Below are 51,649 nucleotides of genomic sequence, written 5' to 3' on the forward strand. Positions count from 1 at the left end.
CGGCGGCCATCGATGCGCTAGCCGGTTTCGAGGTTGCGGCTGGCTGGGCGCTCGCGTCGTTGGGTTGCGCGAATGCGGGCAAGACCGCGGTGGATACGAGGATCGATGTGAATATTCTGAGCATGCTGTTGTGTCGCTCCGTGTTTAAAATTTTGTTGTAGGACATGCACGCTCGGCCGCGCCCCATATCTCCTCAGGATAGCGAAGCTAGCATGTTCGACAGCCGTCTGATGTGAGCCTTGAACGCGATGCTCGCCTCACGATCGGTGGTGGGATTCAGATGCGACGTCTCAGCGAGTTGAGCCTGCTCGTGGAAATCGTTAGCCACTGTGCGTCGCACGTCGGGTGGCAACGACCGCACGATGGAGACCAGTAACGCCTCTTCGGCGTGAATCATGCCCAGAATCGAGTGAGTGTCCATGGAAGAAACTCCGTTGATGGCGCGATAAGTCAAATCTAGCATGCTCCGCGCCGAGTATTCCGGTTACTTCCGCATACCTCTCGTTACAAACCGCCAGCGGCCGGTTGGTTATCATGTGCGATCGCATCGCTCTGAGTACCCGTTGGCTAATTATGAGGAATATCGGAAAAGCATTGGTGGTCGGTCTGGTGCTCGCAGAGGTCGCATTCGCCGTTTACCTACTGTCCCCAAAAAGTGATCCGTCGACCCGCGATCCCGGGGCCGTTACGGACGGCTCTGCGGCGCTGGCTTCGGACAAGGTTCAGTCCGGCACGTTACATGTGAACGCCGACAACGCTCTCAGCGCGTCGTCGCCCGCCGCAAGCACGGAGACCGCCGCACGCGTCCCCGCACAAATCCCCGCTCAAGCTGCGCAGGGACACATCACGCCCGCGCCCGCGCCCGAACCGTCAACGGAGCACGCCGCGCAATTGCCACGGCAACCGGCACAACCGCACCCGCAAACCGTGCAAACGCCCGCGGTGGCCACCGTCCTGGCCGCCACCGATTCAAAAACAGCCATTGTTGTGCAACCCGGCCGCGGCCGTGACGGTCTGCACCGCCGCGATTCGAATTCGGTCTCGTCCGCGGCGACGGACGAACTCGTCAAGGAATCCGCCAAGCTGGATCCGGCGCTCCCGCCGCCTGAACCTGCGCCGTTTGTGCACGACGATCAGCCGCATCGTGGCTCGAACGCCGTCGCGGCCGCGATGACGCAACAACTCGTCAAAGAGTCCGCCAAGCTCGATCCGGCATTGCCGCCGCCGAACCCGTCGGGCATGCACTAAACGGGGGAACCGCCGCTCGTTCGATCGTGGTGGTCATGATGTCACCGCGATCTCGCGCGCCGGATGCTGAAGCGGTCATGCGTTCGATTGCGCGGTAGTCTACGATGTAGTTCAGATCCATGCGCTCCCGCAGCAACACGATTGCCACTTCAGCGCAGGCCTGGACGCATTTCCATCGCGGCGAACCTTGATGGAGGACGAGCATGACCAACGACTCCCCCGACAAAGCAGAACGCGGCACAGGCTGGATCGACCAGCCCGAAGACGCAGAGGTTATCGCCGTTCTCGTCGAGAAAATCAAGGCGCAGCAGGCGGCGATCGCAGCAAGTAGCAACACTCATCTGGACGGACGCGCCGACCGCGGTCAGCATCAGAAGCAAACGCTCGGCGCCTTCGGCACGCTGCGGATCTTCGAAACGATACCCACTGCGCTCAAGCATGGCCCTTTTGCGAAACCGGCCGAACTGGGACCGTCGCTTTGCTATCGGGTCGCCTGCCGCTTTTCTAACGGGCAGCCCTGTCCTTTCTCCGACCAGGCCGCCGACGTTCGCGGTGTCGCCATCAAGTTCTTCACCGCGCAGGACATTGAAACCGATCTCCTCATGACCAACGAGGGCGGCCGCTCGCATGCGAGAAACGCGGTGCAGTTCATGGACTTCGCCGATATCCTCGTCGCCCAGATCGCTAGAGGCGCGCTTGGGGCACTGGAGCAGGCGTCGATGGAAGTGTTGAGCGGCAAACTCGGCCCCGTCGAGACAGCCCGCATCGTCGCTATCCTGGCAAAGGAGACGACTCTGCGCTCCGTCGAGAGTCTCACGACCGAGCGGTTCTGGGGCTCGGTGGTCAAGCTGGGCGTCGCGGCCATCAAGTACTCGCTTCAACCCGAAGATACAACCGTGCGAGGGACAAACGGCGATCGCCACGGCGACGACTATCTGCGCGAAGACCTGCTGAATCGCCTGAAAACCGGTCCGCTCAAATGGCAACTCTGCGTGCAGTTCTTCGTGGATGAGGAGAGCACGCCGGTCAACGACGCATCGGTCGCATGGGCGGAGCCGCCGATTGCGATAGGTGTGCTGGAGATCGCGACACTGCCCTCCGCCGACGACGAAGCGCACATCAACCAGATGGCATTCAACCCGGCCAACGGCTTCGAACCGCTGGGCATCACACACGCTCGCAAGAACGTCTACGCGGCCAGCGCCGCGAATCGCGTGGACCGCGGCGTATTGTCGAGCGACGACGCGCGCCGATATATAGAACCCATGTGAAGTTTCCGCGCGAGTGTCGCAACGCTCCTCTGGACCAGCCGGCTCAATTCAGACGCCGCCCGCCGTCGACGACTATGGTCACGCCCGTGCTGAACGTCAGATGCGTCGCGCACGCCTCGATTGCCGAAGCCACATCGTCCGGCGTGCCGATGCGGCGAAGCGGTGTCGTCGCCGCGACTTTGTCATTGAAGTCGGCGCCGCGCCCCGGCACGAACGTCGTATCGACGGCTCCTGGAGAAACGTTCAAAACCCGAATGCGCGGCGCCAGCGCGCGGCCCAACGAAGCCGCCATCACGTCGAGCCCCGCTTTGGCGGCGCAATAGGCGATATTGCTGCCCTGCCCCGTGGTCCCCGAGATGGACGAGACGTTGATCACCAATCCGTCGCCGCTTGACTCGAGTAGCGCACGGAAAGCGCGGATCGCCGCAAACTGCGCCCGCCAGTTCACGGCAAATATCTGGTCGATCAGCTCGTCCGTGAGTGCATCGAGATTCGCGTGCGGCACGGCCTGCGTGATGCCGGCCGTATTGACAAGCACATCCGTGCGCCCATACTCGCTTTGCACTTTCACGGCCAGATCGTTGAGTGCGTTACTGTCGGTGATCGAAACCGCCGCGGCGAGATGGCCGCTCCCCGGCAGCGAGTCGACAACTCCTTGCGCCTTCTGCAAATCCGCATGACTGGTCACGACGATGCGCGCGCCCAGTGCCGCCAGGCGCCTCGCCGTCGCGCTGCCGATACCGCCGGACCCGCCGAGTATCACGCAGACCTTCCCTTCCAGAGACTGTGCCGTCATTTCAACGCCTACGCATGAATGGAATACCGACCGTCACGCCGTGCGAGCGACGCCGTAACGACCGGGTCAGTGAGACCCTCGATAAGAGTATCGTTTCCCGGATGGTACGCCTGACAACCACTTTCGAAATTCGGACGATCTTTGGATTGGGCCGCGCAAGCCCAGACCGTCAGAAGCTGGTACGCAAACCGACGCGAGCAAGTGTCTGCGAGCGGTTGCTCGCCGCGCCGTCCGGTTGCAGCAAACCGTTGATCCATGCCCGCGTCACAGCCGCGTCGCCACTCGCGCGCTGATAGATCGCTTCGACATACGCGGTGGTGCGTTTCGAAAAGCTGTACTGCAACGCGGTGGTGACCTGTTGCGCCTTGTTGTTCAGCAGCACGTCGTTGCCCTTCATGTACGCGTAGTCGAGACCGAGTGTCCACGGGCCGGAGATCGTCCACGACGCGCCGCCTTTGTAGACGTCGATCTTCGCACCACTCGCCGTATTTTTCGTGTTGGTGTAGAGCAACATCCCCAGCACGCTGCCGAAGTTGTAGTGCGCGCCGAAACCGAAATTGCGGATGCCGTCGTGACCGTCGCCCAATTGCGGATACTTCACCTCGACATATGCCGCGCCGATGCCCAACGGACCGTTCGCATAGTTCGCGCCGAAGCTCATTGTCGAGTCCGACGAGAACGAGCCGGGTACGCCACCGAATCCATAGAGCGCACCGACCGTGAACCCCGCGATATCGGGGCTGCGATATTTGACCGAGTTCCCTACGCGTGTCGCGCCCGCCATGCGGTCGAAATCGAATGAACCGGTCGGATTGTTCGGCACACCCAGCGCGGTAAACGGCCCCTGGCGAAAATCGTAGATGCCGCCGAACAGGAACGCGCCGTCATACAGGCCGAGCGTCAACGTCTCGAACATGAAGTCGTACTGGGTGCCGAAGGTGAGCGAGCCGAAGCGGTCATTGGTGAGACCGACCAGCGCCGTGCGGTTGAAAATCTGCCCGGCGCCCGGAATCGTCGCGCCGCTGCCCAGATCGAACTGCGACGTGAGTTCGAAAATCGCCTTGTTGCCGCCGCCCAGATCTTCGCTGCCTTTGAACGTCAGCAGGTCCGGCGAGAGCACGCCGCTGTCGAACAGCGTCGCGGCGCCGCCATGCTGGTTGTTCACATACGTGACGCCCGCATCGATCACGCCTTGCAGCGTCACACTGCTTTGCGCGCAGGCTATATTTGGCACGATACCCGGCGCGATGCATGCGAACGTGCACCCTGCCATCGCCAGGCGCTTCGGCTTGGTCCCTTTCATAGCTGTCTCCTCCAGTCGTTGTTGAATATCTGTCGCTGTTCGATGCGGATCTCGACCGGCGTGAGCGACGCGCCCTCGCACGGTCCATCGACACACACGCCGTCTTCGAAGCGGAACATCGCGCTGTGATGCGCGCACATCAGCAATTCGGCGTCGTAGGCCCAGAACGTGTTCGGTTCGTAGTTCAGGGGAATCGAGAAGTGCGGGCACACATTGCGGTACGCCCACGCTTCATCGCCACGGCGCAGAATCACGACGCCTGGTGCGCCGGCACGATCAGCGGGAATTTCAAGCGCGCCGCCATCGGGAATGTCGTCGAGCGCGCAGAGAAAGCCTTGATGAGGTTCGGGATTCGCCGCGTTCATCGCCTCGCCTCCTCATGCCTGCCGCGCGGACAGCACGAAGTCGCGCTGCACTTCGAAGAACGGGCTCGGCAGCGCCCACTCTTTGGCAGCGGCCGCGTCGTGATTCGGCACGTAGTCGATCACGAGCGACGGCTTCGAGCCGAACACCGCATCGGAGTGAACATAGGGATCGCCCTCGGAATAAAGCGCGGTGGTCAGCGTCTCGTAGCCGGGCGCGACGATCAGGAAATGGATGTGGGCAGGCCGCATCGGATGACGGCCGGTCGCCATCAGCATCTGTCCGACCGGGCCGTCGGTAGGAATGGGATAGCTAGTCGGCTTGATGGTCCTGAATGCGTATTCGCCGTTAGGCCCCGAGCGGAATTTACCGCGCAGGTTGCTCTCGGGCTGATCGGGATCCTGGCCTTCATACATGCCGTTGTTCGCCGTTTCCCACACCTCGATCAAGGCACCGGCCACCGGCGCGCCGCCTTCGTCGACGAGGCGGCCATGAATCAGCGTCGGCTCGCCTTCCGTGCGGGCGATGTTGGCGCCGAATTCTTCTTCCTTGGCGCCTTCGCGATAGAACGGGCCGAGCAGGCTGCTCTCGGTGGTGACGCCGCCGCGTCCGTGATTGATCGCATCGGTCATGATCGACAGGCCGAGCGTGTCCGACAGCAGAATGAATTCCTGGCGGATGCCGTTGCACATCTTGCCGGTGGCCGTCAGGAATTCGATGCCACGGCGCCATTCGTCGCCGGTCAGTTCGACTTCGCTGGCGAATGCATGCAGGTGGGTGACCAGCGCGGTCATGATCTGCTTGAGGCGCGGATCGGTGCAATCGGCAAACGTATCGAGCACGTTCTGTGTCAACGGGTGGATGGTTTTATCGTTCATGCCTGGCCTCATGCACGGTGTGCCGCCGAGCCCGCGTCGAGCGAATCGGACGCGCCGTCCGGCGAGCGTTGTTGAGACGGACCGGCGTCGCGAAACACGACGCGCCGGCCCACGGGGAACAGTTGCAGGCCATAGCGGTTCGAGACGAAGCCCCACAGTCCTTGCGGAAAGAACATCGTCACGACGATCGCCAGCGCACCCAGGCCGATCAGATACCAGGTGCCGAAATCGGACAGGAACTGGTTCAACAGGAAGAAAATCAGCGCGCCGACAATCGGCCCTTCGAGCGTGCCGAGGCCGCCGATCATCACGATGAAAATACCGAACGCGCTCCAGTTCACCGAGAACGCGGCGTCGGGCGAAATGCGCAGGTTGCCGACGAAGTACAGGCCGCCCGCCAGCGCGGTGCCGCACGCCGACACCAGATAGACGATCAGGCGCGCGCGCTTCACGTTGACGCCCTGGCTGCTGGCCGCCACCGCGTTGTCGCGCATCGCGGTCAACGCGAGACCGGCTTTCGAGCGCAGAAACAGATACAGCAGTCCGATCGCCGCCGCGACGATGGCAAGCGCCAGCCACAGCGTCAGCGATTCGCGCAGCGCGCGCGGCACCTCCTGCAATGCGGTGAGGCTCGTGCCGGAACCGCCGCCGAGCACCGAGACGTTCGCCACCGTCAACCGGAACACTTCGGCGATCACCCAGGTGCCGATCGCGAAGTAGCCGCCTTCGAGCCGGAACGCCACCATCGACACAGGAATCGCCACGACCGTCGCAATCACCGCCGCAATCGGCACCGCGATGAACGGCGAGATGCCGCAATAGTTGGCGAGAATCAGCATGCCGTAGCCGCCGATGCCGAAGAATGCCTGCTGGCCGATCGACACCATCCCGCCATAACCCGCCAGCAGGTTCCACATCAACGCGAATACCAGGTAGGACGCCAGTTGCACGAAGTCGCGCATGGCATCGCGTCCTGCCCACCACGGCGCGCTCGCCACCGCCAACGCGACGATCAGCAGCACGATCACCGCCACGCGGCTCGCACGCGTCGCGCGCCGCACTTCGAAGCCCGCTATGGGCTGGTTCAATTGCATGGTCATGTCGAAGCCTCTATGCGGTTTTGGGCAGCAAGCCCTGCGGCCGCGCCACCAGCACGCCGAGAAACACCACGTGGCCGAGCCAGATGCCCCAGCCGGGGTCGAAGTAAAAGCCCACCTGCTGCGCAATGCCGAGCGCCATGCCGCCGACGAAGGTGCCCCAGAACGACCCCATTCCGCCGATGATCACCGCCTCGAACGCATACAGCAGCAGCGCCGGGCCGTCGGTCGGCGACACCGCCGTGCGCATCGAGTAAAGCGCCGCGGCTACCGCGATCAGCACGAAGGCGATGCCCATCGCGAGCGCATAGGTACGGCGGTACGAGACACCCATCAGTTGCACGATCTCGCGATCGTCAGAGGTGGCGCGAAACGCGCGGCCGAGCGGCGTTCGGCCGAACAGCCATTGCATCGCGAAGGCGAGCGCCACCGTCGCCACCAGCGTGACGAGCGGCAGATAGCCGAGCGTGATGCCGCCCGCGAGCGTGATGCTCCGCGATTCGAAGCTGCCGGTGGCAATGGAACGCGGATCCGCGGAGAACATCTGCTGCAGCACGTTCTGGATCACGATCGACAGGCCGAACGTGACGATCAGCGACGGCAGCGGATCGCGGCTGCTGACGCGGTTCAGAAGCGCGAACTGCACGGCATACCCCGCACCGAACGCGATCACGAGCAACAGCACGAGCGCGACGGCGAGCGGCAGATGGGCGAAGCTCGTCAAGGCGAACAGCACGAACACCAGCAGCACGATGAAGTCGCCGTGCGCGGTATTGGTGAGCCGCATCACGCCGAACACCAGCGACTGGCCCATCGCGAAGAGGCCGTAAAGCGCGCCCAACAGCACGCCCTGCACGACGATATTGATGAACGTGTTCATGCCGACACTCCGAAATATGCCTGCGTGATCGCCTCGTCCGACACTTCTGCCGACACGCCCGTCAACGACACGCGCCCTTCCTGCAGGCAATAGAAACGCGACGACACGCGGCGCGCCAGTTGCACGTCCTGCTCGACGACGATCGCGCTCATGCCATGCGAAACGATCTCGGGCAACGCCGCGTAGATTTCGCGGACGATCACCGGCGCGAGGCCGAGCGAAAGTTCGTCGCACATCAGCAGATCGGGGTTGCTCATCAGCGCGCGGCCGATCGCCACCATCTGTTGCTGACCGCCCGATAACGCGGTGGCCGCGTGATGACGGCGCGCCTGTAACGCGGGAAACAGCGCATAGACGCTTTGCAGGTTCCAGCGCCCCGGCCGCTTGCTGAAGGCGCCGAGTTGCAGATTCTCTTCGACGGTCAAGCTCGCGAACAGACGCCGCCCTTCCGGCACCAGCGCAATGCCCTTGCCCACGATGCTCGCCGCCGCCGCACCGCCCACTGGCTCCCCGCGATACAGAATCTGCTCGGCGGTGCGTGGGCGCAGCAGGCCCGCCACCGATTTCAGAAAGGTCGATTTACCCGCGCCGTTCGACCCGATCAGCGCGATCACTTCGCCCGGCGCCACCGTCACGTCGATGCCGAATAGCGCCTGAAAGTCGCCGTAAAACGCGCTCAGCGCGCGAGTCTCCAATAGTGCCGACATGGTCAGGCCTCCAGTCCGAGATACACGCGCCGCACTTCGGGGTCGTCCATCACGGCGGCGGGCAAGCCCTCCGCGAGCCGCTTGCCGAAGTTGATGACCAGCAGACGGTCGGCCACCGCGAGCAGCGCATGCACGACATGTTCGATCCACACGATCGTCACGCCACGCTCCTTGACGCGGCGAATCTCGTCGACGAGCGCGTGCGTTTCGGGTTCGGTGAGACCGCCGGCGATCTCGTCGAGCAGCAGCAGTTGCGGCTGCGTCGCGAGCGCGCGAGCCAGTTCGAGCCGTTTGCGGTCCAGCAGCCCCAGCGTGCCGGCCAACTGGTTGGCGCGGGCTTTGAGGCCGGTGCGTTCGAGCGCGTCGACGCAGACGTCGTACGCCGCGTGGCCGGTCAGTTCGCCGCCGAAGGTGGCGCCGACCAGCAGGTTCTCGAACACCGTCATTCCGCCGAACGGCCGCGGCACCTGATACGAGCGGCCGATCCCCGCCACGCAACGGCGATGCGGCGGCAAGTGGTTCACATCCGCCCCGTCGAATTCGACGCTGCCCTGATCGGGCCGCACGTCGCCGCTGACGAGGTTGAACAGCGTGGTCTTGCCGGCGCCGTTCGGGCCGAGGATGCCGTAGGTTTCGCCGCGTTCCACCGCGAAGCTGATGTCGTCGGTCACCTGCAGCGCGCCGTAACGCTTCGACACGCCGGTGAGTCTGAGCACTGCGTTCATCACTGCTCTCCGCTTTGAATTCAGGCAATCAACTTGAGCGGGCCGGACAGCGGCACGCTTGGCGCGAGCTGGTTGTTGACGATGGCGAGATCGAACGGATGCTTCTGCCCTTTCACCCATTGCCCGCCGACAAGCGGCGTCTTGGCGACGTTCTTCACCGGGCCGCCGCCCCAGGCGACATGGCCGACCAGCGTATCGAGCTTGGTCGATGCCACTGCGTCGCGGATGGCTTCGTTCGAGTCGACGTCTTTCGCGCGCTTCAATGAATCGACGGCGATTTCGAATAGCGCGTGGGCGAAACCGATCGGTTGGGTCCATTGCTTCGAGGTGACGCGCTCGTAGTCATCCGCGACTTGCCGTGCGGTTTGCCCCGTCAGCGACGACTTGAACGGATGCGAAGGCGACCACCACACCTCGGTGGACAGTCCGTTGCCGAGATCGCCGAGCGCTTCGATCGAGGTCGGAAACAGCAGCGCCTTGCCGATCGAAATGACTTTGGGCTTCAGGCCTTGCTGACGCGCCTGAACGAGAAAGTTCTTGGCGTCCGGCGGTATCACGACGCCCGTGACGATCTGCGCATTCGACTGCTTGAACGAGGAAATCTGCGCGGAGAAGTCCTGCGTCATGCTTTGGAAGCGGCCGGGGTCTTTGAGCGTGAAGCCCTTCTGCGCGAGTACCGGTGGAAAGCCGAGCTTCGCATCGCCCCAGGCGTTGCCGTCGCCGTCGTTGGGAAAGAGGCCGCCCACGCTGTGGTTGGTCTGCACCGATTGCCACATGCCGGTGTAGACGGCGATCACATCCTCCAGTCCCCAGAAGAAGTGATAGGTGAAACGGAAGCCCTTCTTCGGATCCCCTTTTCTGCCGAAGAACCACGGCTGCCACGGCACCACCGTCGACACGCACGGCATCTCGTTCAGCTCGCACGCGTCGCTCACGGGATTGGCGGTCTCCGGCGTGCCGGACACCAGCATGATGTCGACCTTGTCCTTCAGGATCAGGTCGTTGGCGACTTCGCCGGCGCGATTCGGATTCGACTGGCTGTCCTTGACGACAATCGATACCGGATATGATTTGCCGCCGATCACGATGCCGTTCTTCAGCGCCGTCTGCATCTGCTGGATCGTGAAACGGTCCGCTTCGCCGAACGGCGCGAGCGGCCCGGTTTGCGGCGATACGTAGCCGATTTTCAGTGTGCGCGGGCCGGCCGAGAAGACGAGCGGCGAGAACGCCGAGGTCGTGGCGGCGAGCGCACCGCCTGCCGCGAGGCTGACAAAGCGGCGGCGTCTCGCATCGAAAGTATGTGAGTCCATGGTTGTCTCCTGAATTTTTTTGTATGAGTGAATCGGGCGTGCTAGTCGGGGCGCCGCCCGTCGAAGGCGGCTTCGAGCAATGCACGCAGCGGTATTTGTTCGACCGGCCGCGGATTCCAGTACGGGTTCTTCAACGCGAGATCGAGTGCGATGTCGAGATCGGCTGCTGTCAGGCCGATGTCTTTCAGCGCGGTCGGCGCACCGTGATCGTGTGCGAGATCGAATACGGCTTGCGCGGCGTCGTCGGCGTGCAATGCGTGGGCGATACGCTTCATCGCCTCGGGTGCAGCCGCACGGTTGTAGGCGAGCACATGCGGCAACACGATGGTGTGCGTCTCAGCGTGCGGCAGATTGAAAGTGCCGCCGAGCGTATGGCACAGCTTGTGATGCAAGGCCATGCCGACACTGCCGAGCACGGCGCCGCATAGCCACGCGCCATACAGGCAGTCACCACGCGCCGCGAGGTCTTCTGGTTGTTGCATTACGCGAGGCAGCCCCTGGCCGAGCGCGCGAATGCCCTCTTGCGCCATCAGGCTGATGATCGGATTCGCGTCCTGTGCGTAGAGCCCTTCCGCCGCGTGGGCGATGGCGTTGATCCCACTCGTCAGCGACAACGCGGGTGGCAGCGACGTGGTCAATGCCGGGTCGTAGATCACCGTCTTCGGCAGCACACGCAGATCGCGGCCGGTCTTTTTGACGCCGCCCTCGGTGAGGCCGTAGATCGGCGTCATCTCGGAGCCTGCATACGTGGTCGGAATTGCGATGATCGGCAGCGAGGTTTCGAGCGCGATTGCCTTGCCGAGACCGGTTGTGGAACCGCCGCCTATCGCGATCGCGCAATCGGCGCCGACGCTTGCGGCGAACGCGCGTGCCGCGCGAGCGGTTTCGACCGGCACATGCATCACGGCTTCGGCATAGACGCCTGCCGCCCGCGAGCCGAGACTCGCCGCGAGCGCTTCGGCCTGCGCACGCTGTTGCGGCGTGGACAGCACGATCGCCCGCGTGGCGCCGAGCAAACCGATCTCGCGATCGAGCTGGTCGAGACTGCCCGCGCCGAAAATCACGCGTGACGGCAGGCCGTTATAGATGAACGGTTCCATGGCGGTTCAGCGCGGGTAGTAAGGCGGAATCTGCGCATCCACGTTGACCCAGACCGACTTGGGCTGCGTGTATTCGCGCATCGCTTCGAAACCCATTTCACGGCCGTAGCCGCTTGCGCCGACGCCGCCGAATGGCGAAGCGGGACTCACGCGCTTGTAGCAGTTGATCCACACCATGCCGGCGCGAATCTCGCGAGCCACCAGATGCGCGCGTTGGAGATCGCGTGTCCAGAGACCCGCGCCGAGACCGTATTCGGTGCCATTCGCAATCGCCAGCGCCTCTTCGTCGGTGCTAAATGTCGTGACCGTCATGAACGGCCCGAACACCTCTTCCTGCGACACCCGATGCTCCGGTTTCGCTTCGACGATAGTCGGCTCGACATAGCAGCCGTTGGCGAGCGCGGCATTGTCCGGTGCTTTGCCGCCTGCCAGTACGCGGCCACCCTGTTCGCGGGCGACATCGACGAATGAAAGCACGCGGTCGCGGTGCTGACGAGAGGTGAGCGGGCCCATCTCGGTCGACGGATCGAGCGGATCGCCAATCTTGATCGTGCGGCTCAACGCGGCGAACTTTTCGAGCACTTCGTCGGCGATCGATTCGTGCACGATCATCCGCGAGCCGGCGATGCACGCCTGCCCCTGGTTGTGGAAGATCGCGAACGCCGAGCCTTGCACGACCGCATCGATATTCGCGTCGCCGAATACGATGTTCGCGCCCTTGCCGCCGAGTTCGAGTTGCACCTTCTTCAGGTTGCCGCTCGACGCCTGCACGACCTTGCGGCCCACCGCGGTCGAACCGGTGAAGGCGACCTTGCTGATCTCCGGATGTTCGGCGATATACTGCCCGGCCACATGACCCAGGCCCGGCAGAATATTGACGACGCCATCCGGGAAACCCACTTCGGCCATCAGTTCGGCTATCGCCAGGCTCGACAGCGGCGTGAGTTCGGCGGGCTTCATGATCACGCAGTTGCCCGCGGCGAGCGCCGGCGCCATCTTCCAGCTCGTGAACATGAGCGGGAAATTCCACGGCACCACCTGCCCGACAATGCCGACCGGCTCGCGCGTCAGGTAGTTCAGAAAGCCCTGCTCGACCGGAATCACCGAGCCTTCGAACTTGTCGGCCATGCCGCCGAAATAGCGGAACGTGGCCGCCGTGCGCGGCACGTCGAGGTTGCGTGTATCGCGGATCGGGTGGCCGGTATCGAGCGATTCGAGGCGCGCGAGCTTGTCGGCATTCGCTTCGATCGCGTCGGCCAGCTTCAGAAGCAGACGCCCGCGCTCCATCGCGGCGAGATTGCTCCACTTCGGAAACGCCGCCTTCGCCGCCGCGACGGCGCGATCGACATCGGCCGGGCCCGCCATCGCGACGTCGGCGATTACCGAGTTGTCGTGGGGATTGAGGGAGGCGAGCGTTTCGCCGTTTGCAGCCGGCACGAAGCGGCCGCCGATGAAGAGTTGCGTTTGCATGTCAGTCCTGTGCAAGTAAAACCTGGACGCGACTTTCCCCGCGGCGCCAGCGGTCTGGCGCCGTTCGATCGACGATCGGGAGGAATGCCGGGGAGTTACATCTGAATCGGATACGGCGGCAGTTCACCGCTTTCGTAGCGCTTGGGCAGATCGGGGGTCGCGTTCTCCCACACCAGCAGCATCGAACGCTTCTGCGAATAGCCCTTGTGGCGGATATCGGCCGGCATCGCGGCGATATCGCCCGCGTTCATCGTGATACGTGCGCGCGGCTCGCCGCTGTCCTTGTCGGCGACGTCCCAGATGATCTGGTCGGACAGTTGCAGGAACCACTCGACGCGGTCGTTGCCGTGGAACACCGGCAGCACGAATTCCTCGGTGGTCGGGCAGAACAGGCTCTGCTGGCATACCGACGTGACCGACGGATTCCACGTCACGTCCGAGCGCGACAGGTACTTGAAGAGGCTGAACGCATGCAGAGCGCCTTCGAAACCCGGCTCCGCGTGAATCTCCGGTTCGTCCTGGCCGACGTCGGCAAACTGGCGATTGACGGGAAGATCGTCGCGCAACGGCGAGTCGCCTTCGAGGCCCGGCATGCGCTTGGTGGCAATCCGCGTGCGCTCGATCGCGGCGATGTTGTCGCCATGTTTCGTGCCGAACGCGGAGCCGGTTTCTTCAGGCGCGGCAAACGGATCGAAGCCTTCGTTGACCCAGTCCTTCAGGATCGCCTTGAAGGTCGCCATGATGAGCGGCGTGTCGAACTGCTGCATATGGTCGACGCCCGCTTCCTTGAAGCTCGCGTTATACGCGCCGGCGTACATGTCGACCTTGCCGTAGTGATTGCGCGTGCCGATCACTTCGTCGAAGTTGACCCAGCCGTAGAAGAAGCCCCACGCCACGTCGCGCATCATCGCGCGCAGGAAGTCGTCGGCGTGCATCTGGTGCGAGCGGATCTGGCCTTTGGCCGGCCATCTGACGGTGGCGAAATAAGCGTCGCGGCTGAATTCGAAGTCGCCGAGACAGAACGTGCGATAACCGGTCACCGCGTCGGCCTCGCTCGCGGTGACGTTTTGCAGGGTGCTGACTTTGTCCATGATGGGCTCCGAAAAGATGGATCGTGTAGAGGGATTCAGTGGATGCAGATGTCGGCCCACTTCTCGACCGAATAGCGTCCGAGGATCGTCTGCACGAGCAGCACGCCTTTTGTCTTCGCTTCGAAACGATAGGCGGCGCCGGCGGGCAGCAGCGCCTGATGACCGCGGCGCAGCCGCACATGGCCCATCGACTGGCCCGAGGGCTGGCCTTCGAGGCGCACGCTGCCTTCGGTCTGTGCGTCGACCAGCGGGCCGTCCGACGGCTTGATGAAATAGATGTCGATTTCGCCGTCGAGCACGACCGCGAACTCATCGTGCGACGCAGCAAACCACGGCGACGAACCTTCCGCGCGCAGCGTCTCGATCACGTACTTGAGATTCTTGCCGACGACGACTTTCTCGTAGGGCTCAGCGCGGCTCGCGACGTCGAATACATTCGACATGGCGTAATGTTCCGGTTTGCCCTTGATGATTTCGATGGAGCCTTTCCGAAAGTTGTCCAGGCTGCCGAACCAGGTTTGTTGCATGTCTGCCTCCAGTTGATCCACGAATGCGTTGCTTGCATCGAAGATTAAGCGGCGACAGGCGCTACAGCAATGTTCTGAGGGTCGGGAAACGCGAACCTTGGGTGCTCCAAAATCGCGCCAGGGAAACTACCTGGTGGCGAACCCTCATTGGCCTCGGGTAGGCCTTAACTATCGGACAGTTCCTCGCCGACGCTTTTCGTTTCGTCGTCCGGCGGCGCAATGCCGAGCGCCCGGTCCCACTGCGGTTCGCGCAGATAGCGCGCGCGCAGGAAGTCGACGAAGGCCTTGACCTTGGTGGTCGAGCGGTGCGACGCAGGATACACCGCCGACAGCCACAGCGGCGGCGCCGCGTATTCCGGCAGCACACGTTCCAGCCGGCGTTCGAGCAGATCGGCGGCGGCGACCATGGTCGGCAGATAGACGACACCCGCGCCGGCCCTCGCGAATTCCAGCAGCAGATGCACGCTATTGGTTTTGAGCACCGGATTCAGCGCGATTTCGAAGCATTCGTTGCCGCGCATCAACGGCCACTTGTCGCCCCAAGGGTAGTACGAATAGCGGGCGAAATCGTGCCGCAGCAGATCGAGCGGTGTCTCGATCAGCGGCTCTTCCTTCAGATAGCCGGGCGCGGCACAGAGCACGCCGCGCACCGGAAAGAGACGCCGCTCGACCAGCAGGTTCGATGCCGGCGGATAGATTTGCAACGCCAGGTCGAAACCTTCCTGAACCGGATCGATGACGCGGTCGTTGACGGTCACGACGAATTCCACGCGTGGGTACGCGGCGCGGAATTCGATTAGCGTCTGCGAAAAATGGCCGAGCGCGAAGCCCGGCAGGACGTGGATATTGAGCGTGCCCGCGAGCGCCTGCGGATCGCCACGCGAGCGGCCGGACAGATCGTGAACCTTGGTGACCAGCTCGGCGCACTCGCGGTAGTAGGTCTCGCCGAGTTCGGACAGGCGCACCGCCCGGGTCGATCGATGAAAGAGCGGCACACCGAAATGGTCTTCGAGCTGCTTGACGCGCGAGGTCACCACCGATTTGGCGACGCCCAACTGGCGCGCCGCGCCGGCGAAGCTCTGCGCTTCCGCGGCGCGTACGAACGCTTCCATCGACATGAATAGGTCCATGCTGTCTCCTCTTGCCGGGGCGAGCACCATCCGGTCTGTACCGAGATCCTATCGCGAATTCGATGGCGCGCGCCTTCTCATGGACTCGGCTCGACAACCGCCGCCTGCAGGCTTCCCTGCTTATTACTGACCGATACCGCGACAAGCAATGCCATGGCTGCGACAAATGCGGGCGCGGCCATCGACGTCAAAATGGCGATCATGCTGTAGCCGGCAGCAGAAAGCGCTCCGCCGCCGAGCGCGCCGAGAATGCCTCCCAGGCGCCCGATACCCAGCATCCACGCCACGCCGGAAGCGCGCCCGTGCGTGGGATAGAACAGCGCCGCAAGGGCCAGCATCGACATTTGCGCGCCCGTCATGCAGACACCCGCCACGAAGGTCGCGATCGCAAGCGACTGAACATTGGCCGTGCCCTGTCCCATCGCGCAGACAGCGGCGCCCAGCAACAGAAATGCGAGCGCGACCACTCGCCACGGATTGAAGCGGTCCATCAACCAGCCACAACCCAATGCGCCGATTACGCCTCCCGCCGGAAACAGTGCCGACACCAACGACGCCTGGCGCAGTGTGAAGCCCGCGTCATGGATCATCGTCGGCATCCAGCTCGTCAGCATGTAATAGACAAGCAGACCCATGAAGTACGCTAGCCACAGCATCAACGTGCCGAACCTGTAACGCGTAGAGAGGATGAGAGCAAGTGGCGCGGTTTCCTTCTCCCCTACCCGATCAGATACAGAGAACTTTGAAGCAGTCACCAGCTCACCACTGGCAATTCTTCGAAGTACTCGACGAATCCGATCATCCGGCCAGCCTTTGATCACCATGAATCGCACGGACTCGGGCAGCGCAACAAGGGCACATGCAAGCAGGACAGGCGCAATGCCGCCCGCGAGGAAGATCGAGCGCCATCCGAAGTCTGGTATCAATGCGGCCGACACGACACCACCGGCCGACGCGCCTAAGGTGAATCCGCAGAACATGACGTTCAGCAGCAAGGATCGACATCTCGCCGGCACGTATTCCGACAATAACGTCGTCGAGTTGGGAAGTGCCGCGCCAAGCCCAATGCCGGTTAAAAAGCGAAAGACCGACAGTTGCCAAACACCCGTAGCGAATACGCAGGCAATCGTCCACACGCCGAAAAAACAGACTGAGCCGATCAGAACCTTGCGACGCCCGATCCTGTCGGCAACGGGTCCAGCAAGCAGCGCACCGATCGCGAGGCCCACGAGCGCCGCACTTAGTACAGGCCCAAGCGCGATTTTTGTTACTCCCCACTCTTTCGCGATCGCCGGCGCAACGAAGCCGATTGCGCTGGTATCGAATCCGTCCAGCGCGACGATCAGAAAGCAGAAAAACAGAATCAACCACTGATAGGGTGAAAACCTGCGTTCGTCAATGAACTGTTCCACGTTGAGTAAGTTCTGCTCGCCGATATCTCGTGTGCTCATGCAAACTCCGTGATCAAACGGGCGGAGCGTTCGCAAGAACACTGTCCGCCTGCCTTGGTTAATGATTGCCCTGCGGATTCACGGAGCACGATACCCGTCGCTTCTATCGGGCAACTCGCGCTTCGCGCACGCGCCCAGTTAGAACAAGTGCCGAATTCCCGCCATCGTAGCGAACTGACCCATGCCCGCCGCCGGCGTTGTGCCCCCGCCGCCCACGCTCGCGGAAAAGCGCGCCTTGGCGCTGTTCCACAAATACGTACCGCCGATATAGACCGCAGTGGCTTTCGACAAGAAGTAAGTGGCGCGCAGCGTTGTCATCGTTGCCCGCGCATCCTGCTCCCGGACCACGATCCGAAAGCCTTCGCCATCGATCACAAAACTCGGGGTCACGAAATACTGGGCGCCTACGAAGTAAAGATTCGACCGTACGTCGGGCGCCGCCGCGGCGTTCGTCTCGACGTGTCTTCCGAGCCACCCCGCTCCGACCTTCAACCCGGCAAACTTCACGTAGCCGTTCGCCACGATGCGCGTGTCCTTGTCTGCGCCTGACGCAATGGGAAAAGTGCCGATGCCGTCAAAGAAATTAGCCGCGGCGTTCGCACCGCCTCGCTGTTCGTCGTATGCAGTCGCAACGCCAAAACTTGCCGCGTCGTATTTGAGCATTGCGCTCCATTCATGACATGGGTTGAATTGGCCTGGAACCTGACCCGCGCATGTACCCTGTCCCGGCGAATTGCCGGTGCCGGCCGCATCGCGTCCGAACGAATACGAGGCGCCGACTGTCACCCCTTTATAGGTGCCCTTGTAGACGATACTGTTATCGCTACGCGCATTGGGCAGGTAATTGTCCAGCGCGCCGATCCCGTGGACATCGGGGCCCAGCATGTCCGCATCGGACAAAGCCCAGTAAACCATGTTGTACTGGCGCCCGAAGGTTAGCGCCCCCCACGGCCCGTCAATGCCGACCCACGCCTGGCGCCCGAACAACCGCCCTCCTTGCCCAATGTCTCCGGCTCTCGTATTGAAGCCATTCTCCAGGGTAAAGATCGCCTTCCAGCCGCCCCCGAGGTCCTCGGTGCCGCGGATCCCCCACCGGGACGGCAATTCCCCGCTGATGGCCGGCATCCGAACGACGTGGTCGCCGGCGGAATTTGCATGAGACACGTACTCGATGCCGGTATCGATCAAACCATACAGTGTGACGCTGCTTTGTGCGAAGGCCGATGCACTCAACATCCCGAGACCGAACGCTGCAACCCTTCCACGCATCATACTCCTCCCAATGATTGGCTAGTCGCTTCGTTATCCAAAGTACTTTATGTGATACGGATCATTGGTGCGGAGCTTATGTTTGCAAATAAAAAGCAACAACACGGTGAAACACGGGGCCACGAAAATCCGAAGCGTATTCGCCGGACATTTGGAAAATTTAAATTCTCCTGTCAGGACACAGACGCATGTACTTTTCTTTTCATGGCGTAATCAGCGGTGATTTTCATGCGCTAACGTGCTTGAGAGAGAAGCGCCGGAGGCCTCGAGTATCGAGATGAATTGTGTTCATTTGCCTATTGAACGCAGCGGTGTGCGGCACTTGAACATCATTCAATGTGGTATTGAAAACTATCCCCTTCGTCCTCCAGCAGCGATGTGGCATCGTGACCGCAGCGGTGAGCGCCCAGTCGTTATGTGTCGACGGGCAAAGCCCACCATCTTCGACGCGGCGTCGTCGACCCGGGCTGCACACGCAGCCCCTCAGACCAGTGAGGACCAACTTGTCACAAGCCAATAACTCAAGCAGTAGAGATGAACTGATAGCGAAATGCCTGCCCTTTCTCGAGGAGGTCAAGGATCTGACTACGGGCAATGAGGTCGAACAGTGGCTCAACGAAAAATACGGCACATCGAGCGAGTTCTATAAAGATCTCGAGCGCCTGATTACGATCGGCGTAGTGGAAGAAGGCTGGGCGGCCAACATCGAGATCTCCGGGCGCAGGTATCGGCGCGCGCGTCTTGTCGATCCGTCAGAAGAGACCTTTGGATTCAGCATTACGGCGGTCTATATGGATAGCACCGGCAACGACCAGAACAATCCGGAGGGAAGCTTCCGGGGCGATTACCACGCGCATCCCTATGGCGAATTCAACATGGTGGTGTCGCTAAACGAAGGCGCGGCCCTCGCAGGTCCGAACGGCTGGTGTTATGGCGGATGGACCGCGCCGGCGCCGGGCAGTCATCACTATCCGGAAGCAAAGGGCGGCGCAATTATCGCTTTGTTTTTTCTGCCCGCAGGGCGCATTGCGTACAACGTCAAGGCGCCTGACGCAAACTGATCATGCGCAGGACCCGTCGATACCGGCGTGTCCTGCTCTTGTGCCGCATCGATACCGGTTCCTCTTCAATCTAGAGGCGCGAACGCCAGACCGGCATCACGCCGGGCGCGTTGAGTTGCGCCCGGTCACCGACATTCAGTGGGTGGTCAGTTGCTTCGTCACGCCAACGAGGCCAAGACCGACACGTCGCACTTCTGCTTCTGCTTTCTCATCGACGAGTCTGCCGTTCTCGGCAAATGCCTGATGGGCGGAACCCAGCGAGAACACTTGAGGAATCAGGATCGCGCCCATCTTCTCGAGAACGCCCCGCATTCCGAGCATTGCGCGAATCCCGCCCATCGGCCCCGGTGATGCCGAAACAACCGCCGCGACCTTACCGGCGAAGAGTGTCAAGCCGGAACTTCCCGTCGCGGTCGGCCTGCTTACCCAGTCCAGCATGTTCTTGAGCACAGCGGTATAGCCACCATTATGCTCAGGCGAAGCGACTAACAGCGCGTCATGTCTGGCGAACAATTCCTGCAGCGCTCGAACCCGCTCAGGGACACCGTGCGCACTTTCGACATCAACGTCGTAAATCGGCAAGGGAAAGTCAGCGAGTGTGATAAACGTCACCTCCGCGCCATCCGTTCGTGCAGCAGACGCGGCTATTTCCAATAGTTTTCGATTAAGAGAATCGCGGCGGGAACTCCCACAAAAGGCAAGGATCTTTACTGTCATATTTTGAAAAGTAGTGGAGTCAAAAAAAGAGATTGAAGTGAACTGATTGAACAATTGCCGGCTGATCCTCAACGTGAGTTAGATGATCCGCGATCATGTCGCGTACACACGTTGGGACGCCTGCCCGGTGCACATGGCTCGCGGGTCTTCGGCAAGGCGATTGCGCCCGCAGCAACTGCAACGCGCGCGAATTCTGAAATGGAGAGCGACCGATTAGCCGGTCCAAAAACAACGGCCTTCGGCGCTATGCTTCTTCGTCGAAGCCGACAAACGTAGTAAATCTTTCGACCGTCTCGCGCGGAATTGCGAGTCTGTTGACCACTGAATCGTGATCTGCGTAACCCAGCGACATACCGCACACGACGTCAAAGCCCGGTTCGAGTAAAAGATGCTCGGCGATGATCGTCTGATAGCGTGCAAACGACACTTGCGGGCACGTATCGAGGCCCCGAGCACGGGCTGCGATCATGACCGTCTGCAGAAAGAGACCATAGTCGAGCCAGCTGTGCTTTTTCAGTCTCGCATCGATGGTGAAGATCAGGCCGACCGGTGCCCCAAAGAAACCGAAGTTTCGGCCTGTGGCGCGGGCGCGACCGGCGACGTCCGCCTTGTCGATACCAAGGGCACCGTAGTATCGCGCGCCGAACTCCTCCTGCATCGGGCGATAAGCCTCCGGCATGGGGTCCGGAACATGCTGTAGCGGCGGATGCAAATCCGCGACATGGGCGCGCACAAGCGCCTCACTCAGCGACTCCTTGCTACGCCCACGCAGCACGTGAACTCGCCACGGTTGCATGTTCGAGTTGCTTGGCGCTGTGCGAGCGACATCGAGAATGTCTATGATGTCTTTCTGTGAGACTGCATCGGAGCGGAAAACGCGAACGGCTTTCCGTGACCGGATAACCGAATCGACGACTTGAGCGTCCGAATGCATTTGATGACCGGTCTCCGCGGCGTTAGGGATATCTATATGCATAGTGCCCCCATGATGGCATAGCCAGAACGTCAAGCGCGGTGAAAAAACTGCAAGATGGTCTTGAAGGAAACGGGACCGCCTAGCTTCGCACCTGCCTGCCGATGTCGAGTATCTGGGCCCGCAGCCATTGCAGCGCCGGGTCGTGCGCGTTTCGCGCATGCCACACCGCTCTGACCGCGGACTCCGGAGGCGGGTACGGCGTTGCCCGCGTTTTCAGCTCGCCGTAGCGCTCGAACTCGCGTCCCAATGGGGAAGGTACGACGGCGAACATCTCACTGTGACGCAGCAATGCAGGGATCGCCAGCGAATGAGCCACAGCGACCCTCAGCCGCGGTCGCGCCGATCCCTCTGGAAAGGCATCTTCCAACGCCTGCCGGTCGAACATTTCCGACTGCCGCGCCAAACCCCGTTCAACGATGAAGCCGCCAACGGCGCCCTCTTCCGCACCACCGAGCGAGACGGCGACAAGTGGGTAGTTCAACAGGTCGTCGTGAGTGACCGTGCGGTCGCCAATGGGATGATCCTGACGCATCACCAGCACGTCTCTCTGCTGCCACACCATCATCGACTGAAAGCGCGGCGGCACCTCCGCAAAGATTCCAATGGCGATGTCGATCCGGCCGATGTCGATCTGTCCGGCGAGATCCAGCCGCGTGGACGGTCGTATCACAAGGTTCACCATCGGAGCTTCGGCGGCAAGTCTCTGACTGAGACGGCCGAGAAGAAGCATCGTGATGTAGTCGTTCGCCGCGACGACGAACTCACGTTCGGCAACATCCGGCCGGAACGGCTCGTCGCCCAGCGCCACTTGAATCTGGTGGAGTGCGTTGCGCAACGGGGCTGCCATCGCGACTGCGCGCGCGGTCGGCTCCATCCCTTTCGAGGTCCGGACGAACAGGTCATCCTCCAGTGCGTCCCGCAACCGCCCCAGCGCGTGACTCACGGCGGACTGGCTAAGATTCAACCGCTTTCCGGCGAGGACCAGATTGCGGTCCTCGAACACTGCGTCGAAAACTCGCAAGAGATTAAGGTCGATCCGGCCGAGGTTCATGGTGTTAACTGGTTGGCGTTGCAGTCGCATCATTTTACTCGTGGTGACTCGTGCTTCGGCGACTGCACTGCCAAGGCATCGACACAGGAGGATTTGGGACGCGCCGACGGCCGCTGATCGCATTTGGGACACCTCGTCTCGGTGGCCCAAAGTATGACGAAATGGCGCAGTTCGAGGGTCAGCCCGGCAAAGGCATTGGGCTATAAGCGAGCTACACGGATGCGGAGCGAAACAGCGGATTAACCCCTCTTTCGCCCCGAGTTTCCATAAAACCAAGTATTAAGTTTAAAGATTTTCAGTTTGCAGTCGATATATCGACGGAAGCCGCTCGTCGCGCAGATGACCACAATCCCGCATCGAAAAAATAGCAAAGCACGGCACCATGACCACCTTATCGTCATTGAATGTAGGCCTTCCTCTAACTATGACGCCGTCATCGAGCACGGCGAACAGCCTTGCTTCGACAGCCGGCGTCGTATCGGAAGATGCCGTCACCGAGACCTCGTCGACAGTTGTCACGATCCCCTACGCGGGCGTCGAATCACCCATCGTGTACACGCAGCACGGAACGCTGGCGAGCGCGGGACCGACCATCACCTGGGCTCACAGCAACACCGACGCCGTCTCTCTCGCGATGGCGGGCGATTACATGGCCGGCGCGATGTCCGGGCAGTTCTACAATCTGGGAAGCGCTCTGCTCGATCGCTTCAAGACCACGGGTAGCAATTTCTCGCAGTCGGTCACGGTCGCTTCGGCGGGCGCAGCCGGCGGAGCCGGTGCAATCGGACTATCGGGACAAAGTCCGCAGGGCGATATCAAACTGACCGTTCAGACCGCGAGCGGCGTCAAGGTTGATATTGAAATGGACAGCGGGGACGGGACGCTGGCGGTCAGCGTAAAGAGCAGCGGGACGTTGAGCGGCACCGAGCGCAGTGCCCTGGCCAAGCTGGCGGATGGATTTCAGAAAGCAATCGATGGCATCAGCGCTGTCCCACCGACGCTCGACATGAGCGGTCTGACGCAGTACGACACATCGGTATTGTCGTCCGTGAATATGCAGTTCGATGTGACAGGCGACGGCCCAAACAACGTGTCAGCCAATATCTCACTGGACAGTTCAGCGAGGAGCGTGAGCCTCACAGACTCCGCCGGCACGATCAATCTCAAGGTCGATACGAGCGATTCCGCAGTCTGGGGCTCGGGCGCGCAACGCGACCAGGCCATCGCAAGCTATCTGACGCAGTTCGACAACGCCAACGCGAAAGGGCACGGGAACACCGCGTTGATGTCAATGTTCAAAGACGCGTTCACGCAACTGAACAGCGACTATGGGACGTCGTCGCAGCAGCTTCCCGGTACGGCCTATGCACCGTGGCTGGCGCAGTCGGATCACGCCATGTTGACCGGTCTGGCCGATTTCACCGGCTCGATGACCGATAACCCGGTGTCCTCCAATCCGATGCTGGTGAATCAAACGGATACTTTTTCCTATCAGGTCTCGCAGAGCACGCGAACCGAAGGCAATCTGCTGGACGGCAAGATTTCGCAAACGCAGCGATCGCATCTGCAAGCGAGTTACCACCAGGCGCTAGCCGGCGGCACGCTACAACTCCGCAAATCGTTAGCATCACAGAACTACGACTATGTGCAGATCAACGACGACGCAAGCAGCACAGTCGACATCGCAACGAAACGCGGCAAGCTACTTCAGGCGACGTTGAACCAGGCGTCCAATCAGTCTGTACGACAATCCGAATACGTGAGAGGCGTGTTGGTGTCGGACGTCACCACGCCAACGAATACATCGGTTTCGAAAGATCTGCTTACGTTGCTGCAACCTTTGTTTGACGATAACCAGGCCGCACAGAACAGCAGCACCTGGCAACAGACGCTTTCGGGCATACACGGGATGGTTTTACTAAACGCGAGTGCAAACTGAAATAGCCGCGGCAACGGACATCACTTCGGTCGCAGAGCGCTGGCTGACTCGCGCCCCGCGACCGGGCTTATCAATTGCCGCGATACATCACGCCGACGCTATCAGCCGCGGCAGGCCCGCCAGACTGCGATCTGACCGATTCGTTACCGCCAACGCCACTGCTGTTTTCGTCTACCATGCTTGCCGGACTCACTGCCGCAGCCATCGTCTGAGCAGTTTGACTGCGTTGCATTGCAGGCTCGCCGACGTCGGGGCGATAGAAAGGTGCAGGGCCGTAACCGCTCGCAAACGCGGGAGCAGCCAACACGGCAGAGCTTGCGACTAATAGACCGACGATAAGTTTCACCTTCATAACGACTCCAATAATAAGTTTGTTGAATACTCGAATGCACCCGGATCAGGTCCATTTTCGGCGCGCTATTCAACGTTGATGCGAAGAGGCAAAGGGCTTGCCGCGCGCTGACAAAGAGGCTCAAACGAACAACGCATTTCCCTTTAAATGTGAGCAATATTGCTGACGCCGCGGCGAAAGCACGAAACCGGTCGTCGTTGTGCCCGCAGCTACAAATGCACGGGTTATGCCAAGTCCGATCCGTCCGCCCGCTGACCGACGGTAACCACCTGAAAATAAACAGGAGTTGATCTCCACCAGGAAGGTGCCTGGTGGAACTGAAAAGCGGCGATGTCTGACTGTATCGAACGCTTTTTCGAGCCGCTGTTTGCGGTAATCCAACAGGGGTAGCGACAGAAAATTTGGTTTTGCTTCGGTATCCCAGGGTGTGGGCGTACGCTCAGCTTCGCAACGACAAACCAATCGTCTGCGTGGAGAAATCGATGAAACGAATCGCTCTATCTACGGTTTCGCTTGCGCTGCTCAGCGCAAGCGGCGCAGTCCTGCGCAAAGCAGCGTCACCCTATACGGCGTCATCGATGAAGCGTTTCAGTACGTGCACAACGCCGATCCGGCGGGCAACAACCTGTACCAGCTGGCTGGCGGCAACCTCCAGGGCAACCGCTGGGGCCTGAAGGGTACGGAAGATCTCGGCGGCGGCATGAAAGCGATCTTCCAGTTGGAAAACGGCTTTGACATCAACAACGGCCAACTGAGCCAGGGCGGTCGCATGTTCGGCCGACAGGCATACGTCGGCCTCGCGCATCAAGCGTACGGTACCGTGACGCTTGGCCGTCAATATGACCCGCTCGTCGACCTGGTTCAGCCGCTCACGGCCGACAACTACTTCGGCAGCACGCTCACGACTCCGGGCGACGTCGACAACTACGACAACAGCTCGCGCACGAACAACGCGGTCAAGTACACCTCGCCAACGTGGGCTGGCTTCCAGTTCGAAGGCATGTACGCGTTCGGCGGCGTGGCAGGCCAGACGGGTTCGCAGCAAACGTGGGCGGGCGCGGCAACCTACGCAACGGGTCCGTTCAGCGTGGCGGCAGGCTACATCCGCATGAACAACGCCAGCTCGAGTGTGGTGCGCCCGAACAACGCCTTCACGAGCTCGTCTGACGGCACGATCGATTCGATCGTCAACGGCGCATACGCAACGGCGAAGTCGATCGGCATCGCGTCGGTTGCAGTGCAATTCGTCACGGGCCCGTTCACGGCCGGCGTGCGTTACAGCAATGCACAATACAAGCCTGATGGAGCGTCGACGTTCGTCTCGACCGAGCGCTACAACGTGGCTGGCGGCTATCTTGGCTACCAGGTGACGCCGGCTGCGTTGCTGGGTCTCGGCTATACCTACACGCACGGTTCAGGTGACACGTCTGCATCGTACAACCAGGTTTCGCTCGGCGCGGACTACAACCTGTCGAAGCGCACGGACCTTTACCTGGTAGGCGCCTGGCAGCGCGCGAGCGGCACGCAGCGCAACCCGCGCAGCTCGCCACCGCAGCAACTACAACCGGCAGTTGCTTCGGTGGCCGACTACGGCTTCACGGGCGATTCGCGCACGCAAGAAATCGTCAGCCTCGGTATTCGTCATAAGTTCTAAACGGAGTTCGTTGCGCAATTGAAGCGTGACGATCGCAAAGACCAGCGACGGACTCAAGCCGGTCACTGGTCTTTTTTTGTCTTGAGTGACGCCTCCTTCGCGCGGTCCTCGCACAAACCGCATGAAGGGTGACTTGCAGCGAGCTTATATGCTTCAAAGCGATCGCAACGACGCCATGAGAGGCCTGAAGGCGCAACAGCCCAGCTTCTACATCGTCGATGCTCGACGCGACCTTCTGTGCCAGTTGCTCGTTGGTTGGAGCGTAACCTTCATGAATGAAGGCCGTAACGATATGGTGGTGCAGTAGCGAGTCGATTCGCTGCTGCGTCAATTGTTTCGGCAGTGCTGCCCAAGTTAGAGGTCCTGGAAAAATGTTCGGCTTGCATAGCAACGAACGCCGGGATGTCGCAACCGGTAAATCAGGCGCTGGGTTAAGGCCATTTCCTCGCGTGTATTCAACATATCTGAATCTTCCCTGTGGCTCCGAACGCTTCAACTCGCGCCCAGTTGCTTGCGCAGGAACGGTACGATCGCGCACGCGACGGCGTCAGGATTGTCTATGAAAGGCCAGTGCCCGCTATCGTGCAGAATCAACACCTCGGCGCGGGGAAAGACCTCGCATTGCCGATCGGCGAAGTCCACGGAAATATAGGGATCGCGGGCACCCCACACAACCTGTGCAGGCAGATCCAACGGACGCAACGCGTTAGCGATGTCCTGCATGGCGCCATTCGTCTCGCGGGTGTTGCGATAGAGCCGCAGCACAGCGCGCCGGGTGCGAGCATCGAAGTTGTTGAACGCTTGGTCGATGTACTCCACGGGCAAGCCACGCGGGTTCCCGTGTCGAAGCAGGAGCCGCATCCCGGCACGCGTTGTCGTGGCCATGAACAATTCGCCTAGCCACGGCGTCTGCCAGATACGCGCGAGATAGTGCCATCGGTAATCAAGCAAGATGCCTGTGTTGATCAATGTAACGCTCGCGATAGCGCGGGGATTGGCAGCGGCCCACGCAAGGCCCCAAGGGCCGCCGAAGTCGTGCATGACGAGATGGGCACGCTGGACATTGCACTCAACCAGCAGACGACCGAGATGGTGTGCGTAGCCACGCACGCTGTAGTCAAACTGTTCAGGTTTGTCGGCATTGCCGAAACCTGGCATGTCCATGGCGAGGGCGCGACCGAATTCCCCCACCCTGGCCACGAGCCGCGTCCAGTCGGCAGTCGATCCAGGATTGCCGTGCACGAAAACGATTGCCTCGATGGCGTCGGGCGGTCCTGCCTCCAACAGGGGGGAACGGATTCCATCGACGCGGACGGAGCCCTCTTTCATGGCTGTCTACGGAGCGACGGTGGACGCATCATTCAGACCGGTGCGTCAGGTTGCGCGGAGCGCGCGGCGGGCTGACGCAGATCGACCCAAGCGGCCCTCAGCAGAGCGCCGGGTGACAAGAACCTTGCCGGCCCTATCAGACGCGCGCCAAAGGCGTGCAGATGTCTCGCTGCTGCTGCGTCTTTCGCCGCGGCCGAGAAGTTAAGCCGCTCAATCGCGTTGAGTCCGCGTCGGCGTGCAAAATCGACTATAAGAAAACGATGTCCATTGAGTTCCCGATGCACACGCTTCGCGTAGCTGCGCAGGGCCGGCGCAATCGGGCGCCCTTGTCGTAGGGCTGGAGTAAGAGTGTTAACGAGCCACTCCGCCGTCTGGAACGCGAACCCGCAACCGACGCCCCACAGGGGGTCGATACTCATTAGGGCATCGCCGACGAACGCGATGTTCCCAACAGCTGGCTGTCGCCACAAATTCGGATAGTCCTTGACGAGCAGCGCGTTATTGAGCGGCTCGGCGGAAGCCAAATCGGGGGAATCCGGAAACCCAGCCATGCTTCGTTCAAGTGCCTCCCCCGGATTGGCGCGAAAGCCGTCGAGCTTGTCCTTGGTCGCCATGTAGGCAATCACGGTAACGTCACCGTCGTTGGGAAATACGTAGCCGGTCTCCGGACCGCGCAACCACATTTGCGAACAGGTTCCCCGCCGCAGTGCCACGCCGCGATAAGCGCGAATCGCACCGAAGCGACAGTTCTCCGACGCGGCAGGCTTGATCCCGGCGAGCGTCGCCAGCGGAGAGCTTCGGCCGTCCGCACCGACGATCAGGGGGGCCGAAACTATACCCGTGCGGTTCCCGCCGAGATCGACGCCTGTGACGACACCGTTTTCTTTCACGAGCCCACGCACGCCGCACCCGAACAGGGTTGTGACGCCCGGGGTGTTCATCGTAAGTTGCCGCAGAATCGGATCAAGCGTTCGGCGCTGGACGTTGTACCCGAAGGCAGGCTCACCGTTCTCATCAAGCGGGGCGACGTCTCCGGTCCAGCCATAGCGAGTCCATATATCAACGCCGTTACGCAGGCCGCCAGCGTCCTCAATCAGCCGGTCAAGACCCAGACGCCGCAGCGTTGGCGTGGCTGACGCCTGGATGAAATGTGTACATAACTGTTTGAAAGCAGCCATGTCGGAATGATGTTCGACCAGCGCGACACGCAGGTCTTGCAGCGCAAACAACCGCGCCGCCGTACACCCGGCGAGACCCGCACCTATGACAACAGCATCAAAGCGGCCATTCAGCGGGGCGCTCGATAGTGGTGGATCAGTGTCGCAGACTTTGGTGTTGTTCACCTCGTTCTCCAGCCAGAATCCAAGCCCGTACAGGGTACGAACTTTACTCAGTATAGGCGGAGCTTGGGCTATGAACCGACGCTATCCGGGTGAGCTACATCCGTTCGGCGAATGACGTAGAGCGGACCAATACCGGTCCTTAACGACTGGCTGCTCCGCGGCCGATCCGAACAGCGAAGATGAATATCGACTTGAGTTCGACCGCAGCGGGCGCAGCATCCAGTTGAACGATGCCGGCCGCTCGATCATCGAGCAGGCGCACGGTGGTGGCCGCGGATGACTCGCTGTTGCGCGGCTTGGCCGACAAACTCAGCATCGAAGGTTCGATCACGATCGGCTCGACCGTGTCGTCGATGGGTTTTCTGGCGGCCAACGTGATCCGGCCAAGGGTCTCCTACCCCGGGCTGAAGGTGCGCCTCGCGCACGGCAACAGCGCCGAATTGGAGCGCCAGGTGCGCGCCGGGGAAATCGACGCGGCGGTGATCGTCAGCGAACCCCGCGCGACCACGCTACCCGAGTCGTGGGAGCATCTTTACGATGAGCCACTGGTGCTGCTGCTCAATCCGGCGATCGCGCCGGCCGACGGCCCCTCATCGACTCGCATAGCAAGACGGGAGGTGGCGCCCCTTCCGCACCGGCTAATTCTCCGCTCATTTTGCAAACGCACAATGCTTCACAACACAGCCTGATTCGCATATCGAATCACGCATCACTGGAGCGGAGCAATCATGCAAAACGACGGGAATGCAGCCTTTCGGCCCTATGTTGACGCCTTACTCGGTCAACTGGAAAACCAATCTGATCGTGCGGTATTGCGCTATCTCGATCATGACGTCACAGGCAGAACCCTGCGAAGCGCAATATTTCGCTATGCGCGGGCACTTGCAGTGCATGGCATCGGCCGGGGCTCGCTGGTCGCACTGCTCGCACCCAATTGCCCGGACGCGCTTGCGATTCGCTACGCCGCAAACCTCCTTGGTTCGGCTACGATGTTCGTGCCTGCGTCTACGAATGCCGAACGGCGCGCAACCTTGCTGGCCCGCGTTCAACCGACGCTTCTCGTAGCCTTCCCGGAAACCCTTCACCTCATTCCCGTTGCGGTCGAGGGCCATGTGGTTTTCGTGGGCGTCGGTCCCGCGTCGTCACGCCTGGACAAACTCGTGCAAGTGCACTCTGATCTGCCGTTACGCGGACGACTGAGGCCCGATGACCTCGCGGTCGTCGTCTCGTCGGGCGGCACGACAGGTGTGCCGAAATGCAGCCGCCGGTCCTTCGCGACATATTCAACGATGGTCGGCGCAGCGGACGACAAGGACCGGCGTCAGCTTATCAATGGCCCGCTCGCCTACCTGTCGCAAGTGCTCGTCGACAGCACGCTCATCGGCGGCGGTACGGTCGTGCTGAAGCGTCGGTACGACCCCGCGGAGACGCTCGCGACGATCGAATCGGATCGCATCACCGACGTGCTTCTCGTCGAGCCTCAGCTGTTCGAAATAATGGACCACCCGGACGTCGGCCGGCGCGACCTGTCGTCGCTGCGCTCCATTGCGCACATCGGCGGATCAGCGCCTGCGGTACTGCGGCAACGCGCGATCGCGCGTCTGGGTCCTGTGCTCACGCACATGTACGGTGCCAGCGAAACCGGTCTCGTCAGCATTCTGCCGCCATCCGCATACGAGGCGAATCCGGATCTGCTGGCTTGCGCGGGCCGCATTCGACCTGGTGTCGAAGTACGTTTGCGTCGCGCCGATGGGACGCTGGCGCGCGCGGGACAGTGCGGAAACATTGAAGTCAGGTCGGACGCTGTGGCTGATGGTTACTACCATCAGCCGGTCGAAGAAGCACAAAAGTTTCAGGACGGTTGGTGCCTGACCGGCGACGCAGGCGTCATCGACGAGGCGGCCAATCTGCACATTCTCGGCCGCGCGACCGATGTGGCGGAAATCGATGGACTGGCGATCGGCCCCACCGATATCGAAGATGCCCTGTGCCGCTTACCCGACGTTCGCTACGCCGTGGCGCTGGCCGCCAACCAGTCTGCCGACAAATACGGATGGAACGCGCTAATCGAACCGTGGGTTGCTGGGCAAGCAAACGTTGCGCGATGCGTGCGCAGGCTCGAAATCGTGCTCGGCCCTTTGGTCGCCAAGCGGATTCGTATCGTCGTGGCGGATCGCGTGCCGCTTACTGAACAGGGAAAAGCCGATCGCACCGCAATCGAAATGATCCTGCAAGGCGACCTGCGGTCGAGTTACGCCCCGCTCCAATCGGTCGGCAATCTCGCCGCTGACCGGCGGCTGGGCGGCCGCCAGAATGCCGCCGTCAATGAACCCGAACCGGCCGCATGGCGCACCCAACATTTTCTTTTCCTCATTTAGCGAACGCGTGAGGTGAACTGAATTGTCACGGCGATTCACCTGAAACATCCCAGGATTCATTTCGCCGATCCGTTCTTGCCGATATAGAGAGGAGTAGCAAATGCGTCACTATCAATGCAACAGTCCTGAGGCAGCCGGCCGCATCCTGGCGGCATGCCTGCTAACCGATGGACACCTCAGCCTCACAGAACTCGAGGCACTCGATCGTTGTGGCATGGAAAAGCGCCTGTTGTTGAATCGACACCGTCTGCTCTCGATCGTGCAAACGCTGTACGAAGACCTGACGCGCTCCGGGTACCTGAGCTGGAGCGACGTATGTCACGTCGATCCCACGACGCTCGCCTGGCTCGCGGCTGATGTGCAGGACCGGCGACTCCGGCGCGACATCTTGGAGTTGTGCAGCGAGGCCGTCATGGCGGACCGCGGCCATTGCGATCGCGAAGCAGAATTCCTGAGACTGTTGCGCGACGCGTGGCAACTTCCGGCCCGTCCTGTCCGGCAAGATGCGCTAACGGGCACGTCCGTTTCGTAGCGTGCAAGAATTAGCAGGAAGATGATGGGGCATTCCGCGTCACCCCTTCTGACGTGACCTTCTGGAAGCCCGGATCAGCCGCCCATTCGGATCCGCCAGGCCATGCGCCGGATAACGCATGGCCTTTTGCATCGCCAGCCATATAATCTGCGGCATGGCTGCGAGGACGACTCGAGGTAAGTGTCATAACCCGTGCGATCGACGGAGGCCGGTTCCCCATGGATCACTATGTCATTTCTGCCGCTGTGCTTGCGCTCCTCTATTGTGGTGCAGTGCTTGGGCCACATGTGCGCGAAGCCTGGCAGATCACTCTTGCCCGGAAGACTCACTTATCGCGATGCGGCCATTCCGCTCCACTATGTCCCTCGCGCAGGCGCGTTACGAGACTGCGGCGGCGTAGATGACGCTCTTCGGCACGCTTGCTCAGATCTGCCGGACGGCCCTATTCGGGCTCGGGCGAGAACTGGCGGCCTGGAAGCCTTCCGGGGCGCGCGCGACATTCGGGGCCGAAGCGATGCTCTCGGTCGCACTCTCTGTCGCACTTGCCAACGCGTTGCATCTATCGGACACGTGGTGGGCCGCAATCAGCGGCTTCGCAGTCATGCAAACAAGTTTTGCCGGCTCCGTGCAGCGTGCCGCACACCGGATCATGGGCACGGTGATAGGCGCGGCGCTGGGAACCCTGGCGGGGCCCTGGATTGGTGACCGCCCGTGGCTGTTCGTGCCCGCGTTAGGGGTGATCGGCGCTGTCACGGTGTATCGAGCCAACGGGTCCAAAGCGGCCTACGCCTGGATTCTGGGCGGCGTGACTGCCCTGATGGTGACGTACGAAGCGCACAAGTTCGCGACCGTTCGGGCGACCGCAATATTTGCGGCGCTACGAGTCGCCGAGGTCGCGGTCGGAACACTTGCTTGTCTGCTGGTGGCGAGCGTGTTTCATTTCGGGCCGAAGTGGTACCGAAAGAACAGAACGTCATTGGCGGCTTCAGTCGCTCGCGCAGCGGGCGATTCGGGCGTGCCTTCCGCTGCGATTTTGACGCCGCCATTGGAATCAGCGCGCTCGACCCGCATGCTGCTGTGCTTGCAAGCCGCGCTGTCCATCACAATCCTCGCCTCCCTGACTTACGTGCTGCATCTGCCGGGTTTCGCGCAAGCAATGGTCACGGCGATCGCCGTGCTGATCGTGCCGCCCGGGCTGGCAATAGACAGAACGCGGCAGCCGGTCATGGAAAAGATGGTGCAACGCGTGGCCGGCTGTCTGCTGGCCGGTGCGATCGGTGTGGCGCTACTCCCTCTGATGCAGGGGCAAGCAATGCTCTGCATGCTCGCGCTGTCCATCGGCGTGTGGGCAGGATGTCACGTGCAAACGGGACGGGAAGGCGCAAGCTACGTGGGCCGGCAGTTCACCATCGCGTTCATCATGGTGTTTGTCCAGGATCATCATTGGTCAGCCGATCCGTTACCCGCGCTTATGCGGCTTTCCGGCATTCTCACCGGGATTGTTGTGTTGGCAGCGGTGATGCTCGTGACCAGCCGGCTGTATATTCCGCCTGTGCCTCAGGATGCCAGCCGTTGAGACTCGTATGCACTTCGTATTGAGCTGCGAGGTTCTGTCCGAGGTTCTTTTCGACTGCGACAATTCTTCTAGTGGTAAATCAGCGAGTCAACGCCGTTTTTCAGATCCGTCGAACCTGGCCTTCGCTGCACGTATCGTTTCGTCAAAGGTCGCTTACCAATGATGCAACCGAAGGGGTCGCCGCATTTGCTGAAAGGCGTCAGCCTGAATATGAAGGTTGCTAGTTCGAATGACTCACCGCGCACCGGTCAGGAATCCGTGAATCTGGGCCACCACGGCCGCGCCCTCACCCACAGCCGACGCGACACGCTTCGTCGATCCTGAACGAACGTCGCCGATCGCGAAGACACCCTCGACGCTCGTCTGCAACGGCATGGAATGGACGCCCGCTTCCTCGAGATCGGTCCCCGTCAAGACGAACCCCTTACTGTCGAGCGACACGCTGCATGTCTTGAGCCATTCAGTATTCGGTTCCGCGCCGATGAATACGAACAGATGATGTGCCGTCATGCTTCCTTCAATGCCACCAGCACCGCGGTAGTGCACACGCTCGAGGCGTGCTGCCCCTTCGAGCGCGGTCAGTTCGATACGCGTATGAAGCGTCACGTTCGCCAGAGATGCGACACGTTCGGCCAGATAATGCGACATGCTGTGTTCGAGACTCGCGCTGCGAATGAACATATGCACATGCTCGGCGTGCGACGCCAGAAACACCGCCGCTTGTCCCGCTGAATTGCCGCCACCGACCAGCAACACCGGCTCCTTGCGGCACAGCCTTGCCTCGATTGGCGTAGCCCAGTAATAAACGCCACAGCGTTCGAAGCGCGGGAGATCCTCGACATCAGGTCGCCGATACTCCGCACCACTGGCGATGACCACAGTGCGTGTGGCAATGCGGCGGCCATCGGCAAGCTCTATGACAAGCGGTTGCTTATGGCAATACAACGCCTTGACCTCGCACGGAATGCCGATATGTGCGCCGAACTTCTGCGCCTGGACAAACGCGCGGCCCGCGAGAGCCTGACCCGTGATACCGGTGGGAAAGCCCAGATAGTTCTCGATGCGTGCACTCGTACCGGCCTGGCCGCCGGGTGCGCGACAGTCGAGCGCCGCGACCGACAGTCCCTCGGATGCCGCGTATACGGCCGCCGCCAGTCCAGCCGGGCCTGCGCCGACTATCGCCACATCGTAGACGTGCGTCGGATCGAACTCGGGGATCAGTCCGAGGCAAGATGCGAGCTGCCCCTCGTCGGGATTTCGCAGCACAGTACCGTCCGGACAAACCACAAGTGGGAAGTCATCGGGCTGTGGCGTCAGGCGCTCGAGCAGCGCAATGGCTTCGGCATCCTGCTCGGCATCGAGCGTCATATTCGGAAAAGCATTGCGGCGCAGGAAATTCTGCAGCGCGCGCAGTTGCGGATGATTGGATGAGCCAACAAGAATCACCCCTTGTCCGCGCTCGATCACGAGGACACGCCGCAGAATCAGTGCGCGCATGATCTTTTCGCCAAGATCGGCTTCACTGATCATCATGGTGCTGAGTTCATCGGGCCGCAACAACACCGCTTCGACATCTTCGACGACATGCGCGTCGACAACCGCGGGCTTGCTCGAGAGCTGGGTGACATCCGAGGTGAACTCGCCGCGCTGCGTATAGGTGTGAATGATCCGTTCGTGGCCGAGGCCATCGCGGCCGACTATCCGAACTTTGCCTGACAGCAGGACGAACATTCCGGGGCAGAGACTTCCCGCACGGTAGAGCAATTCGCCTTTGACGTAGCGGGACAAGCTGCCGAAGCGGCGCACCTTGTCGACTTCCGCATCGGTGAGCACCGGAAACATCTGTTGGTAACGCGGGTGATCGCGCACGGCCGGGTCATCGGCGAATGCGTCGTCGATACGGCTTCCATCCGCGGAAGGCTGAGGGGAAGGCGTACCGCCTTCCGGCCCTGACTCGTTGCTCATCGCGGCTCCTCCTCCAATGCTGATGGGCGCCGCCATCGGTTGGCCGACAGTCACCAGTGCGCAGGGCAATGACGGGGCGCTATGACCGCCTACGCAATTCCAATGAAAAGAGTAATCGAGTTATTGCCGCCGGCCAAGAGTTCTTGTATTCGTTCTTTGAGTCCGCGTCGGACTCTATGGATGGGCATCAGCGCAAACCAGGACGGGTGGCCGTCATGGCCGCGTCCTGGTACCAGAAGAAACACCATCGCCGCTCAGCGGCTATACATTGCATTCCAGTCCGCAGCCGACACGCCACCACTCGACTGGGATGTACTGCTCGATGCGCCACCGTAGTTGCTCGTCGATGCATCGCGCGCCGCCACCTTCGCTTCGGCGGCCTGGATTGCATCAGGATAGTGCGTCGGATCACCGTCACCGACGTGATAACCCACACTCTCCAGTTGCACGAGTTCTGCGCGGACCTGCGCACGTGTCGTGTGCTCCGTCGATTGAGCGAACGACGCAGCGGGAATCACAAGAGCGCCGGCAATAAGGACTCCACGGATAAATGATTTCATGACAAACACCTCGATAAATGTTGGACCTGCCTGCAACAGACTCAGTTGTTTGAAGCGGTGAATGAAGTCTATGCTTCAACGTTGTCGGGGTTAACCCCAGATCAATCAAGACATCGTTTACCGGGTGCGCGTGAATGCACGCATCGACTGGCTCGCCATGCACGACTGAGCGTCCCGACTACATCCATTGCGATCTGATCGCGCCGCCCCGCGCGCCATCGATCGACATTGCTTTTCTGCGGTAGCATCATCACCACAACCCGGAGGCTCGAAATGACTGCGAAACCGCTGACGCTTGGCATCGATCACATCGGCTTGACCGTTCGTGATCTGAATCTCACTCGCGACTTTTTCATCAATTGTTTGGGATGGACGCAAATTGGCGAGAAGCCGGACTATCCGGCTGCATTCGTGTCTGACGGGCACGTGATGCTGACGCTGTGGGAAGTGCAGAATCAAGCGGGCCGCGTGGAATTCGACCGCAAAACGAACGTAGGCCTGCACCACCTGGCCCTGCGCGTCGGCAGTGAAGCAGCGCTTGACGACGTGTTCTCGAAGGTGTCCAAATGGCCTGGTGTCGAAGTTCAATTTGCGCCCGAACCCCTGGGTGCCGGCCCAAAACGGCACACGATGATTTTCGAACCGGGCGGAATTCGGCTCGAGTTCGACTTCGATCCACGAGTTGCGGCCGCCTGAGCGCGTACTGTTACCAGGATCTCGCCCGATGATCTTCTTGCCGACCCGGCATGCATCGCGGACTTTTGGTGAGACTCGACGACTCAGTGCGGCAAGCGGTCCGCGACTTTCGCGACGCCCGCCGCAGCGCACACTTCGTCCTTGTCGCCGCCGGGTGCGCCGCCGATACCGAGCGCGCCTACTATCTCTCCGTTCACCTTGAACGCTACCGCACCCGGCAACGCCATGACGTTGTGCACGGTCGCGAGTTGCGGTGCGTACGGACTCGTCTTCATCAATTCGAAAAAGCCACTCGACCGGTCAAAGCCGAATTCCGGCCCTAGGGTCACGACGGTGAACGCTTTACGCATGCTCGATTCAGCGGTGTGTACCGTGCTCCTGTCCCCGCGCAGTACCACTTGCGGCACGCCATCCATGTCGAGCACCGTGGCGGTCACCCAGTAATGCTTCGTTTCACACACGCGTATCGCTTCTTTCGCCGCCTCGAGAGCGACGTCGAGCGGCAAGCTGTAGTGGTAGCCGGACGGCGGCGGTTCTTGCGCCTGAATTGCCGGCGACATGAGCGACGCAACACATAGTGACGCGATCAGACTAAAACGTTTCATGATTACACCGTGCGGCGCCGCCATGGCGCCGTTTGAACAGATCGATAAAGGGCAGTAGTGCGCACATAGAGCCTTGGTACAGGTTGGCTGATAAAACCGGCATGCGGTCCAAGCGAACTATAGGAGTCACGGCGGCTGTTTGGCACGACCCCTCGCCGAACAACAGTTTTGCCTCGATGGAATAAATGCGTCCGGGAAGACGTATCGGCTGTTTTCCGTACGCCACGGTCTCTCACGCCGCGGTGCGGACGAGGTCGTCATTCGCGCATTCATCGCCCAGATGGAAAAGGTCTTATGAACACGGTTGATGACTCCGTGTATCAAGTGTTGTTTGCATGGCTGCGTTTTTCCCCGACGTGAAAGTGCGTACTCTCCCATCACGCTCTGAGGAACCGCCATGGATATGTCCGTCACCCCTGCCCGCACCGACGCAACCGCGACCACGATTCGACTTGAGTCGCATCCGGGATATAGCCGCGTATTCCAGCCGCGCGAACTCACTGTCGGGCTGATTCTGCCGTTGGAAACGCACCCCGGCATGCCGCATCCTACGATGCATGAGCACATTTCGATGGCGCAACGCGCGGAGAGCCTGGGCGTCGCGGCGTTATGGGCACGCGACATCCCGTTCTTCGATCCCGCTTATGGCGACACCGGGCAGATTTTCGAGCCGCTGATCTATATCGCGCACCTCGCCGCCGCAACGCGCAATATCACGCTCGGCACGACGGGCATCGTGCTGCCGATGCGCGAGCCGCTGTTGTTGGCGAAACAGGTCAATTCGCTCGATCAACTGACGGGCGGACGTGTTGTGATCGGCATGTCGAGTGGTGACCGGCCGTCGGAGTATCCTGTCTTCGGCATCGACTTCGCGACGCGCGGCGAACGGTTCAGAGACGCCTACGGTGTTTATCGGAATGTCAGCGAAAGCGCGTTCCCGCAATTCGCGTCGGCGCGCTTCGGACGGTCGCTGGGTGCGCTGGATATGCTTCCCAAGCCGCCGTATGGCCGCACGCCCGCCCTTGCCGTCGGCCGCTCGCAGCAAACGTTGCAGTGGATCGCCGAGAACATGGATGGTTACCTCGGGTTCGTGCCGGATCCATCCGAGTTGCGCAGCTTCGCAGAAGAATGGCGCAGCCTCACACAGTCCACCGCCAACACGACTGCATTCAAACCACTCGCCTTTGGTGGCTTCCTTTATTTACATCCGAAGCCCGATCATCCGTTCACACGAATTCGCGGCGGGTTCGCCATAGGCAGCCGTGCGTTGAGAGAGTTCCTCGAACAGGCGCGCGACGCGGGCGTCAATCATGTTGCGCTCAACCCGCGGGTTACGCCGCGTCCGTATGTCGAGATACTCGATGAACTCGGCTCGATCGTACTCTCCGCTTTCCCTCCTCAATGACGGCCCCGTGCGGCGCCGTTCTTCAGGATACCTTGACGGGCGTGGTTCCGAATGCAGCCTCGTCAGCGCTTAACGCTTGTGCGATGGACTCGCGCAAGAAATCAATCCATGTTCTGATCTTCGCGTCGAGGTACTGGCGCGATGCATAGACCGCGTAAATATTGAGCAGCTGAAGATGATAGTCGGGCAGCACTCTAATCAACGAGCCGGACTTGAACGCCGATCTTATCGTCAACGTCGGCAGCGCACCGATACCCATGCCTTCGTGCAAGGCGGCCGCCATCGCATCGGGTACGTTGACCTTGAAGCGAGCGTTCTGCAACCGGAATTCACGCTCCCCATCCGGACCAACCAGCAGCCAGCGTTCGGACGGAAAAATGGGCATCGCCACTTGCAGACAAATGTGATGCGAGAGATCGTCGACGGACGTGGGTGTGCCGTGCTTCTGGAGGTACGCCGGCGCCGCGCACAGCACGCTGTAGACGGTCCCGAGCTGATGCGAAATGTAATTCGAATCGGGCAAGGCATCCGGCGACACCCTGAGCGCGACGTCGTATCCCTCTTCGAGCAGATCGGGCACGTTCTGCGACAGCGTCAGATCGACGGTCACCGACGGGTAGCGTTCCTGATAGGCAGCGATCGCAGGCACGACATAGTTCTGCCCGATACTCGCCATGGCGTGCACTTTCAGCGTTCCCACCGGCTTTGCATGGGCGTCGGACGCTTCGGCCTCCGCCTCCATCACCGACGCGAGGATCGCATGGCAGCGGTTCAGATAGCGCTCGCCGGCTTCCGTGAGCGCTATCCGGCGTGTCGTGCGGTTCAGCAATCTCGTACGCAAATGCGCTTCGAGTTCGGAGACCGAACGGGACACATAGCCTGTCGTCGCATCGAGTTGCTGCGCGGCGGCCGTGAAGCTGCCCGCTTCCGCGACCTCGACGAAAATCTTCATGTTACGGAACGTGTCCATACGCGCGACTCCACCGACAGGTCAGGCCTGCGTCTTTTATCTCGGTCGTAGCGGCACCAAATCGAAATGTGGCCCGGCCGGTCCATCCGTCAGCAAAACCTGGACGCGCTCTGGGCCGTCGTCGCCATGCTCCTGCCGGTCCTCGCGAGCGACGAGTTGGCCACGGGCGGCCGGACGTTACTCCGGCTGCTATGTCCGCGTCACTGTGTCGGGCGATTTTCCGACCATACGCTGGCGAGTGATGCGCACCTTCACACCTGCGGTGCAGGCACCCGTGGGTTGATCATTGTGCGCCAATAGGTGCCCGCATGGTGCGGACGCGGACTGCAGCGCCGTAGAAGCGGATTGTCAACGATCCACTCGGTAGGCGAAGACGCTAAACCTCCAGCTTCCGCTCGCTCATCCACCTGACGATCGCCGGATCCTGATGCGAAAAGAAGCTGCTCTTACCCACCTTTGCCAACCGCCTGTTCATTCATATAAGAGGCGGCGGTGTCGATATGGCGGTAGCCCGCGTTGATCGCGTTGATCGCGCAACGCTCGCATTCATCGTGGTCGCGTATCTGATAGACGCCGAAGCCAAGGATAGGCATGTCGACGCCATTGCTCAGGGTCACTTGCTGCATATCGGGTCCTTGTCACCTGTTCGATTGATTTGCGTTAGCGATCAATACGTTGCTGCATATGCGCCGGATAGCGCTCTCCAGCAATTTGAACATGCTGTAACGCTGATTCGATCGCCGCGAGATTGTCCGCCGACAACTCCACAGCTGCGGCCCCCACGTTCTCTTTCAACCGATGCAGCTTCGTGGTGCCCGGAATCGGCACGATCCCTGGCTTTTGTGCAAGCAGCCAGGCAAGTGCAATTTGCGCGCGCGTCACGCCTTTTCCGGCCGCTATCTCGCCGAGCAAGTCGACGAGCGCCGCATTCGCCTTGCGATTCGCTTCGGAAAACCGCGGCACGACGTTACGAAAATCGTTCGAGGCGAACTCGGTACCCGGGTTGATCGCGCCGGTCAGGAACCCCTTGCCGAGCGGGCTAAAGGGAACGAAGCCGATACCGAGCTCATCGAGCGTTGGGAGCACGGACTGCTCCGGCTCGCGCCACCACAACGAGTACTCGCTTTGCAGCGCGGCGACCGGTTGCACGGCATGAGCACGGCGGATCGTCTGAGCGCCCGCCTCCGACAAACCAAAGTGCTTGACCTTGCCTTCCCGAATGAGGTCCTTCACGGTTCCCGCGACATCTTCGATCGGAACGTTCGGATCGACGCGATGCTGGTAGAAGAGATCGATACGATCGGTCTTGAGCCGCTTCAACGAGGCCTCCGCGACCGCGCGGATGCGTTCGGGACGGCTGTCGGACGGATTCTTCGAATCGCCGTCCTGGAACCCGAACTTCGTCGCGATCACGATCTGGTCACGAAACGGCGCAACCGCTTCGCCCACCAGTTCCTCGTTGACAAACGGGCCGTAGCACTCTGCCGTATCGAAAAACGTCACGCCCGCCTCAAAGGCCGAACGGATGAGTGCGATGCCGTCGGCTCTCCCGACGGCCGGCCCGTAACCAAAGCTGAGACCCATGCAACCTAGACCGAGCGCCGAGACCTCGAGTCCACCGTTACCAAGCTTGCGCTTTTGCATTGCTCCATCTCCTTCGGATCGCCAAATGGCATGTGAAGGATGAAGCTTAGTCTGCTGTGATGGACTCAACAATCGGCCTACAATTGCATGGGCTTATGAACATCTCTCAACTATGCAGAAAGCTGGTCTTTCGGATCTGACGATCTTCGTGGAGATCGCGCATCAGCGCAGCTTCAGTGCGGCCGCGCGTAACCTGGGCGTGTCGCCGTCGGCGCTCAGCCATGCCATGCGCGCGTTCGAAGCACGTCTGGGCGTGCGAATGTTCAACCGGACGACGCGTTCGGTCGCGCTTACCGAGGCAGGAGAGCGATTGCTGCGGCGCGTAGGTCCCGCCCTCGCCGATCTGCAAAGCGCTGTGAGCGAAGCGGCTTCCACGCGCGACCGTCCGTCGGGCGTGATTCGCATCAGCGCGTCTGAATCCGCGGCAAAACCGCTCGTGCGCGGCGTCTTGCCAGGCTTCCTGACGCGATTTCCGGACATACATATCGAAATCGTCGTTGATACGCGGTTGGTCGATATCGTTGCCGATGGATTCGACGCGGGCATTCGCGTGCTGCAAGACGTTCCACGCGACATGATCGCCGTGCGCTTCGGAGACGATATGCGGTTCGCGGCCGTGGCATCGCCGGACTATTTACGGCAACATCCCGCGCCTCAGGCGCCCCATGATCTTGCGCAACATCGATGCATCCGCTTTCGTTTCGAGAGCGGCGCCCTGTATCGATGGGACCTCGAACGTCGCGGAAAGAGCGCGAGCATCGATGTCGATGGTCCGATGACGCTCGGCAACCTCAACCTCATGATCGAGGCAGCGCTCAACGGGATAGGTATTGCGTGGATTCCGGATTACATTGCAGCCGAGCACGTACAGTCGGGGCGCCTCGTCCAGTTGCTCACTGAGTGGAGCCCATCATTTCCTGGGCTCTGCCTTTACTACCCGGCGAATCGCCACCCACCAACAGCACTTCGATTATTTGCGAATGCAGTTCGGGAGTGGGCCGAAGGCGATATGAAAGACACACCGTCCGCGCTTTGACCGCAAAGACTGTTGACGGACGCCACCTCACGGTCATCGCGGCACAGGCAGGCCAAGCCTCCATATCAGATTGCTCCGCGCGCTCGTTTCGCAGCGGGCATGAAAAAAATCGGTGTAGTAAATGCGCGGACGTGCCAGCAGCTTGCCCAGAATCGTCCGTTCGTGCGTGTCGTAGGCGCGGTCGTCGAGGTCGGGACGTTCCGCTCTCAGGCGCACCCCGTCCTCGCGAAAACGATTGCGTCGAGCACCCAGCACCGCGAGGTCGATATCGCAGGCAAAGCGGTCGTCCAATCCGGCCGGCACACGCGTATGCTTCGTCGCCAGGATCATTTCGCAGATACGCCCGCCCGCAGCGATACGGTCATCTGCCCATTGCCGGAACCAGTCCGCGCTGCATTGCTCGTTGTCCCGCGCGCCGGGAACGTAGATCACGTCGTGACACCACAGCGCAAGTTCCACAACATCGGGATGAGGAATCGCGCTACGCGCCAGGTCGAGATCGCGCAAGCAGCGGCGGATATGACGCAGCGTGTGGTAATAGCGCGCCGGTTCGGCATATAGCTGCGCCAGCTCAGCATAGGCGGCCTCGGCGCGCAAGCCGCCGCTGCGTGACCACAATGCGATGAAGCGCGCCTGCGTCTGACTCATTCCCGCCCCTTTGCACCATGCGCCGACGCGTGAGCGTCCGGTGCCGTGCCTATCGCGACCTCGTTGCTGTGCGCCGATCGACTCGCAATGCTCAAAGAAACTCCTCGCGAATGTCGATACTCGAGCGTTGCCCAACGTTCCGGTAGTGATGCGTGAGCCACGCATCGGCTTCGCGCCGCCCGTTATCGCGCAGTCCGCAAAGGAAATCCCAATCGGCGTTGTACTTGCTGGACACGCTGAGCGCACACATTGCCTCGTCGGATCGAATGGAATGGATCAGCATCTCCTTCATCTCGTTACCATCCACTTTGCCATGCTGAATCAGATCTGTGACGAAGGCGATCGCGCGCATCTCACGCATCAGCGACGAATTGAAGCTGATTTCGCTGATGCGGTTGAGAATGTCGGCAGCCGTAATCGGCACGCCCCGGCGAACGAGCGGGTTGATGTGGACGATCACGACGTCGCGCGTATTGCAGTGGTAAATCAACGGGTAGATGGCTGGATTTCCCATGTAGCCGCCGTCCCAGTAGTGTTCACCGTCGATGGCGATCGCCTGGAACAGCGTCGGCACGCACGCGGATGCAAGCACGGCGTCCGCGCAGATATCCTCGCCCGTGAAGAGGCGTATTTTCCCCGTCTCGACGTTGGTCGCGCACAGGTACAGATGGATGGGACATTGTTTTCGCAACGCGGTGAAGTCGACCTGACTGTCGAGCACCTCGCGCAGCGGATTGAGATTGTTCGGATTGAACTGGTAGGGCGAGAAAATCCGCAGCGCCATGTCGGCGAACGCATATAACGGCGAATGATCGAACCCGAAGCTGTGCGTCCCTTTCAGCCACGGCATCCAGCGCAACGGGTTGTAATGCTCGGCCGATTGCGCCACGGCGTACCAGAAGTCGTGCAGCGCCTGCCGTGCGCCGTCCTCGTCCCCTTTCAGCAGCCCGTACGCGAGCACTGCGGCATTCATCGAGCCGGCGCTGGTCGCACTCACCCCTTCAATCGCGAGCCTGCCGTCCTCGAGCAGCCGGTCGAGGACGCCCCACGTGAACGCACCGTGCATCCCGCCACCTTGCAAAGCCAGCGCGACCGGCTTGTGCTCGTCATCGCCGCGACGTCTTGTATTCTTCGTCGTCATTTCCCGTCTCCTGGGTCACTGCGGATTCGGTAGCACTCGCCCGGCGCGGTGCGCCGGTCAATCACACACCAGTCGGCGCCACGTGTCATCGATCGTTCACCCCTCGCACAACGCCAACGCATCGAGCAAGGCTTTCGCCTCTCGCATGTCGGCGGTGTCAAAGCCTTCTGCCAGGTTGCCGTACACCTCGGACAACGCCTGGCGCGCGTCCGCCGTTTTGCCCTGGCATTGCCACAAACGGGCGAGGCTCGATGCGGCCCGCAATTCGAACGACCTGGCGCCCTGACGGCGGGCCACGGCGATCGCCTGATGAAAGCAGTCCTCGGCGTCTTCCGCGCGGGTGGCATCGCCGATGCGAGCGCCCGACGCACCGAGCAGCAGATGCCCCTTGATCCGATGCAACTCCGCCTCGTAGCAGTGCTCGCCTGAACGGCTCACCATCGCCATCGCTTCGTCGATCGCGCCGAGGCCCGCATCCGTCTCGCCCGCTTGCCGGTAGCTGTCGGCGAGCAGCGCCAAAAAGTACGAGTACCCCATTTCGGCCCCGGTCGCCCGGTAGCCGGCCATTCCCTCGCGCATCTGCGCAATTCCCTCCTGGAGGCTTCCCTGCTGGCACAGCACCCTGCCGCGCAGAATCGTTCCCCACGCGAGCCAGAACGACATCCCCTGCTCGGCCGCGAGCGACACGACGGCCTCCGCGTACTTGCGGGTCAGCGTCGCATCACCGCGAAACTGATGCAGTTGCGCCGTGTAGGCCAACGTCAGCGCGAGGCTCGAGCCACCGCTATATTTCCGGGCCAGTGCAAGCCCCTCCTGACTCCGTTCGCTCGACTGATCGGGGTATCCCTGATGCCACAGGGTCCAGGCCATAAAGTTCAGGGCGCGCACGCCCGGATCGATCACGTGGTCGTAGACCTGCTCTTCGTGCCTTTCCTGGAAATAGAAAACCAGCGCTTGTTCCTGGTGGACGCGGGCAGCTTCGAGATCGCCCTGGAAGAACAGGCTTGCCCCGAGCGCCAGATGCGCCTCCACCAGCAAGGCCGGTTTCCCGATCTGCCGTCCCATGCGCAGCAGCCGCTCTCCCAGTTCGTTCGCGGTACGGTACTCCGCGCGCAGCTGGTAATAAGTCCTCAGTCCCAGTTGCACCGGGAAGATCTTCGATGTCTCGCCGATCCGTTCGCACAACGTCAGCGCACGCGTGTACGCCGCCACGACCTCCGGCGCGCCATAGCCGCGGACGGCCACCAAGGCGGGCCCCAGCGAGAGCAGCAGCGTGAGTTCCTGCTGAGCGCGCTCGGCCGTGTCAGGCAAATGCTCGAGTAACTCCCGCGCCGCGCCGAGATGACGCATCGCGTCCAGATGGGCGGAATGCTCGAGCGCCTGTTGCCCGGTGCGGTGCAGGTATTCCACGGCCTTCGGGACATTGCCGCTCAGCCTGTAGTGATGCGCCAATTCGCTCCAGTAGTCCGCGATACGGGTGGAGAACAGCGCCTCGATGGCCTGCGCCGCACGCTCGTGCAAGGCGCTGCGGCGCTCAGTCAGCAGCGAGCGGCCGGCGACTTCCTGGGTCAGCGCGTGCTTGAACGAATACTCGACCTCCGGAAACGCGGGACGCTCGTAAATGAATTCCGCGGCCTCCAGCCGGGCCAGCAGCTCCCGCAACGCGTCATCGGTCGGGGCGCCCGGCCCCTCGCAGATGCGCTGGACCAGACTGAACGAAAACTCCTTGCCGAGGACGGCAAGCGCCTGCAGCAAGTCCTTCTCCGCGACAGGGAGCCGGTCGATGCGAGCGGCCAGCACGCCTTGCACGGTGGTCGGAATATGCAGCGCAGCCGGGGTGTGCTCGATCCGGAAACGGCCGGGCTCGCCCAGCAGCGATTTCTCTTCGACCAGCGTCTGGACGACTTCCTCCATGAAGAAGGGATTGCCCTCCGTCTTCTCCAGGATGAGCTGTTTGAGCGCTACGAGGGTGGGATCGTCCCCAAGCAGCGCGGAGAGCAATCCCTGGGCCTCCGCCGGACCAAGCGGTTCGAGTCGCAACTGGCTGCAATGGCCCACGCGTTCCCAGACAGGCTGATACTCTGGCCGGTAGTTCACCAGCAGCAGGATCCGTGAATTCGCCACGCGGTCGATGAGGCTCAAGAGAAATGCTTCGGTCTCGCGGTCCAGCCATTGCAGATCCTCGAACAACAACTCGATCGGCTGGTCGCGGCTCTCCCGCGTGAGAAGCTCGATGATCGCGTCAATGGTCCGGTCACGCCGGATCTGCGGATCCATTTCCGCGAGCGCCGATCCTCGCTCGCCGATGCCTAGCAGGTAGAGAAGGTAAGGCACGAGATCCTCGAAGCTTCGCTCGAGAGTCAACGCCTTGCCCATAACCTTTTCCCGACACTGCCGCTCGTCGTCGCGAGCGGTGATCTGGAAATAGTTCTTCAATAACTCGATGAGCGGCAAATAGGCGAAGGCCTTGCCGTGCGAAACCGAAAACGTCTCCAGCAACACACGGTTGCCCTGAGAGCGCTCCTTGAACTCATGGAACAGGCGCGACTTGCCGACCCCGGCCTCGCCCGCCACTGCGACGACCCGTCCGCGCCCCTCTTTTACCTCCTCCAGCGCCGCATGCAAATGGTCCAGTTCGAGCTGCCGGCCCACGAATCGGGCAAGGCCGCGATATGCCGACAGTTGCAGGCGCGTGCGCAACGCGCCAGGACCCAATACCTCATACACGACGAGCGGCTCGGGAACCCCTTTGACCAGGGTGGCCCCCAGCGCCTTGAACTCAAAATATCCCGTGGCGAGTTTGTATGTGCACTCGCTCACCAGAATCGACGAGGGGGCGGCGATCCCTTCCATCCGGGACGCGATGTGGATCGTGTGGCCGACCGGATCGTAATCGGTGTGGAGGTCGTCCGTGCGGATCGAACGCACGACGACCTCACCGGTGTGGATGCCGACGCGAATTTGCAGCGGGATACCTTTTTCCAGACGAATCCGGTCCCCGTGGCGGCGCATCGCATGCTGCATCCGCAGCGCCGCATACAGCGCGCGCTGCGGATGGTCCTCGTGGGCGATGGGCGCGCCGAACAACGCCAGGATGCCGTCGCCCAGCGATTTGGCGACATAACCCTCGTAGTAGTGGACAGCGTCCATCATCAGCGCGACGACGGGCTCGATCAGGCGCTGGGCTTCTTCCGGGTCCAGGTCGTGAACCAGCGCCGTGGACCCCGCCATGTCGGCAAATAGCGCCGTGACGGTCTTGCGCTCGCCGGCGATCTCGCCCCGGGCCTCCATGGCCGCCTGCTCGGCGCGGATGCGCTCGGCAAGGTGGTGTGGCGTGTAGTGGACAGGCGCCGGGGACGGCTCTGAAACGGACCGGGACTGCGCGGACGCCCCCGCGGGCCCATCAGTCAGCGGCGCGCCGCACTCGCTGCAGAACTTCGCGGAAGACCCCGCCTCTTGTCCACAGCGCGGACACGTGCGTGCCAGCATGGCACGGCATGCTTCACAGAAGCTGGCCCCAGCGGGATTCTCGAATCCGCAGTTTGTGCAGCGCATACGATCCCTTCCCTTGTCCCGTGCCTGCTTCTAAACATTAGGCGCAGGACCCGGTTGCGACAAGAGCGCCCTCCAGGGCCGTATCGTTAATTAGCCGAATAAGGGACTTTTTCCCGGAAGGCGCCATCGAGGCTGGCAATATTCTCGTTAGCCATTTGCAACAGGTCCAGGGCTAGCCTATCTTGAATCACTGAACGGGATTGCTAGGTGGGTTAAGTCAGAGGCCAATAGAAGCATCAGCCGGTCAATTCGAGCACAACGAGTCAGCCTTCGAGTGCCAAAGCGAAGCGTTGAGAACAGCAGGGAGACGCGGCTATGACGACACCGCTGCATGGACAGATGATGGATGTGCCGCTGACGGTTTCTTCGTTGCTGGCGCATGCGTCACGCTACTTCGGCACGACGGAGATCGTGTCGAAGCGCGTCGAGGGCGACGTGCATCGCTATACATATCGCGATTGCGAGCGGCGCGCAAAGCAACTCGCGCAGGCGCTCATCGCGCTTGGCGTCGAAGCAGGTGACCGAATCGGCACGCTCGCATGGAACGGCTACCGGCATCTGGAAACGTACTACGGCACGACAGGCTTCGGCGCCGTCTGCCACACGATCAATCCGCGGCTTTTTCCCGAGCAGATCGCCTATATCGTCAATCACGCCGACGACAGCTATGTGCTATTCGACCTCACGTTCGCGCCGCTCGTCGATATGCTTGCGCCACAATGTCCGAACGTGCGCGGCTGGATTGCGATGACGGACGAGGCGCATAGGCCGCGCATGTCGACGGACGCATCGTGCTACGAAGCGTTGCTCACGGAGATGGACGGTCAATTCGACTGGCCGCTCATCGACGAGCGAAGCGCCTCGAATCTTTGCTACACGTCGGGCACGACAGGCAATCCGAAGGGCGCGCTGTATTCGCATCGTTCCACGGTGCTGCATGCGCTAGGCGCATCGCTTCCCGACGCGATGGGCTTGTCCGCGCGCGATTCCGTGCTGCCCGTCGTACCGATGTTCCATGTGAACGCGTGGGGCATTCCGCACGGCGCGCCGTTGACCGGCGCGAAGCTCGTGTTCCCCGGCAAGGACCTCGACGGCAAGTCGCTCTACGAGCTGATGGAAGCCGAGCGCGTCACGTGTTCGGCGGGCGTGCCGACCGTGTGGCTCGGGCTGCTCAACTACGTGCGCGAAGCGGGCGTGCGGTTCTCGTCGCTGGAGCGCACGATAATCGGCGGCTCGGCGTGCCCGCCCGCGATGCTCAGGATGTTCAAGGACGACTATGGCGTCGAGGCCATCCATGGGTGGGGCATGACGGAGATGTCGCCGCTCGGCACGCTCGCAAGACTCAACTGGGAGCAGATGCAGCGCTCGCCCGACAAGCAGCGCAGGCTGCTCGAGAAGCAAGGGCATGTGATCTATGGCGTCGACATGAAGATCGTTGGCGACGGCGGGCGCGAATTGCCGTGGGACGGCGTCGCGTTCGGCGATCTGCATGTGCGCGGGCCGTGGGTGATCGACCGTTATTTCCGCCACGATACGTCGCCGCTCGTCGATGGCTGGTTTGCGACGGGTGACGTCGCGACGATCGATCGCGACGGCTTCATGCGCATCACCGATCGCAGCAAAGACCTGATCAAGTCCGGCTGCGAGTGGATCAGTTCGATCGACATCGAGAACGTGGCAGTCGCGCATCCCGCGGTGGCGGAAGCGGCGTGTATTGCCTGCGCGCATCCGAAATGGACAGAGCGGCCGCTGCTGGTGGTCGTCAAGCGTCCCGATAGCGATGTGACCCAGGACGAGCTGCGTGGATTCTACGAAGGCAAGGTCGCCAAGTGGTGGATTCCCGACGATGTCGTCTTCGTCGACGAGCTGCCCCACACCGCAACCGGGAAGCTGCACAAGCTGAAGCTGCGTGAGCAGTTCGGCGATTACATATTGCCGTCGGCACGCAAAGTTCAGAACTGTCCCTTGACCGATGAGGTTACGGCGGGCTCTGGGTCAACGCCTGTACCCGAATGATTGAAATAGGCTGTCAAAGGACCGCGCCAGACATGAATGCCGGCCGGTAACGAGAAAACAGAAGTCTGGCGAGACCTCATCGGCGAACTGTGCTTCCGCTGAGGGGCGGTTAGTACTAGCCTAGAAGATGGGCTAAAGCGGTGGACTGGCTGGCGCAAATCTCTGAAGTCACAATTGCCGGTCGTCTGCGCGTCTTTACCAGTGTGCTGTCGCAACGGAGCGAGGTCCGATATGCAATTGTCCGCCGTCACAATCGTCAAGCCCGAAACGACTAACTTCATCCTCGGGCAAACCCATTTCATCAAATCCGTCGAGGATATTCACGAGGCAATGGTTGGCACCGTGCCCGGCATCAAGTTCGGCCTGGCGTTCTGCGAGGCATCAGGCAAGCGCCTCGTGCGCCGCTCCGGCACCGAGGAAAGCCTGGTCGAGATGGCTTGCAAGAACGCGATGAGCGTCGCCGCGGGCCACAGCTTCTTTGTTTTTCTCGGAGACGGTTTTTTTCCGGTCAACGTGCTGAACGCGATCAAGGCGGTGCCCGAGGTATGCCGGATCTTCTGTGCGACAGCGAATCCCGTCGAGGTGTTGATCGCGGAAACGGATCAGGGCCGTGGCATTGTCGGCGTGATTGATGGATTCTCGCCGCTCGGCGTCGAAAGCGAGGAAGACGTGCAATGGCGCAAGGATCTGTTGCGCACGATCGGTTACAAGCTTTAGCGGCAATCGATGAGCGTGCCCAATGACGAACCTGTCTCCGCAACGAACCATGGAAAATCGACGCCTTCCACCGGGAACCCTGTGGCCTGCCATGCTGCGCCAGACCGCGCACGCGCTGCGCTGCGGCGCGCTGCAACAGATCGAAACCTTCCAGGCGGTGATCGAAAGCGGCGGCATCCGTTTTATCGTGCGGCAGGTTTCGAGCCTGAACCGCAAGGAGCAGCAGCGCCGGCAAACGCAAAAGCTTCATGACGGGGAGCGTCCATCCAAGAATCCATTCCTTCCCTATGAGCCGGATCTCTTTGTCGCCGATATCTCCGACACGCATGTGGCTTTGCTCAACAAGTTCAATGTCATCGACAATCATCTGCTGATCGTTACCCGTGCTTTCGAACCGCAGGACGCGCTCCTCAACCTGGCCGACTTCGAGTCGCTGATTGCCTGTATGGCCGAGTTCGACGGCATCGGTTTCTACAATGCAGGCGCTGCCGCGGGCGCGAGTCAGGCGCACAAGCATCTGCAAATCATGCCGCTGCCGCTCGGCGACTCTGAACCGCCGGTCCCCATCGAGCCCGTTCTCGCAACCACGCTTGCCGATGGTCTGCCGCAATGCGTACCAGGGCTGCCATTCCGGCATGCGTTCGCGCACCTCGAACCCGGCGCCGCGATCTCCGTGGCTGCGGCGCAGTCGGTCCTCTCCTGCTACCGTGCACTGCTCGAAGCCGCCGGCGTCCGACCGGTCGAGTCCAACGGTGAACTTCGTCAATCGGCGCCGTACAACCTGCTCGTTACACGCCGATGGATGTTGCTCGTACCGAGGTCGGAAGAGCGTGTCGAGGGCGTATCAATCAACGCATTGGGATTCGCCGGATCGCTCTTCGTGCGCGACGCGGCGCAGATGAAAGTGATCGAGCGGCTCGGCCCGATGGCCGCGCTGCAGCGGGTCGCGCTCCCCGCGACCGGTCTGCGATAGTGGGTCGATGTGGCGTTTCATCTGACCGGAGGTGCGTCGAAAAGTAGGGCCTTGTCGGGCGTCGACACCTATCACCCCCATCGCCAGTAGTGCCTTCGTGCATATCGTCGAAATCCGATATATGATTCGCCCTGTAGCGATGCAGTCGTGGGGGGGGGGGGGGGGGGGGGGCCCCCGGGGGGGGGGGGGGGGGT

General features: G+C 61.4%; 47 protein-coding genes and 2 pseudogenes (1 of these 49 cut by a window edge). 16 read left to right on the plus strand and 33 right to left on the minus strand.

What is annotated here, in order from left to right; all coding sequences use genetic code 11:
* Both P0D96_RS31470 and P0D96_RS31475 read right to left on the minus strand, forming a co-directional pair.
* Positions 1–10 carry the 5' end (the start) of an ABC transporter substrate-binding protein gene (locus tag P0D96_RS31470; RefSeq protein ID WP_408317383.1) on the minus strand. 710 nt of this gene lie to the left of the window's left edge, so the window shows 10 of its 720 coding nt (coding positions 1–10); the start codon lies at positions 8–10; the stop codon falls past the left edge of the window.
* Positions 11–193: 183 nt separating this feature from the next.
* Entirely contained in the window at positions 194–421 is a 228-nt protein-coding gene (locus P0D96_RS31475) for a hypothetical protein (RefSeq protein WP_132382627.1), read from the minus strand.
* Between the two features lie 113 nt (positions 422–534).
* Here P0D96_RS31475 and P0D96_RS31480 point away from each other — a divergent pair, with 113 nt between their 5' ends.
* Positions 535–1,248 (plus strand): hypothetical protein, encoded by a 714-nt coding sequence (locus P0D96_RS31480; protein WP_408317332.1) that lies wholly within the window; start codon positions 535–537, stop codon positions 1,246–1,248.
* A 203-nt stretch (positions 1,249–1,451) separates the two neighbouring features.
* Positions 1,452–2,519 (plus strand): catalase family protein, encoded by a 1,068-nt coding sequence (locus P0D96_RS31485; protein ID WP_408317334.1) that lies wholly within the window; start codon positions 1,452–1,454, stop codon positions 2,517–2,519.
* 43 nt (positions 2,520–2,562) lie between these two features.
* Here the strand turns inward: P0D96_RS31485 and P0D96_RS31490 are convergent, their stop codons facing one another.
* From P0D96_RS31490 to P0D96_RS31565, 16 genes are all read right to left on the minus strand, one after another.
* Positions 2,563–3,315, minus strand: a complete 753-nt coding sequence (locus P0D96_RS31490; protein WP_408317335.1) for an SDR family NAD(P)-dependent oxidoreductase — start codon at positions 3,313–3,315, stop codon at positions 2,563–2,565.
* A gap of 169 nt (positions 3,316–3,484) precedes the next feature.
* The gene (locus P0D96_RS31495) at positions 3,485–4,618 is read right to left on the minus strand and encodes a porin (RefSeq protein ID WP_408317337.1); all 1,134 of its coding nucleotides are present in this window, start codon (positions 4,616–4,618) and stop codon (positions 3,485–3,487) included.
* Positions 4,615–4,983 (minus strand): Rieske (2Fe-2S) protein, encoded by a 369-nt coding sequence (locus P0D96_RS31500; RefSeq protein WP_408317339.1) that lies wholly within the window; start codon positions 4,981–4,983, stop codon positions 4,615–4,617. The genes P0D96_RS31495 and P0D96_RS31500 overlap by 4 nt, the downstream gene beginning before the upstream one ends.
* 12 nt (positions 4,984–4,995) lie before the next feature.
* The gene (locus P0D96_RS31505) at positions 4,996–5,859 is read right to left on the minus strand and encodes an intradiol ring-cleavage dioxygenase (RefSeq protein ID WP_408317341.1); all 864 of its coding nucleotides are present in this window, start codon (positions 5,857–5,859) and stop codon (positions 4,996–4,998) included.
* An 8-nt stretch (positions 5,860–5,867) separates the two neighbouring features.
* Positions 5,868–6,959, minus strand: a complete 1,092-nt coding sequence (locus tag P0D96_RS31510) for a branched-chain amino acid ABC transporter permease (protein ID WP_408317343.1) — start codon at positions 6,957–6,959, stop codon at positions 5,868–5,870.
* Positions 6,960–6,969: 10 nt separating this feature from the next.
* Positions 6,970–7,836, minus strand: a complete 867-nt coding sequence (locus P0D96_RS31515; protein ID WP_132382613.1) for a branched-chain amino acid ABC transporter permease — start codon at positions 7,834–7,836, stop codon at positions 6,970–6,972.
* Positions 7,833–8,543 carry an ABC transporter ATP-binding protein gene (locus P0D96_RS31520; RefSeq protein ID WP_132382611.1) on the minus strand — a complete coding sequence of 237 codons (711 nt, stop codon included), beginning with the start codon at positions 8,541–8,543 and terminating at the stop codon, positions 7,833–7,835. The genes P0D96_RS31515 and P0D96_RS31520 overlap by 4 nt, the downstream gene beginning before the upstream one ends.
* 2 nt (positions 8,544–8,545) lie before the next feature.
* Positions 8,546–9,268 (minus strand): ABC transporter ATP-binding protein, encoded by a 723-nt coding sequence (locus tag P0D96_RS31525; RefSeq protein WP_408317345.1) that lies wholly within the window; start codon positions 9,266–9,268, stop codon positions 8,546–8,548.
* Positions 9,269–9,288: 20 nt separating this feature from the next.
* A complete protein-coding gene (locus tag P0D96_RS31530; RefSeq protein WP_408317347.1) occupies positions 9,289–10,578 on the minus strand; it encodes an ABC transporter substrate-binding protein in 1,290 nt (429 codons plus the stop codon).
* A 41-nt stretch (positions 10,579–10,619) separates the two neighbouring features.
* The gene (locus P0D96_RS31535) at positions 10,620–11,678 is read right to left on the minus strand and encodes a maleylacetate reductase (protein WP_408317349.1); all 1,059 of its coding nucleotides are present in this window, start codon (positions 11,676–11,678) and stop codon (positions 10,620–10,622) included.
* A gap of 6 nt (positions 11,679–11,684) precedes the next feature.
* Complete coding sequence (locus P0D96_RS31540; protein ID WP_408317351.1) at positions 11,685–13,148, minus strand: aldehyde dehydrogenase family protein; 1,464 nt, start codon at positions 13,146–13,148, stop codon at positions 11,685–11,687.
* A 95-nt stretch (positions 13,149–13,243) separates the two neighbouring features.
* Complete coding sequence (locus P0D96_RS31545; protein ID WP_132382601.1) at positions 13,244–14,239, minus strand: hydroxyquinol 1,2-dioxygenase; 996 nt, start codon at positions 14,237–14,239, stop codon at positions 13,244–13,246.
* 35 nt (positions 14,240–14,274) lie between these two features.
* Entirely contained in the window at positions 14,275–14,766 is a 492-nt protein-coding gene (locus P0D96_RS31550) for a cupin domain-containing protein (protein WP_106301548.1), read from the minus strand.
* A gap of 164 nt (positions 14,767–14,930) precedes the next feature.
* A complete protein-coding gene (locus P0D96_RS31555; RefSeq protein WP_132382599.1) occupies positions 14,931–15,896 on the minus strand; it encodes a LysR family transcriptional regulator in 966 nt (321 codons plus the stop codon).
* 77 nt (positions 15,897–15,973) lie between these two features.
* Positions 15,974–17,347, minus strand: coding sequence for an MFS transporter (locus P0D96_RS31560; RefSeq protein ID WP_408317385.1), 1,374 nt, complete (start codon positions 17,345–17,347; stop codon positions 15,974–15,976).
* A gap of 138 nt (positions 17,348–17,485) precedes the next feature.
* Entirely contained in the window at positions 17,486–18,619 is a 1,134-nt protein-coding gene (locus tag P0D96_RS31565; protein ID WP_408317353.1) for a porin, read from the minus strand.
* A 500-nt stretch (positions 18,620–19,119) separates the two neighbouring features.
* Here P0D96_RS31565 and P0D96_RS31570 point away from each other — a divergent pair, with 500 nt between their 5' ends.
* Positions 19,120–19,677, plus strand: coding sequence for a 4-hydroxylaminobenzoate lyase (locus tag P0D96_RS31570; protein WP_132382595.1), 558 nt, complete (start codon positions 19,120–19,122; stop codon positions 19,675–19,677).
* A gap of 135 nt (positions 19,678–19,812) precedes the next feature.
* On the opposite strand, the gene P0D96_RS31575 is transcribed toward P0D96_RS31570, so the two are convergent.
* The 3 genes from P0D96_RS31575 to P0D96_RS31585 form a co-directional block, all read right to left on the minus strand.
* Complete coding sequence (locus tag P0D96_RS31575) at positions 19,813–20,448, minus strand: NADPH-dependent FMN reductase (protein ID WP_408317355.1); 636 nt, start codon at positions 20,446–20,448, stop codon at positions 19,813–19,815.
* A gap of 190 nt (positions 20,449–20,638) precedes the next feature.
* Positions 20,639–21,370, minus strand: a complete 732-nt coding sequence (locus P0D96_RS31580; protein WP_408317357.1) for a nitroreductase family protein — start codon at positions 21,368–21,370, stop codon at positions 20,639–20,641.
* A 79-nt stretch (positions 21,371–21,449) separates the two neighbouring features.
* Positions 21,450–22,421 (minus strand): LysR family transcriptional regulator, encoded by a 972-nt coding sequence (locus tag P0D96_RS31585; protein WP_408317387.1) that lies wholly within the window; start codon positions 22,419–22,421, stop codon positions 21,450–21,452.
* Positions 22,422–22,803: 382 nt separating this feature from the next.
* On the opposite strand from P0D96_RS31585, the gene P0D96_RS31590 reads away from it, so the two are divergent.
* On the plus strand, positions 22,804–24,360 hold the full coding sequence (locus tag P0D96_RS31590) for a hypothetical protein (RefSeq protein WP_408317359.1): 1,557 nt from the start codon (positions 22,804–22,806) through the stop codon (positions 24,358–24,360).
* Between the two features lie 70 nt (positions 24,361–24,430).
* Here P0D96_RS31590 and P0D96_RS31595 read toward each other — a convergent pair whose 3' ends face one another.
* Positions 24,431–24,712, minus strand: coding sequence for a hypothetical protein (locus tag P0D96_RS31595; RefSeq protein ID WP_408177162.1), 282 nt, complete (start codon positions 24,710–24,712; stop codon positions 24,431–24,433).
* Between the two features lie 482 nt (positions 24,713–25,194).
* Here P0D96_RS31595 and P0D96_RS31600 point away from each other — a divergent pair.
* Both P0D96_RS31600 and P0D96_RS31605 read left to right on the plus strand, forming a co-directional pair.
* Positions 25,195–26,366: pseudogene (locus tag P0D96_RS31600) on the plus strand (porin).
* A 148-nt stretch (positions 26,367–26,514) separates the two neighbouring features.
* Positions 26,515–26,673 (plus strand): hypothetical protein, encoded by a 159-nt coding sequence (locus P0D96_RS31605; RefSeq protein ID WP_408317360.1) that lies wholly within the window; start codon positions 26,515–26,517, stop codon positions 26,671–26,673.
* Between the two features lie 185 nt (positions 26,674–26,858).
* Here P0D96_RS31605 and P0D96_RS31610 read toward each other — a convergent pair whose 3' ends face one another.
* Together P0D96_RS31610 and P0D96_RS31615 are read right to left on the minus strand one after the other, a co-directional pair.
* Positions 26,859–27,695, minus strand: coding sequence for an alpha/beta fold hydrolase (locus tag P0D96_RS31610; protein WP_408177160.1), 837 nt, complete (start codon positions 27,693–27,695; stop codon positions 26,859–26,861).
* A 32-nt stretch (positions 27,696–27,727) separates the two neighbouring features.
* On the minus strand, positions 27,728–29,038 hold the full coding sequence (locus P0D96_RS31615) for an NAD(P)/FAD-dependent oxidoreductase (protein ID WP_408317362.1): 1,311 nt from the start codon (positions 29,036–29,038) through the stop codon (positions 27,728–27,730).
* Between the two features lie 266 nt (positions 29,039–29,304).
* On the opposite strand from P0D96_RS31615, the gene P0D96_RS31620 reads away from it, so the two are divergent.
* The 4 genes from P0D96_RS31620 to P0D96_RS31635 all read left to right on the plus strand — a co-directional run bounded on the left by P0D96_RS31620 (position 29,305) and on the right by P0D96_RS31635 (position 33,524).
* Positions 29,305–29,727: a LysR substrate-binding domain-containing protein gene (locus P0D96_RS31620; protein WP_408281619.1), complete on the plus strand. Its 423-nt coding sequence runs from the start codon at positions 29,305–29,307 to the stop codon at positions 29,725–29,727.
* A gap of 39 nt (positions 29,728–29,766) precedes the next feature.
* Positions 29,767–31,416 carry a class I adenylate-forming enzyme family protein gene (locus tag P0D96_RS31625; RefSeq protein ID WP_408317364.1) on the plus strand — a complete coding sequence of 550 codons (1,650 nt, stop codon included), beginning with the start codon at positions 29,767–29,769 and terminating at the stop codon, positions 31,414–31,416.
* A 100-nt stretch (positions 31,417–31,516) separates the two neighbouring features.
* Complete coding sequence (locus tag P0D96_RS31630; RefSeq protein ID WP_408317366.1) at positions 31,517–31,948, plus strand: TerB family tellurite resistance protein; 432 nt, start codon at positions 31,517–31,519, stop codon at positions 31,946–31,948.
* A 400-nt stretch (positions 31,949–32,348) separates the two neighbouring features.
* Positions 32,349–33,524 (plus strand): FUSC family protein, encoded by a 1,176-nt coding sequence (locus tag P0D96_RS31635; protein WP_408317368.1) that lies wholly within the window; start codon positions 32,349–32,351, stop codon positions 33,522–33,524.
* Between the two features lie 234 nt (positions 33,525–33,758).
* Here P0D96_RS31635 and P0D96_RS31640 read toward each other — a convergent pair whose 3' ends face one another.
* Both P0D96_RS31640 and P0D96_RS31645 read right to left on the minus strand, forming a co-directional pair.
* A complete protein-coding gene (locus P0D96_RS31640) occupies positions 33,759–35,489 on the minus strand; it encodes an FAD-dependent oxidoreductase (RefSeq protein ID WP_408177154.1) in 1,731 nt (576 codons plus the stop codon).
* Between the two features lie 254 nt (positions 35,490–35,743).
* Positions 35,744–36,049, minus strand: a complete 306-nt coding sequence (locus tag P0D96_RS31645; protein ID WP_408177153.1) for a DUF4148 domain-containing protein — start codon at positions 36,047–36,049, stop codon at positions 35,744–35,746.
* Between the two features lie 273 nt (positions 36,050–36,322).
* Between P0D96_RS31645 and P0D96_RS31650 the strand changes: the two genes are divergently transcribed.
* Positions 36,323–36,745 (plus strand): VOC family protein, encoded by a 423-nt coding sequence (locus tag P0D96_RS31650; RefSeq protein WP_408177228.1) that lies wholly within the window; start codon positions 36,323–36,325, stop codon positions 36,743–36,745.
* Between the two features lie 83 nt (positions 36,746–36,828).
* On the opposite strand, the gene P0D96_RS31655 is transcribed toward P0D96_RS31650, so the two are convergent.
* Positions 36,829–37,350 carry a GlcG/HbpS family heme-binding protein gene (locus P0D96_RS31655; protein WP_408317370.1) on the minus strand — a complete coding sequence of 174 codons (522 nt, stop codon included), beginning with the start codon at positions 37,348–37,350 and terminating at the stop codon, positions 36,829–36,831.
* Between the two features lie 397 nt (positions 37,351–37,747).
* Here P0D96_RS31655 and P0D96_RS31660 point away from each other — a divergent pair, with 397 nt between their 5' ends.
* The gene (locus tag P0D96_RS31660) at positions 37,748–38,755 is read left to right on the plus strand and encodes a TIGR03571 family LLM class oxidoreductase (RefSeq protein WP_408317372.1); all 1,008 of its coding nucleotides are present in this window, start codon (positions 37,748–37,750) and stop codon (positions 38,753–38,755) included.
* A gap of 22 nt (positions 38,756–38,777) precedes the next feature.
* On the opposite strand, the gene P0D96_RS31665 is transcribed toward P0D96_RS31660, so the two are convergent.
* The 3 genes and pseudogenes from P0D96_RS31665 to P0D96_RS31675 all read right to left on the minus strand — a co-directional run bounded on the left by P0D96_RS31665 (position 38,778) and on the right by P0D96_RS31675 (position 41,369).
* On the minus strand, positions 38,778–39,725 hold the full coding sequence (locus P0D96_RS31665; RefSeq protein WP_408177150.1) for a LysR family transcriptional regulator: 948 nt from the start codon (positions 39,723–39,725) through the stop codon (positions 38,778–38,780).
* 452 nt (positions 39,726–40,177) lie between these two features.
* A pseudogene (locus P0D96_RS31670) lies at positions 40,178–40,351 on the minus strand (aldo/keto reductase); the annotation flags it as partial.
* Between the two features lie 34 nt (positions 40,352–40,385).
* Complete coding sequence (locus P0D96_RS31675; RefSeq protein ID WP_408317374.1) at positions 40,386–41,369, minus strand: aldo/keto reductase; 984 nt, start codon at positions 41,367–41,369, stop codon at positions 40,386–40,388.
* A gap of 112 nt (positions 41,370–41,481) precedes the next feature.
* Here P0D96_RS31675 and P0D96_RS31680 point away from each other — a divergent pair, with 112 nt between their 5' ends.
* Positions 41,482–42,405, plus strand: a complete 924-nt coding sequence (locus P0D96_RS31680; RefSeq protein WP_408317376.1) for a LysR family transcriptional regulator — start codon at positions 41,482–41,484, stop codon at positions 42,403–42,405.
* 33 nt (positions 42,406–42,438) lie between these two features.
* Here the strand turns inward: P0D96_RS31680 and P0D96_RS31685 are convergent, their stop codons facing one another.
* From P0D96_RS31685 to P0D96_RS31695, 3 genes are all read right to left on the minus strand, one after another.
* A complete protein-coding gene (locus tag P0D96_RS31685; protein ID WP_408177148.1) occupies positions 42,439–43,053 on the minus strand; it encodes an HD domain-containing protein in 615 nt (204 codons plus the stop codon).
* A 91-nt stretch (positions 43,054–43,144) separates the two neighbouring features.
* Positions 43,145–44,194 carry a patatin-like phospholipase family protein gene (locus tag P0D96_RS31690; protein WP_408177147.1) on the minus strand — a complete coding sequence of 350 codons (1,050 nt, stop codon included), beginning with the start codon at positions 44,192–44,194 and terminating at the stop codon, positions 43,145–43,147.
* A gap of 96 nt (positions 44,195–44,290) precedes the next feature.
* Positions 44,291–47,749 carry an adenylate/guanylate cyclase domain-containing protein gene (locus tag P0D96_RS31695; protein WP_408317378.1) on the minus strand — a complete coding sequence of 1,153 codons (3,459 nt, stop codon included), beginning with the start codon at positions 47,747–47,749 and terminating at the stop codon, positions 44,291–44,293.
* Positions 47,750–48,064: 315 nt separating this feature from the next.
* Here P0D96_RS31695 and P0D96_RS31700 point away from each other — a divergent pair, with 315 nt between their 5' ends.
* The 3 genes from P0D96_RS31700 to P0D96_RS31710 all read left to right on the plus strand — a co-directional run bounded on the left by P0D96_RS31700 (position 48,065) and on the right by P0D96_RS31710 (position 51,455).
* Positions 48,065–49,765 carry a 3-(methylthio)propionyl-CoA ligase gene (locus P0D96_RS31700; RefSeq protein ID WP_408281643.1) on the plus strand — a complete coding sequence of 567 codons (1,701 nt, stop codon included), beginning with the start codon at positions 48,065–48,067 and terminating at the stop codon, positions 49,763–49,765.
* Positions 49,766–49,996: 231 nt separating this feature from the next.
* On the plus strand, positions 49,997–50,482 hold the full coding sequence (locus P0D96_RS31705; RefSeq protein ID WP_132382561.1) for an adenosine-specific kinase: 486 nt from the start codon (positions 49,997–49,999) through the stop codon (positions 50,480–50,482).
* A gap of 49 nt (positions 50,483–50,531) precedes the next feature.
* Positions 50,532–51,455: an ATP adenylyltransferase family protein gene (locus tag P0D96_RS31710; protein WP_408177144.1), complete on the plus strand. Its 924-nt coding sequence runs from the start codon at positions 50,532–50,534 to the stop codon at positions 51,453–51,455.
* The last annotated feature ends 194 nt before the right edge of the window (positions 51,456–51,649 follow it).

The organism is Paraburkholderia sp. RL17-347-BIC-D (assembly GCF_046027915.1).
Taxonomy (GTDB): domain Bacteria; phylum Pseudomonadota; class Gammaproteobacteria; order Burkholderiales; family Burkholderiaceae; genus Paraburkholderia.

Excerpts from the sequence above, each read along its gene's own strand:
- P0D96_RS31475 (WP_132382627.1), bottom strand. The coding sequence starts at position 421 with ATGGACACTCACTCGATTCTGGGCATGATTCACGCCGAAGAGGCGTTA.
- P0D96_RS31480 (WP_408317332.1), top strand. The coding sequence starts at position 535 with ATGTGCGATCGCATCGCTCTGAGTACCCGTTGGCTAATTATGAGGAAT.
- P0D96_RS31485 (WP_408317334.1), top strand. The coding sequence starts at position 1,452 with ATGACCAACGACTCCCCCGACAAAGCAGAACGCGGCACAGGCTGGATC.
- P0D96_RS31490 (WP_408317335.1), bottom strand. The coding sequence starts at position 3,315 with ATGACGGCACAGTCTCTGGAAGGGAAGGTCTGCGTGATACTCGGCGGG.
- P0D96_RS31495 (WP_408317337.1), bottom strand. The coding sequence starts at position 4,618 with ATGAAAGGGACCAAGCCGAAGCGCCTGGCGATGGCAGGGTGCACGTTC.
- P0D96_RS31500 (WP_408317339.1), bottom strand. The coding sequence starts at position 4,983 with ATGAACGCGGCGAATCCCGAACCTCATCAAGGCTTTCTCTGCGCGCTC.
- P0D96_RS31505 (WP_408317341.1), bottom strand. The coding sequence starts at position 5,859 with ATGAACGATAAAACCATCCACCCGTTGACACAGAACGTGCTCGATACG.
- P0D96_RS31510 (WP_408317343.1), bottom strand. The coding sequence starts at position 6,959 with ATGACCATGCAATTGAACCAGCCCATAGCGGGCTTCGAAGTGCGGCGC.
- P0D96_RS31515 (WP_132382613.1), bottom strand. The coding sequence starts at position 7,836 with ATGAACACGTTCATCAATATCGTCGTGCAGGGCGTGCTGTTGGGCGCG.
- P0D96_RS31520 (WP_132382611.1), bottom strand. The coding sequence starts at position 8,543 with ATGTCGGCACTATTGGAGACTCGCGCGCTGAGCGCGTTTTACGGCGAC.
- P0D96_RS31525 (WP_408317345.1), bottom strand. The coding sequence starts at position 9,268 with ATGAACGCAGTGCTCAGACTCACCGGCGTGTCGAAGCGTTACGGCGCG.
- P0D96_RS31530 (WP_408317347.1), bottom strand. The coding sequence starts at position 10,578 with ATGGACTCACATACTTTCGATGCGAGACGCCGCCGCTTTGTCAGCCTC.
- P0D96_RS31535 (WP_408317349.1), bottom strand. The coding sequence starts at position 11,678 with ATGGAACCGTTCATCTATAACGGCCTGCCGTCACGCGTGATTTTCGGC.
- P0D96_RS31540 (WP_408317351.1), bottom strand. The coding sequence starts at position 13,148 with ATGCAAACGCAACTCTTCATCGGCGGCCGCTTCGTGCCGGCTGCAAAC.
- P0D96_RS31545 (WP_132382601.1), bottom strand. The coding sequence starts at position 14,239 with ATGGACAAAGTCAGCACCCTGCAAAACGTCACCGCGAGCGAGGCCGAC.
- P0D96_RS31550 (WP_106301548.1), bottom strand. The coding sequence starts at position 14,766 with ATGCAACAAACCTGGTTCGGCAGCCTGGACAACTTTCGGAAAGGCTCC.
- P0D96_RS31555 (WP_132382599.1), bottom strand. The coding sequence starts at position 15,896 with ATGGACCTATTCATGTCGATGGAAGCGTTCGTACGCGCCGCGGAAGCG.
- P0D96_RS31560 (WP_408317385.1), bottom strand. The coding sequence starts at position 17,347 with ATGAGCACACGAGATATCGGCGAGCAGAACTTACTCAACGTGGAACAG.
- P0D96_RS31565 (WP_408317353.1), bottom strand. The coding sequence starts at position 18,619 with ATGATGCGTGGAAGGGTTGCAGCGTTCGGTCTCGGGATGTTGAGTGCA.
- P0D96_RS31580 (WP_408317357.1), bottom strand. The coding sequence starts at position 21,370 with ATGCATATAGATATCCCTAACGCCGCGGAGACCGGTCATCAAATGCAT.
- P0D96_RS31585 (WP_408317387.1), bottom strand. The coding sequence starts at position 22,421 with ATGAACCTCGGCCGGATCGACCTTAATCTCTTGCGAGTTTTCGACGCA.
- P0D96_RS31590 (WP_408317359.1), top strand. The coding sequence starts at position 22,804 with ATGACCACCTTATCGTCATTGAATGTAGGCCTTCCTCTAACTATGACG.
- P0D96_RS31595 (WP_408177162.1), bottom strand. The coding sequence starts at position 24,712 with ATGAAGGTGAAACTTATCGTCGGTCTATTAGTCGCAAGCTCTGCCGTG.
- P0D96_RS31605 (WP_408317360.1), top strand. The coding sequence starts at position 26,515 with ATGCTTCAAAGCGATCGCAACGACGCCATGAGAGGCCTGAAGGCGCAA.
- P0D96_RS31610 (WP_408177160.1), bottom strand. The coding sequence starts at position 27,695 with ATGAAAGAGGGCTCCGTCCGCGTCGATGGAATCCGTTCCCCCCTGTTG.
- P0D96_RS31625 (WP_408317364.1), top strand. The coding sequence starts at position 29,767 with ATGCAAAACGACGGGAATGCAGCCTTTCGGCCCTATGTTGACGCCTTA.
- P0D96_RS31630 (WP_408317366.1), top strand. The coding sequence starts at position 31,517 with ATGCGTCACTATCAATGCAACAGTCCTGAGGCAGCCGGCCGCATCCTG.
- P0D96_RS31635 (WP_408317368.1), top strand. The coding sequence starts at position 32,349 with ATGACGCTCTTCGGCACGCTTGCTCAGATCTGCCGGACGGCCCTATTC.
- P0D96_RS31640 (WP_408177154.1), bottom strand. The coding sequence starts at position 35,489 with ATGAGCAACGAGTCAGGGCCGGAAGGCGGTACGCCTTCCCCTCAGCCT.
- P0D96_RS31645 (WP_408177153.1), bottom strand. The coding sequence starts at position 36,049 with ATGAAATCATTTATCCGTGGAGTCCTTATTGCCGGCGCTCTTGTGATT.
- P0D96_RS31650 (WP_408177228.1), top strand. The coding sequence starts at position 36,323 with ATGACTGCGAAACCGCTGACGCTTGGCATCGATCACATCGGCTTGACC.
- P0D96_RS31655 (WP_408317370.1), bottom strand. The coding sequence starts at position 37,350 with ATGAAACGTTTTAGTCTGATCGCGTCACTATGTGTTGCGTCGCTCATG.
- P0D96_RS31660 (WP_408317372.1), top strand. The coding sequence starts at position 37,748 with ATGGATATGTCCGTCACCCCTGCCCGCACCGACGCAACCGCGACCACG.
- P0D96_RS31665 (WP_408177150.1), bottom strand. The coding sequence starts at position 39,725 with ATGGACACGTTCCGTAACATGAAGATTTTCGTCGAGGTCGCGGAAGCG.
- P0D96_RS31675 (WP_408317374.1), bottom strand. The coding sequence starts at position 41,369 with ATGCAAAAGCGCAAGCTTGGTAACGGTGGACTCGAGGTCTCGGCGCTC.
- P0D96_RS31680 (WP_408317376.1), top strand. The coding sequence starts at position 41,482 with ATGCAGAAAGCTGGTCTTTCGGATCTGACGATCTTCGTGGAGATCGCG.
- P0D96_RS31685 (WP_408177148.1), bottom strand. The coding sequence starts at position 43,053 with ATGAGTCAGACGCAGGCGCGCTTCATCGCATTGTGGTCACGCAGCGGC.
- P0D96_RS31690 (WP_408177147.1), bottom strand. The coding sequence starts at position 44,194 with ATGACGACGAAGAATACAAGACGTCGCGGCGATGACGAGCACAAGCCG.
- P0D96_RS31695 (WP_408317378.1), bottom strand. The coding sequence starts at position 47,749 with ATGCGCTGCACAAACTGCGGATTCGAGAATCCCGCTGGGGCCAGCTTC.
- P0D96_RS31700 (WP_408281643.1), top strand. The coding sequence starts at position 48,065 with ATGACGACACCGCTGCATGGACAGATGATGGATGTGCCGCTGACGGTT.
- P0D96_RS31705 (WP_132382561.1), top strand. The coding sequence starts at position 49,997 with ATGCAATTGTCCGCCGTCACAATCGTCAAGCCCGAAACGACTAACTTC.
- P0D96_RS31710 (WP_408177144.1), top strand. The coding sequence starts at position 50,532 with ATGGAAAATCGACGCCTTCCACCGGGAACCCTGTGGCCTGCCATGCTG.